The following is a 42,163-nucleotide window of genomic DNA, read 5'->3' as shown; positions in this document are numbered from 1 at the left end:
GTCGCCGCGCTGGGGGGCGTGACCGCCGAGGCCGCCGCCGCCGCGATCGGGGCGGACGACGCCGACGGCGCCGTCGAACTTCTGGAACGCGGCCGGGGTCTGCTGTTCCACGAGGCCCTGGGCATCCGCGGTGGCCGGGTGGAGCTGCGCGCGGTCGACGCCGGGCTCGCCGCGGAACTCGACCGGATCGACCGGGAACTGGCGGAGGCGGACGCCTACACGCAGGTCCGGAAGTTCACCATCGAGGTGGAACGCCGGACGGGGTCGGGCGAGGTGGTCGCCAGCTCCACCAGGGACTGGGATCCACGACCGGTCTGGCTGGCCCGGACCCGGCAGCTCGCCGCGGAACGGGACCGGGTGGTCGAGCGGATCCGCCGGCTGCCGGGGTTCGGCCACTTCCTCCGGCCGCCGTCGATGCCGCTGCTGCGGCAGCGGCTGGCCGGGATGCCGGTCGTCGTCGTCACCACGCACGGCGACCGGGGCGACGCCCTGCTCGTCCCGCCGGACCCGGACCGGCCGGTGCGGCCAGTGCGCCTGCCCGACCTGCGCGCGGTCACGGTCCAGCGGAGCGTCACCCGCTGGTACGCGGCGGTGGCCGAGTCGACCGATCCGGCGGTGCCGTTCGACCGGCGCGCCGCCGCCCAGGAGGAGTTGCATCGCATCCTGGCGTGGCTGTGGGGCGCCGTCGCCGGGCCGGTGCTCGACCTGCTGGCCCCCGTGGACGACCCGCCGCCGCGGATCTGGTGGTGCCCGGTCGGCGCGCTGGCCCGGCTCCCGCTGCACGCGGCAGGTCACCACCGCGAGCCGGGCGGCCGCCGTACCGTCCTCGATCGCGCGGTGTCGTCCTGGACGCCGACCCTCACGTCCCTGGCCCACGCGGCGGCGGACCGGCCGCCCCGGCCGGCGGCCGCCACGGCCGCCGTCGTCGGCGTACCGACCGCGCGGGACCTGCCGGCACTGTCCCAGGTACGCGCCGAGGTCGAGCAGGTGGCCGGGTTGATGCCCGGCTCGACGGTGCTGACCGGCACCGAGGTGGCGGCCGACGCGGTGGCGGACGCGCTGCGGGAGCACCCGATCGCGCACTTCGCCTGCCACGGCGAGGCGGACGCCGGCGTCGCCGCCATGCTGACCAGCGGGCTGCGTCTCGGCGCCGGCGGCACGCTCAGCCCGCACCTGGTGGGCTCCTACCAGCTGGAGCGGGCCGAACTGGCCTTCCTGTCCGCGTGCGGCTCCGCCGAGACGCACCCCCGGTTCACGGACGAGCCGCTGCACCTGGCGGCGGCGTTCCAGCTCGCCGGTTTCCGGGGGGTGATCGGCACGACGTGGCGGACCCCGGACAGCGCGCGGATCGCGGCGTCGTTCTACGCCGGGCTGACGAACGACGGCACCCGCCCGCCGGACACCGCCGCGGCGGCCCGGGTGCTCGCCGACACGGTGCGGGCCGTCCGCGACGAGTTCCCGGCGACGCCGACCCGGTGGGCCGGCCACCTCCACGTCGGACTGAACCGGCCGCTGTGAGCGGCCCGGCCGCCGCCGTCAGTCCACCGGCGGCGCCAGCGTGCGGCGCAGTTCCCGCTTGAGCACCTTGTGGCTCGGCCCGATCGGCAGCGCGTCGACGTACCGGACCTGGCGCGGGTACTTGTGGCGGCCCAGGTGCTCGCGGCACCAGTCGATCAGCTCCTGCTCGGCCGGCAGGCCGGGGCCGCCCGGGTCGGGCACCACCACCGCGCAGACCTCCTCGCCGTGCCGGGGGTCGGGCACGCCGATCACCGCCACCTGGCCGACCGCCGGGTGCCGGGCCAGGACCTCCTCGACCTCGCGCGGGTAGACGTTGAAGCCGCCCCGGATGATCATGTCCTTCTTGCGGTCCACGATGGTGATGAAGCCGTCGGCGTCCTTGCGCCCCAGGTCGCCGCTGCGGAACCAGCCGTCGACCACCGCCTCCGCGGTCGCCTCGGGCCGACCCAGGTAGCCGGCGAAGACGTTGTGCCCGCGGATGACGATCTCGCCGAGCTCGCCGGTCGGCAGCAGCTCGATCCGGTCGTCCAGGTCGGCGCGGGCGATCTCCACCTCCACGCCCCAGACCGGGTGCCCGATGGTGCCGGGGCGGGTACCGAAGTGCGGCTGGTTGGTCGTCGCCGTCGGCGAGGTCTCGGACAGCCCGTAACCCTCGAAGATCGTGGTGTGGAAGGCGGCGTGGAACCGCTCCAGCACGGCGACCGGCAGCGACGCCCCGCCGGAGACGCAGAGCCGCAGCCGGGGCAGGGCGGTCCGCTCCCGGGCGGCGTCGAGCAGCGCCACGTACATGGTCGGCACGCCGTGGAAGACGTTCACCCCCTCGCTCAGCATCAGGTCGATGGCGGCCGGCCCGGTGAACCGGCTCAGCAGCACCAGGGTCGCGCCGACGCGGAAGGTGCCGTTCATCGCCACGGTCTGGCCGAAGCTGTGGAACAGCGGCAGGCAGCCGAGCACCACGTCGGTGGAGCGGGCGTCGTTGGCGTCGAAGACGTTGACGGTGGCGTTCATGACCAGGTTGAGGTGGGTGAGCAGGGCGCCCTTGGGCACGCCGGTGGTGCCGCTGGTGTAGAGCACCACCGCGGTGTCCTCCGCCTGGCGGGTGACGTACGACGGCAGCGCCGGCAGCGGCCCGCTCACCTCCTCCAGGCGGGACGCACCGGCGCCGGCCGGCCCGACGGTGACCAGCGGGACGCCCGCCGCCGCCGCGGCGGCGGCGCCCAGGGCGAGCTGCGAGCCGTGGCAGACCAGCAGCTTCGCGCCGCTGTCGCGGAGCACGTGCACCGCCTCGTCGACGGTCAGCAGCAGGTGCACGGGCACCAGCACCGCCCCGGCGGCGAGGGCGCCGTAGTAGACCCGGGGGAAGTCGACCACGTTCGGGGCCAGCAGGGCCACCGGGTCGCCCGGGGCGACGCCCAGTTCCCGCAGCCCGGCGGCGTAGCCGCGGGCCTGCCGCCACAGCTCGGCGTACGTGACCCGGCTGTCGCCGTCGACCACGGCCACCGTGTCCGGGTGCCGCCGGGCGGCCTCGGCCAGCACCATGGCCAGCGACAGCGCCGTCATCGGGCCACGCTCCGGAGTGGCCGGCGGCCCGTCGCGGTCGACTCCTCGATGCAGGCGTAGCTCCTCATGCCGGATGCCCTCCCGGGTCGGTGTGGTGGCGGATCAGAAGGCGTTGACGCCGGTGAGCGCGCGTCCGATGAGCAGTTGCTGGATCTGGCTGGTGCCCTCGTAGAGGGTCGCGACGCGGGCGTCGCGCAGGTACTTGCCGACCGGGAACTCGTCGATGTAGCCGTACCCGCCGAAGACCTGGACGGCCTTGTCGGCCGCGCGGACGGCGGCCTCGCTGGCGAAGAGCTTGGCCATCGAGGCCTCGGTGGCGAACGGCTCGCCGCGGTCGACGAGGTCGGCCACCCGCCACACCAGCAGCCGGGCGGCGGCGGTGTCGACGGCGATGCCGGCGATCAGCTGCTGCACGAGCTGGTGCCCGGCGATGGGCTTGCCGAACTGGACGCGCTGCCCGGCGTAGCCGACCGCGGCGTCCAGGCAGCCCTGCGCGATGCCGACGCAGCCGGCGGCCACCGACATCCGGCCCTTGGCCAGGGTGGCCAGGGCCAGCCGGAAGCCCCCGCCCTCCGGGCCGAGGCGCGCCGAGTCGGGCACCCGGACGGCGTCGAACCGGAGTTCCCCGGTGGCCTGCCCGCGCAGGCCGAGCTTGCCGTGGATCTCCCGCCGGGTGAGCCCGGCGGCCCCGGTGGGCACCAGGAACGCGGTGATGCCCCGGTGCCCCGGGCCGCCGGTGCGGGCGAACACCAGGGCCACGTCGGCGGTGGTGCCGTTGGTGATGAACGTCTTCGTGCCGGTGACCAGCCAGTCGCCGCCGTCGCGGACCGCCCGGGTGCGCAGCGCGGCCGCGTCCGAGCCGCTGTCCGGTTCGGTGAGGGCGAAGCAGCCCAGTGCCTCGCCGGAACAGAGCCGGGGCAGCCACTCGGCCCGCTGTGCCGCCGAGCCGTACGCGGCCACGGACTTGGCCACCAGCCCGAGCGACACCGAGACGATGCCCCGGACGGCGGAGTCGCCCCGGCCCAGCTCCTCCAGCACCAGGCAGTAGGTGAGGTGGTCGCCGCCGGACCCGCCGTCCTCCTCGGGCACGGTGAGCCCGAGGAAGCCGAGCCGGCCGAGCTTCCCGACGACGTCGGGGTCGACCTCCTCCCGCCGGTCCCAGGCCGCCGCGTGCGGCGCCACCTCCCGGTCGACGAACTCGGCGGCGAGCCGCCGGGCCGCCACCTGCTCGGCGGAGAGCTGAAGGTCCATGCGGCATAAACTAGCGGTGCAAGTTTAAGTGCGTCCAGACCCCTCCTCCGCCGAGACCGCGGCGGGACGGCTCAGGCCAGTTCGGGTGCGGGCACCTCACGGAGGCGGCCGTCGTCGAGGCGGAGCCACCGCCGCACGCCGATCTCGGCGAGGAACCGCTCGTCGTGGCTCACCACCACGAACGCTCCCCGGTACGCGCCCAGTGCGTTCTCCAACTGGCCCGCGCTGACCAGGTCGAGGTTGTTCGTCGGCTCGTCCAGCAGCAGCAGGTGGGGCGCCGGCTGCGCGTACAGGACACAGGCGAGGGTGGCCCGCAACCGTTCGCCGCCGGACAGCACGCCGACCGGCAGGTGGGCGCGCGCGCCGCGGAAGAGGAACCGGGCCAGCAGGTTCATCCGCTCGGCCGGCGGCCGGTCCGGGGCGTACGCGGCGAAGTTCTCCGCCACCGTCCGGTCCGGATCGAGCAGGTCCAGCCGCTGCGACAGGTACGCGACCCGGCCCTCGCCCCGGCGCACCTCCCCGCCCTCGGGGTCGAGGTCGCCCCGCAGCAGCCGGAGCAGGGTGGACTTGCCGGCGCCGTTGGGGCCGGTCAGGGCGATCCGCTCCGGCCCCCGGATACTCAGGTCGACACCCGCCCCGGCGAAGACGGCGCGGTCGTCGTGGTGGACCTGCATCCGCTCCCCCGCCACGACCGTCCGGCCGGCCGGGACGGTGGTCTCCGGCAGGTCCAGGGTCAGCGTCTGGTCCTCGCGCAGCGCCCGGCTGGCCTCGTCGAGCCGGGACTGGGCCTCACTCACCCGGTTGGCGTGCGTCTGCCGGGACCGGCCGGCCGACTCCTGGGCGCTGCGCTTGAGCCCGCCGGCGACGATCCGGGCCAGGCCGGCGCTGTCGAGGTTGCGGGCGGCGTTGCCGGCGCGCCGTTCGGCCCGCTCCCGGGCCTGCTGCATCTCGCGCTTCTCCCGCTTCACCTCCTGTTCGGCGCCGCGCACGTTGCGCTCGGCCGCCTCCCGGGCCGCCCGGGTGGCCTCCTCGTACGCGGTGAAGTTACCGCCGAACAGGCGCACCTCCCCGCGGTCGAGTTCGGCGATGCGGTCCATCCGGTCCAGCAGGGCCCGGTCGTGGCTGACCAGCAGCAGGCAGCCGGACCACTCCTGGAGCACCGCGTACAGCCGGTGCCGCGCCTCGAGGTCCAGGTTGTTCGTCGGCTCGTCGAGCAGCAGCACGTCGGGGCGGCGGAGCAGTTGCGCGGCGAGGCCGAGGGAGACCACCTGCCCGCCGCTGAGCGTGGCCAGCCGCCGGTCGAGCGCGACGTCCCCCAGGCCGAGCCGGTCGAGTTCGGCCCGGCTGCGCTCCTCCACGTCCCAGTCGTCGCCGACGGTGGTGAAGTGCTCCTCGGCGGCGTCACCGGCCTCGATGGCGTGCAGCGCCCGGAGCACCGCGTCGACGCCCAGCACCTGGGCCACGGTGAGATCGCCGGCCAGCGGAAGGTTCTGGGGCAGGTAGCCGAGCACGCCGTCCACCGTCACGGCGCCGCCGGTGGGGTTGAGGTCGCCGGCGATCAGCCGCAACAGGGTGGTCTTGCCGGCGCCGTTCGGCGCGACCAGGCCGGTGCGGCCGGGCGGCACGGTGAAGGACAGGTCCTGGAAGACCGGGGTGTCGTCCGGCCAGGAGAAGGAGAGGTTGCTGCAGACGACGCAGGCGTCGGACATCGGAGAGACCTCACGGTTGAGCCGGGCAGGGCACGGCTGCCCGGATGACGAGACAGGGATGCGACGAGGTGGGCCGGGAATCACCCGGAGATGTCGTCGTCGCCCGTCATGTCGGTCTCCTTCGAGTCGAAGCGCGGTCTCTCGGCGCGCGCCCGACCAGCCTAGCAACTCCGCGCGGCGCTCTTGACCGCGAATGGCGGGCGGCTTAGCTTCATCGATCAGAAAGGTCTCTTAACTGATCCCGCTCCGTCCGCCGTGGGAGTGCCGATGCGACCGTTCCGCCACCGCCGCCTCACCGCCCTCGCCGCCCTGTCGACCCTGCTGGTCACGGCCGCCCCACCGAGCGGCGCGAGCGCCGCGGACGGCTCGCCCCGCCGGGCCGGCTACCACCGGGTCGGGTACTTCACCCAGTGGGGCATCTACGGCCGGGCCTTCCCGGTCCGGAAGCTCGACACCTCCGGGGCGGCCAGCCGCCTCACCCACGTCAACTACGCCTTCGGCAACGTCAGCGAGGACGGACGCTGCTACGTGGACGGCGGACCGGGTGAGGGGGACGCCTGGGCCGACTACCAGCGCCCCGTGCCGGCGGAGGAGAGCGTCGACGGCGTGGCCGACGCCTGGGGCGAGCCGCTCAACGGCAACTTCGGCCAGCTGGCGAAGCTCAAGGCCCGGCACCCCGACCTGAAGGTGATGATCTCGCTGGGTGGCTGGAGCTGGTCGACCTACTTCTCCAACGCCGCGCGCACCGACGCGTCCCGCCGGGCGTTCGTCGCCTCCTGCATCGACCTCTACCTGAAGGGCAACCTCCCGGTGCTCGACGGCGGCAGCGGCGGCCCAGGCGCCGCCGCGGGCGTCTTCGACGGCATCGACCTCGACTGGGAGTGGCCGAACTGGCCGGGCGAGCCGGGCAACGTGGTCCGCGCCGAGGACCGGGAGAACTTCACCAAGCTGCTCGCCGAGTTCCGCCAGCAGCTCGACGCGTACGGCCGGCAGGCCCGGAAGCACTACGCGCTGACCGCGTTCCTGCCGGCCAACCCGGCGGCCATGGACGCCGGGTACGAGGGCCGGAAGATCTTCCGGTACCTGGACTTCGCCACGGTGCAGGGGTACGACTTCCACGGTTCCTGGGATGCGGTGACCAACCAGCAGTCCGCGCTGCGCGTGCCGGCGGGCGCGCCGGACAGCCCGGACTTCTCCGCCGAGGTGGCCGTCGACGGCTGGCTCGCCCGGGGCGCGCCGCGCGGGAAGCTGGTCCTGGGCATCCCGTACTACGGTCGCGGCTGGACCGGCGTCACCGGGGGCGGGGACGGGCTGTTCCAGCCCGCGGCCGGGCCCGCGCCGGCCACCTTCGAGGCCGGCTCCGAGGACTACAAGCAGCTCAAGACCCTGCCCAGCAAGGGCTTCACCGTCCACCGCGACCTGCGCGCCGGGCACGCCTGGCTGTTCGACGGCACGACCCTCTGGACGTACGACGACCCGGCCGTCGTGTTCCAGAAGACGCTCTACATCCGGCGCGCCGGCCTGGCCGGGGCGATGGTCTGGTCGCTGGACGGCGACGACGACAACGCCACGCTGACCCGGACGATCAGCGTGGGCCTCGCGACGCCGTAGCGGCCCGTCCGGCGGGCCACCACCGTCACCGCCGGGCCAGCTCCGACTCAAGCCGCTGGACGAGCGTCTTGCGGTCCTTGCCGTCGCGCTCGCGCCGCAGCGCGGAGCGGAGCTGCCGCGTGTCCAGGCCCCGGACCAGCTTGACCGCCTCGGTGACCGGCAGGTCCGACAGCTGCCCGGCCGCCGTGGCGTCCCGGCGGGCGCGCTTCGCCGGGCCAGTGTTGGCCACGTACTGCCGCCCGGACCGGGACGCCTGCCGCTTCTTCGTGTCGGTGTCGCGCCGTTGCTCCTCCGAAAGCTGCTGCCAGGCCCGTTTGGGCAGGTAACGAGCGGTTTCGCCGTTCCGGCGCGCCCGGGTGGAGCCGGACCTGGTCTGCCAGTCCTCGGCGCCCCACCGCTGCAGCGACCGCTGCCGCTGGTCCCTGGGCCCCTCGAAGCCGCCACCGCGCTTCTTGTACTCGTTGGTGAGCAGCTGCGACTTGCGGGCCGACCACTGCCCCGGTCGGCCGCCCTTGTCGGACGCCTTGATCTCCTCCTTGAGCTGTTCCCTGAGCTCGGGTTTCGTGTACCTGGCCATGCGGGAGGCGTTCCCGGAACCGCGAGGCACATGCGTCCGGCCGGCCGAACCGGCGCCGGCTCCGGCGGCCGTATCCTCCCGGAATGGCGAAGCCGGTCTGGGCCGACGGTGCGGCCTACGAGGCGTACGTGGGCCGGTGGAGCCGGCTGGTGGCGCGCGACTTCGTGCGCCGGCTGGCGCTCCCGCCCGGCCTGCGCTGGCTCGACGTGGGCTGCGGCACCGGCGCGCTGACCGCGACCGTGCTGGCCGAGGCGGATCCGGCGCAGGTCACCGGCATCGACCCCGCGGCGGGATTCCTGGCCCACGCCCGCGACCAGGTCGACGACCCGCGGGCCGCCTTCGAGATCGGTGACGCCCGGGCGCTGCCGGTGGGCGACGCCGGCGTGGACGTCGTGGTGAGCGGGTTGGCGCTCAACTTCGTGCCCGACCCGGCGCGGGCGGTGGCCGAGTTCGCCCGGGTCCTCCGGCCCGGTGGCGTGGCGGCCGCGTACGTCTGGGACTACGCCGAGGGCATGGCCATGATGCGCCACTTCTGGGCGGCGGCCGAGGCGCTCGATCCGGCGGTGGCGGAACTGTCCGAGGGGCGCCGGTTCCCGCTGTGCCGCCCCGAGGCGCTGCGTGCCCTGTGGACGGACGCCGGGTTCACGGCGGTGGCCGTCGAGCCCGTGGTCGTGCCCACGGTGTTCGCCGACGTCGACGCGTACTGGGCGCCGTTCCTCGGTGGCCAGGGCGCGGCGCCGGCTTACGTGGCGTCCCTGACCGAGCCGGACCGGGCGGCCCTGCGCGACCTGCTCGTCGCCCGCCTGCCGGTCGAGGCGGACGGGTCCGTCCGGCTCACCGCCCGGGCCTGGTCGGTACGCGGCACCGCACCGTCGTGATCGCGCCCGCCGGGCGCGGGGACCGGCTGCCGGGTCAGCGGTCCGGGCCGGTGTCCGGCGCCCGGGACCGACGGCCACGCCGGACGGCGTAGGCCCGGCGCATCTTCACGTAGTTGCCGCAGCCGGCCATGGAACACCAGCGGCGGGCCTGGTTGCGCGAGGCGTCGTAGTAGGCCCACCGGCAGGTGTCCCGGTCGCACACCTTGAGCCGGGTCCACACCTGGTCCTGCGCGCACTGCCGGATCGCGTCGACCAGGGCGGCCAGCGCCACGTCGAGCGGGGTGGACCGGGCGGGGACGAGGCGCGGCCCGCCGTCCGCGAGCGTCATCCGCACGGGCGCCGCGGCCAGGGCCTCGTCGAGTCGTCGCAGCGCCCCGGGGTCGGCGGGATGGCCGGCGTGACCGAGCAGCACCGCGCGCAGGCCCTCGCGGACCGTGCGAGCTGTGGCGAGGTCCGCCGGGCCCAGCCGCGCGTCGGCGGGGATCACGCCCCGCTCGGCGAGCCAGTCCCGCAGCGCGTCCGGCGTGGCCAGCGACTCCTCGTCGACCTGCGGCTCGAAGGTGTTGACGAAGTCGCGCACCAGTCGCACGGCGGCCGGCACCGGTCGCTCGTCGCCCACCCTCGCCCTCCTCGCGTCCACACCAGCGTAATGCCTTGACCGGTGTAGCCGCCTCTGGGATCGTCCGGTGTGTACACCAGCGAAAGCGGTTGGCCGGTGTGAGAAGCGGACCGCCCGGGTTCCGTCGCCGGCCCGCGGCGAGGCGGGAGGACGGATCGTGGCCACCACGCTCAGGGACGTGGCGCGGCACGCCCGCGTGTCGGTGAAGACCGTCTCGAACGTCATCAACGACCACCCGCACGTCAGCGACGAACTGCGCCGCCGGGTGCGGGAGGCCGTCCGGGCGCTCGGCTACCGGCCCAACCTCGCGGCCCGCACCCTGCGCACCGGCCGCACCGGTTTGCTCGCGCTGGTCGTTCCCGACGTCGAGGCACCCGGCCTGCACGGGTTGGCACGGGAGGTCGTCCGCGCGGCGACGCGTCAGGGCTTCCGGGTCGTCGTCGAGCCGCACGGACCCGACACCGGGCCGCCCGCGCCACCGGCGCGGGCCGGCGGCCCGCCGGGCGTCGACGCCGTCCTCCTCGTCACCGACGTGGTGCCGCCGGGCCTGATCGACGCCCACCTCGGCACCGGCACTCCCCTGGTCCTGCTCGGCGAGAGCCGGGACCCACGCTGCGACCGGGTCGCGCTCGACGGCGCCCGGGCCGCCACGGACGCCACCGAGCACCTGGTGGACACCGGACGGCGACGGATCGCCGCCATCGGCGCCCGGCCCGGTGAGGCCACCGGACCGGCGCAGCCGCGCACCCTCGGCTACCAGCGGGCGGTTCGCCGGGCCGGACTCGACCTGCCCGCCGGCTACCTGCGCACCACCGCCCAGCACCGGTACGAGGACGGCTATCGGGCCGCCCGCCGGCTGTTCGCCCACGAGCACCGCCCGGACGCCGTCTTCTGCTACTCCGACCGGCTCGCCATCGGCGTCCTGCGGGCCGCCGCCGACGCCGGGCTGCGGGTGCCCGCGGACGTGGCGGTGATCGGGATCGGTGACAGCGCGGAGGGCCGCTACTCGCGACCGACGCTGACCTCGGTCTCGGCCGACCCCGCGTTCCTCGCCCGGACGGCGGTCGCCCTGGCCGTCGCCCGGTTCGACCACCCGGACGCCCCACCCGCCCGGATCACCGCCCCGCACGCGATCCTGCCCCGGGAGAGCACCCGTCCCGCCGGTTGACGGCGCGACGGTCCACACCGGCATCGCGGCGCCTCCCGGACGTGAAACGGTGTTCTACAATCGACGCCGCCCTGCGAGGTGCTGCCGATCAGCAGTCTCCACGGGATCCGGGCCTACTCGGGGGAGGCGCATGGTGAGCGGGGCTCTGGGCGGCGGCGGTGTGCTGGATCCGGACGGCGCCATGGACCGGATGCGGGCCTGGAAGGGCCGCATCGACAAGCTCGCCGCCGACACCAAGGTGATGAGTGACCGCCTGCAGGAGCTGCGGGTCACGGTCGAGGACGACAACGGGCTGGCCGAAGTCACGGTCGACTCCAGCGGCGCGCTGCTGGACCTGCGCCTGGGCCGCCAGATCCAGCGGGTCTCCCCCGAGGTGGTGGCCGAGGCCGTCATGGCGGCGATCCGGCGGGCGAAGGGGCAGCTCGCCGAGCGGTCACAGGAGATCATCGCGGAGACCGTCGGCACCGACTCGGCGGCCGCGCGGGCGATCGCCGAGCGGGTGCACCGGCAGCTGCGCCCCGACCCGGAGCCCGGTTGGGGCGAGCCCGGCTCGTACGACGGCCACGGCTGGCGGCGATGAGCGGCCCGGCCGGCTGGGTGGCCGACACCGAGCAGATCCGGGCCCACGCCGCGTACATCGACGCGTTGCGCGCGCGGTTCGACGCGGTCCGCGGCGCCAGCGCGCACATCGCCCAGGACGACCGAGCGTACGGGCTGCTCTGCGGGTGGATCTCGGGGATCCTGGAGGACCGGCACACCCGCCAGGACGAGCTGGTCGCGTACGTCGACGAGAACCTCAGGCTGGTCGCGGACGGGCTGCGCCGCACCGCCGACAACTACGACAACGTGGACGGTGACGCGGCGAGCTCGATGAGCGCGATCAGCCGGCGGTTGCGGGCATGACCGACGAGTCACTGGTCGCCGACGTCCGGTCCACCCGTGAGGTGTGGACGGGGTCGTCACTGGCCGACGGCGTCGAGGGCCTGGTCGACGCGATCCGCAGCGAGGGCTGGGTCGACGACCTGCTCGCCGGGGCGTCGTTCGGGCTGGACGTCGCCGCCACGGTGCTGGACCCGTTCAGCGCGTTGCTGGCCAACGGCCTCGGCTGGGCGATGGAGTACTTCGAACCGCTGCGGGAGATGCTCGACTGGCTGACCGGCATGCCCGACGTGGTCGCGTCGCACGCGGCGACCTGGGACAACATGGCCGGCCACCTGCAGCGGATGGCGGCCGACCTGCAGGCGCACCTGGCCGGCGACCTGCCGGACTGGCGTGGGCACGCCGCCGAGGCGTACCAGTCGCTGATGAAGAACAACGTCGACGCGATCGCCGGCCTGGGCGGCGCGTCGGCGGCGATGGCCGCCGCCACCCAGGCCGCCGGGAACCTGGTCTCGTTCACCCGCGACATCGTCCGTGACCTCATCACGGACCTCGTCGCCCGCGTCATCGTCTGGGCGGTCGAGGCGATCTTCGTGGTCACCATCCCGGTGATCGCCGCGCAGATCACCGCCGCCGTGCTGAAGTGGGCGGGCCGGATCCTGAGCTACACCACGGCGCTCGTCACCAGCCTCACCAACCTGTCCAAGCTCATCAACGGCTGACCGGGGGGATCGTGGCGAAGCCCAAGGGACCGCACGGCGGCACCGGTGACGGCGGCGACGGCGGTGAGGTCGGCGACGGCGGTGTGCCCCGGCAGCGGAGCGGCGGCCAGCACGGCAGGCCCACCACGGTCGCCGAGAGCCACCGGGCCATCGCCGAGGCGGCGGAGAGCGGCCGGCCCGGCGGACCCCGGTCCACCGACGGCAGGCCCGGCGGGTCCGAGGGGGACACCGGGTCCCCGCGCCCGCAGAACGACCCGGAGCTGGGCAAGCACGACGAGCAGACCCTGGAGGAGATCGCCAAGGCGCGCCAGCAAATCGCCGGCCAACTCCAGGACATGGCCGACGACGCGTGGGACCACGTCGACCAGAACCGGGACTCGATCCTCCAGCAGGACGGCTACCAGCGGCAGCGGGACAAGCTCATCGAGAAGGGCTACCCCGAGGACGTGGCGGACCTGATCGTGGAGCGTACGGCGCTGGGCACCGAGTCCCACCGTCACCTCGCCAACGCGATCGACAGCGAGGCGACCACCATGCTCGACCCGGAGACGGGCTTCCGGCTGCGCACCGAGGTCGGCTACGACGCCCAGGGAGTCGAGACACCGAAGGTGAAGGACCAGGACTTCCGGCCGGACGTCATCCTCGAGCGCCAGTACAAGGACCCGGTGACCGACGAGACCGACTGGGAGGTCGCGCACGCCTACGACCTCAAGACCGGCCTGAAGACCGGCATCGAGCCGAGCTGGGCCAACAAGGTGCAGCGGGTACTGGACCTGCCCGAGCCACCGGAGGAGCTACGGCCGACGCAGCGGCCGCTGAGCGTAGACTGACCGCGCCCGGCCACCGACCCGCGAAAGGTGCGTATGTCCTCTGCTGACACGGCGCGGCGGTGGCGGCACGTCCTCACCGAGCTGCGGCCCGACCTGCCGGGAGACTGGTCCCTGCGGGGCACCGGCCTCGACACGGTGCTGGTACGCGAGCCGCTGGACTGGGCGCTGGCCTGGATCGGCTACTCGGGTTCGCCCACCCGGCCCGTCGGCTGGGTCGCCGCCGGGGTGCAGCCGCTGGTGGCGCCCTTCACCAGCTGGATCATGACCTACGGCGTCCGGACCGACGAGGTCCGGTCGGGACCGCCGACGGTCGACCTGTCCGCCGACGAGGCGGTGGACCAGGCGCGGCGGTTCGTGCTGGACGCCGGCCTCGCGAAGATCGACAGCTGGCCCGCCGAGCGCCTCGCCGACGTGGCCGAGCGGGATTTCGCCCAGGATCCGCGCCGGCGCCGCACGCACTGGCACCAGCTGCCCGGATGGCGGGTGGTGAACGGCACGGGCTCCCCGGTCGAGCCGGCCACCCAGCTCGTCGAGCTGTGCCGCGAACGGGCCGCCGGGACCTCCGGCACGGGCGCCCGGCAGCTGGCGGAGCAGGCCACGTTCCACGAGCGGCTCGTGCGGGCCTGGCAGGACGGGGAACGGGAGGCGGCGCTGGAGTTCCTGACCGGCCGGCGGGATGAGGCGCTGGCGGCCCGGAAGCTCGACCAGGCGCTCACCCCGTAGGCGGGTCCAGCCGCGCCACGACCGGTGCCAGCGCCTCGGGCAACCGCACCTGCACGGCTCCGCCGGACTCCCCCGGCACGACGCGCACCGGGTGGAACTCGCCGTCGCGCCACCAGAAGACCTGGTCGGAGCAGGGATCGGCGGCGGCCTCGAACATGGACCCGGCCAGGCGGTGCAGTGCCACGGCGCCGTCCCGCAGGCCCTGGTCCACCCGGTGCAGCAGCACCGCGCTGTACTGCGGCGCCGCGACCAGCGCGCCGTGGTCGGCGCCGTCGGGCAGGAACCGCTTGACCGACATGAGGGCGGTCGTCACGAACGGGTTGCCGTCGGCGGCGAGCAGGCGCACCGACCCGCCGGTGGGCAGCTCGTGGTCCCGTACGTCGAGAGTGGTCAGTTCGCGCTCCACGGTCTGCCGCACGGCGATGCGCACCAGCTCGGCGGGTTCGCGGTCCAGCCGCGCGGCCTGGGCGAGGGTCAGCAGGTCCAGCCGCCCGGGTCGGTTCACCACCACCACCGCGGTGAAGTGCGTGCCGAACGGCATGGCCAGATAGCTGTCGGTCGCCGCGGCGTCGGCCGCCGGGGTGAGTCGGAGCCGGAGCTGCGCGACGTCGACCGGCCCGAGGTCGGTGGAGACGCTGTCCGGCAGCTCCCGGCGGACCGCCGCGACCCAGTCGGCCACCAGCTGGGGCCACGCCTGCCGGGGCTGGTCCACGCAGCTGCGCAGCAACGGGACCAGGGAGACCCGGGCGCGACCACCGGGCACGGCGACGACGATCTCGTCGCGGTCCGGCGCGACGCGTGCTCCGGGCAGGCGGGTCGGCAGCGCGTCCTCGACCAGAGCGCGGACGTTGCCCATCAGGTCTCCGTTCTGCGACGACGCCACGCTGCATTCATACCATCGGCCCGCGACCGCGGCTAACGGCGCCGACGGCCCGCTCGGCGGGGTGTGGTGCGCGCGCACCCGGGTAACCGGCGGGCCGAGGGAGGGGACGCCGTGACGGATGAGGCACCGGACTACTTCCAGCCGGAACACGGCCTGGTCGTCACCCACCTGCTGATCGTGCGGGACGTGGACCGCTCGCGGGAGTTCTACCGCCGCGTCCTCGGCGCCACGGTGGTGCGTGACCGGCGGCCGGCCGTGCTCCGCCTGCACAACAGCTACCTCGTGCTCAACGACGAGGGCGGCCCGACCGACGACAAGCCCACCGTGACGGCCCGGGCGCCGACCGACCCGGACACGCTGAGCGGGGCGCTCAACATCCGGGTCACCGACGTACGGGCCGTCTACGAGCTGTGGCGTTCCCGGGGCGGTGAGTTCCTGACGGAACCGAAGGACCACGGGATGGAGATCCGGTGCTACCTCCGCGACCCCGACGGATACCTGATCGAGCTGGGCCAGGGCACCGGCATCCTGGCGGAGCTGGGCCGGCCCGTGCCGGGCTGAGCCCCGGCCGGGCGGCCCGGCCGGGGGTCGCCCGGGACGGGTCAGACCCGGGTGAGCCGGACGGCGTCGGCGATGACCAGGCCGCCGGCCGAACTCCACCGGCTCACCGCCACCCGGTTGGCGTCCCCCGCCGGCAGGGCGAAGGTGCCGAGGGTACGCCACTGGCCGCCGGTCGCCCGCTGGTCGACGTAGACGGTCCGGTTGCCCGTCGTCGTGGCGATGATGTACGGCGTCGAGCCGTTGTAGCCGGCGTTGGCCGGCCACCAGGCGTCGACGCGGTAGTTGGCGGCGGCCGGGACGTTGAACCGGTACCAGGCCGCGTCGCTGGCCGCGACCGGGTCGGCGTAGCGGTAGTCCGCACCGTAACGCTGCCCCGAGTAGGACGAGACGCCCCAGTTGGCGCTGGCGGTGAAGCGCCCCGCGGTGGCGTTGTCCACGATGGAGGACCAGGCCGTGCCACCGGCCATCTTCGCGGCGACGTCGGCGCGCATCACGTCCAGGTCGATGAAGGACGGGTCGATCTTGCCGGTGGTGCTGGTCTCCCGATGCCCGCGGGCGTAGCTGGAGTCCCGGCCGAGCCTGGTGAGGACCGCCGCGGTGGCGGCGACGGAGGCGTCGTACTGGGCCGCCGTCATCTCCTGGCTGACCCCGTTGTAGTCGATCTCCCAGCCGATCAGCATGGTGTTGCCGTCACCGGCCGGGATCGGCCCGCTGCCGCCGCTGGTGCCGGCGTGGTTGCAGCGCCCGGCCGAGATCACGTGGAAGACGCCGTGGTAGTCGACGAGCGCTTGGCAGAGCGGGCCGGGCAGGTCTGAGCGGCCGTTGATGCAGATGCTGAGCGCCGGGTGCGGGTTGGTGGCACTGGAGGTGGAGGCGGTGTGGTGCCAGAGCACCCCGATCGGGTCGAAGGAGCCGGGGCGCATCCGGTTGAGCCAGTCGCCCTCGACGACGACCTGCACCCCGGCCGCCCGCAGCACGTCCACCAGCCAGGGGATGGTCGCCATCAGGAGTCCCCGAGCAGGTCGGCCAGGCACTCGACCCTGGGCGCGGCGGCCGCCGCGCGGGGCCGGGCCGCGACGGTCAGCGCGGCGGCCACCAGGGCGGGGATGCCGAGCAGTCCTCGGCGCCGGAGACGGACGGTTCGTGACGTGGGCATGGCACTCCTTCGGCGACCGGTCGAGGAACGTTGGCGGGGAGGTTATACCGTCACGAACGTCTATGTCGATACCCTTCATCATCGATCGTCGGGCTGAAGGAAATTGGCAGTCCCGTCAGCGCTCCGACCCACCCACCGGGGAGGTCCCGCGCGGCGGGCCGTTTGACCGGCGGCGATCCCGGAAAGAGTGGCGGCATGAGCTGGGCCCGAAGAGCCGTACCCGCCGCCGTCGCCGCCGTGGCGGCCCTCGCCGCGCGTGACCTGCTCCAGCGCGACCACGCGCTGCTGCGCACCTTCCCCGTCCTCGGCCGCGCCCGCTACCTGCTCGAGTCGATCGGGCCCGAGCTGCGCCAGTACATCGTGGCCGGCAACAACGAGGAGCGGCCGTTCACCCGCGACCAGCGGCGCTGGGTGTACGCGTCGGCGAAGCAGGAGAACAACTACTTCGGGTTCGGCACCGACAACGACATCGAGTACACCCCCGGCTACCCGATCATCAAGCACCGCACCTTCGGCCGGGCGGTGCCCCCGTCCTCCCCCGCCGCCGGGCACGACGTCACGCTCCCCTGCGCGAAGGTGCTCGGCGCCGCCCGCGGCCGGGCCCGCGCGTTCCGCCCGGAGTCGGTGGTCAACATCTCCGGCATGAGCTTCGGCTCGCTCTCCGGCAACGCCGTCGAGGCGCTCAACCGGGGCGCCGCCCTGGCCGGCTGCCTGCAGAACACCGGCGAGGGTGGGCTGTCGCCGTACCACCGCAACGGCGGTGACCTGGTCTTCCAGATCGGCACCGCGTACTTCGGGTGCCGGGACGAGCGCGGCCGGTTCAGTCTCGACCGGCTCAAGGACCTCGTGGCGGGAGCGCCGGTACGGGCGCTGGAGATCAAGCTCAGCCAGGGCGCGAAGCCGAGCCTCGGTGGCCTGCTGCCGGCCGCGAAGGTCTCCGCCGAGATCGCCGCCACCCGGGGGATCCCCCAGGGACGGGACTGCGTCAGCCCGTCGCGGCACGCCGAGTTCTCCGACTGCGACAGCCTGCTCGACTGGGTGGAACTGCTCGCCGCCGAGACCGGCCTGCCGGTCGGCATCAAGTCCGCCGTCGGCGACCTGGGCTTCTGGGCGGAGCTGGCCACGCTCATGCGCGACACCGGCCGCGGCGTGGACTTCGTGACCGTCGACGGCGGCGAGGGCGGCACCGGGGCCGCACCGCTGATCTTCACCGACTCGGTGTCGCTGCCGTTCCAGCAGGGCTTCTCGCGGGTCTACCGGGTCTTCGCCGAACGGAACCTGCACGAGCAGGTGGTCTTCGTCGGCGCCGGAAAGCTCGGGCTGCCGGACAACGCCGTGGTGGCGTTCGCGCTCGGCGCCGACATGGTGAACGTCGGCCGGGAGGCGATGCTGGCGATCGGCTGCATCCAGGCGCAGAAGTGCCACACCGACACCTGCCCCACCGGTGTGGCGACCCAGAACCCGTGGCTGGCCCGGGGCGTCGACCCGGCCCGCAAGTCGGTACGGGCCGCCAACTACGTCCGGACGCTGCGGCGCGACCTGGTCAAGGTCGCCGAGGCGTGCGGCGTCGAGCACCCCGGGCTGATCGACACCGGCGCCGTCGAGATCCTCGACGGCCGCACCGCCTCCACCCCGCTGGACCAGGTGTACGGGTACCGCGCCGGGTGGGGGCTGCCCTCCGCCGCCGACCGCGCGGAGATCGTCCGGCTGATGAACGCCGAGGCGCCCCAGGGCGGCAGCGCGCCGCCCTCACCGACCGCCGTGGGCTGAGCCGCCCCCGCGGCCCGCTCATCTGGGCGGTTCCGCACCCGTCTGCTCACTGATCAGGTACTCCGCGTACCAGTCGGGCCAGTTCGGGTCGGTCTCGCCGGTGCGCTTCTCGTGCTCGCCGTGGGCGGCGGCGGCCCGGCGGAGCGCGGCGGCCAGGTCGTTGGCAGAGGCGAACGAGGTCGTGGCCGCCTCGACGCGCCCGGGAAGCCGCGTGGTGATCTCCTGGAGCAGCCAGGTGTTGCCGTCCGGATCGCTGAACGAGGCGCGGGAGAAGTAGCTACGGCGCTCCGGATCCGGGCCGCTGACCGTGCCGCCCGGGCCCGGGTGGTAGATCTCGCTCACGTCGACACCGGCGGCGAGCAGCCCGCTCCGGGCCGCCTCGATGTCCGCGACGATCAGGTACGCCTTGGCCGACCCGGGCGCGGCGGCGGTGAGGGTGGGGCCGAACTGGACCGAGCATCCGGAACCGGGCGGCGTGAACTGGACGATGCCGGGCGGCGTCTGGTCGAGCCGCCACCCGAGGCGCCCGTAGAACTCCTTGGCGCGGTCGACGTCCGCCACCGGGACGACGACCACCTCCAGCTTCAGGTCGAACTTCCGGATCGTCGCGCTCGCGTCGTTGCGCCGGACATCCGTCGCGCTCATCGCGGCCTCCCTGCTGGCCTGGCCTCTCGCCCGCCACGTTACTGCTCCCGCAGCCGCGACCTGCCCCGTTTCGGCATCGCGGCGGTGAGCCCGGGCGGCGGTCAGCGGCCGCCCGGCGGGTCGCCGCTGCCCTGCGCCCGGGGGCGCCGGTGGTCGGTCAGCCGGAGTCCGACACCGCGTACCGCGACGACGGTCACGCCGGTGCCCAACCGGTCGAGCTTGCGGCGCAGCCGCTTGACGAGGGACTGCACGTCCGCCTTCCGCTGCAGCCCCTCGTCGTGCCAGACCGAGCGGTGCAGTTCGGCATAGCTCCAGACCCGGACCGGCTCGGCGGTCAGGCAGGCCAGCAGGTCGCGCTCCAGCCGGGTGAGGACCACCTCCCGGTTCCCCCACCGGGCGGTGGAGCGGGCCCCGTCGACGACCAGCGCGTCGTCCGGCGCACGGGCCGGGGCGACGGCCGGCGGAGGATCGACGGCCGCCGGCGGCCCCGGTGGCGTGATGAGCCTCCGTAGCTCGTCGAGGTCGGCGACCAGGAGCAGGGGCGCGACGCCGTCGAGGAGTTCGGTGAGTCGGATCCGTTCGGCCGGTGACGGCGTCACCCCGATCACCAGGGGGAAGGGGTTCTCCCCCGGATCGATCCCGCCCGCCGGAGTCTCGTTCCCGATCACCGCACCCACCCCCAGGAACAACGACAACGGTTGCCTGCCTTGGGAATCGCCGTGACAGAGATTGTCAACCAGGCCGTCCACTGGCGAACTGTTGGTGACAAGTTGCTCACGTACGGTTCTTGATCGCGCTTTCCTGTCGATCATAGTGTCCACTCAGGCAGCCGGCGTAGACCCGCACGGCGCCTAGGGGGCCTGGGGGGTTCGTTCGTACCGGTGTTAATCCGACGGGAGAGGAGTCTCCTGCGCCCTTCCGCCATGGCTCGAACATCGCGGGTCGTTCTGGAGGAGGCAGCACCGATGCTGAGACGTCCACACAGGAGGGGCCTGGCCGACCGGCTGGTGAGCGCCGGCGCGGCCCTGGTCCTCGCCGCGACCGGCCTGGCCGCCACGGGAACCGGCGCACAGGCTGCGCAGACCGGAACGGGAACCGGCGCCACGTCCGGCGACAAGATCCGCCCCGAGCTCACCCGGCAGCTTCAGGGCAAGAGCGAGGGCGACTTCTGGATCCACTTCAGGGACCGGGCCGACCTCGCCAAGGCCGCCGCGGACAAGGACTGGGTGAAGCGCGGCGCCGCCGTCGCGGACGCACTGAAGAAGACCGCCGCCGAGAGCCAGGCCCGGATCCGCGCCGAACTCGACAGCTCGGGCACGAAATACCAGACGTTCTGGGCGACCAACGCCATCAAGGTCAGCGGCGGCTCCCTCACCATGGCCCAGAACTTCGCCGCCCACGCCGAGGTGGACGGCCTGTACGCCCCGACGGAGTACAAGCTGCCCGAGGTCACCGAGGGCACCGACGAGAAGTCCGTCAACGCCCTGGAGTGGGGCATCGCGAACATCAACGCCGACGACGTCTGGTCCCAGTACGGCGTCAAGGGCGCCGGCATCACGGTGGCCAGCATCGACAGCGGCGTGCAGTTCGACCACCCGGCGCTGGTCAACTCGTACCGGGGCAACAACGGTGACGGCACCTTCGACCACGACTACAACTGGTTCGACGCGGCCGGCGACTGTGCCACCGCGCCCTGCGACTCCGACGGCCACGGCACCCACACGATGGGCACCATGGCCGGCTCGGACGGCGCCAACCAGATCGGCGTCGCCCCCGGGGTCAAGTGGATCGCCGCGAACGGGTGCTGCCCGACCGACGCCGCGCTGATCTCCTCCGGCCAGTGGATGCTCGAGCCCACCGACCTCAACGGGCAGAACCCGGACGCCAGCAAGCGGCCGAACATCATCAACAACTCGTGGGGCACCACGCTGCCCTCCACCGAGCCGTTCATGGAGGACGTGACCGACGCCTGGACCGCCTCGGGCATCTTCGGCACCTGGTCCAACGGCAACAACGGGCCCTCGTGCCAGACCAGCGGCTCGCCGGGCAGCCTGTCCAGCAACTACTCGGCCGGCGCGTACGACGTCAACAACAACATCGCCAGCTTCTCGTCCCGCGGCACCGGCCAGAACGGCGAGATCAAGCCGAACCTGTCGGCGCCCGGTGTCAACGTCCGGTCCAGCGTCCCGGGCAACTCGTACGCCAGCTACAGCGGCACCTCGATGGCGGCGCCGCACCTCGCCGGTGCGGTCGCGCTGCTCTGGTCGGCGGCACCCACCCTGGTCGGCGACGTCGCGGCGACCCGCGCGCTGCTGGACAACACGGCGGTGGACAAGGCCGACACCCAGTGCGGCGGCAGCACGGACGACAACAGCGTCTACGGCGAGGGCCGGCTGGACGCGCTCGCGCTGCTCAACGCCGCCCCGATCGGCGACAACGGCACCCTGGCCGGCAAGGTGACCGACGCGGGCACCGGCGCCCCGATCGCCGGCGCCACCGTCGCCCTGACCGGCGCGGCGACCCGCTCGCTGACCACCGGCGCCGACGGGACGTACTCGTCGCTGCTGCTGGCCGGCGACTACCAGGTCGCCGTCTCGGCGTTCGGCTACCAGAGCAGGACGCTGTCCGCGACGGTCACCACGAACGCGACCACGACCCTCGACGTCGCGCTGACGGCGGTGCCGAGCGTGACAGTCGGCGGCCAGGTCACCGACGGCTCCGGCCACGGTTGGCCGCTCTACGCGAAGGTGAGCGTCGACGGCCTGCCGGTCTCCGACCACACCACGCCCGCCAATGGCCGCTACAGCCTCAAGCTCCCGGCCGGGGCGACCTACCGCCTCAAGGTCGAGTCGCGGTACCCGGGCTACCAGAGCGTGACCAAGGAGGTGGTGGTCGGCTCCGGCAACGTCACCAGCAACATCGCCGTACCGGCCGACTCCGCCGCGTGCACCACGGCGCCCGGCTACACCAACAGCTCCGACGGCGAGTACGAGACCTTCGACGGGGACACCGTGCCCGAGGGCTGGTCCGTGGTCGACAACGCCGGCACCGGCCAGGTCTGGAAGTTCACCGACAGCGGTGAGCGGGGCAACCTGACCGGCGGTGCCGGCCGGTTCGCCATCATCGACAGCGACGACTACGGCAGCGGCGGGCGGCAGGACACCTCGCTGGTCAGCCCGGTCGTCGACCTGACCGACGTCGCCACGCCGGTGATCCGGTTCAACCAGGACTACAACTGGCTGAACTCCGACCGCGCGGACGTCGACCTCAGCCTGGACGGCGGCACCACCTGGAGCAACGTGCTCCGGCAGGCGGCCGACGTCCGGGGGCCGAGGGTGACCGAGGTGCCCATCCCGCAGGCCGCCGGCCAGGCGCAGGTCCGGGTCCGGTTCCACTACTACGACGCCTCCTGGGAATGGTGGTGGCAGGTCGACAACGTGCTGATCGGCAGCCGGATCATCTGCAAGCCGCTCGACGGCGGCCTGGTGCTGGGACACGTGCGGGACCGCAACGACAACGGATACGTCAACGGCGCCACCGTCACCAGCGACGACCGCCCGGCGGAGAAGGCCACCACGGTGGCGACGCCGGACGACACCGAACTGGCCGACGGCTTCTACTGGATGTTCTCGTCGCTGACCGGCGCCCATCCGTTCACCGCCCGGGCCGGCAACTACGTGAGCCAGACCAAGCAGGTCGACGTCGAGACCGACTGGGCGACGGCGGCGAACTTCCAGCTGGCCGCGGGTCGGTTGGCGGTGCAGCCGGCATCGGTGACCGGCACGGTCCGGATGCCCACCGGCAAGGTCAACAAGACCTTCACGGTGACCAACACCGGCGGGGCGCCCGTCACCGTCGAGTTCACCGAACGCGACGGCGGCTTCGTGCTGCAGCGGGCCGACGGGTCCCGGCTGTCCGAGCAGGAACTGCTCGGGTCGACCGGTGCGCCGGCGCAGCGGCTCACCGCCCCGACGTCGTTCGCGGCGCGCCCGTCCGGCAAGTCGGCCACCGCGGCCGTCGCCACGCCGGCCGGCCCGCAGGCGGCGCCCTGGACGGGCATCGCCAACTACCCGGCCAACGTGATGGACAACCGGGTGGTGAACCTCGACGGCAAGGTCTACTCGATCGCCGGCGGTGACGGCACGGCGTCCAGCGCGAAGAACTACGCGTACGACCCGATCGCCCAGAACTGGACGGCCGTCGCCGACCTTCCCGGCGCGCGCAACGCCATGACGGTCGGGGTCGTCGACGGCAGGATCATCGCCACCGGCGGCTGGGGCGCCTCCGGTCCGGACGGCACCACCTGGTCGTACGACCCGGCGGCCAACACCTGGACCAGGAAGGCGGACAACCCCGCGCCGCGGGCCGCCGCCGGCCAGGCCGTCGCGGACGGCAAGCTGTACGCCGTCGGCGGCTGCACCACGGCAAGCTGCCTGCCGATGTCCAACTCGGTGGTCCGGTACGACCCGGGCGCCGACACCTGGGAGACCCTGCCCAACTATCCGAAGTCGGTGGCGTTCCTGTCCTGCGGCGAGATCGGTGGCACCGTCTACTGCACCGGCGGCAACGACGGCACCACCTCGCAGAAGGCCAGTTACGCCTTCGACCCCGGCGCCAACGCCTGGACCGCCGTCGCGGACGCGCCGGCCGACAACTGGGCCAGCTCGTTCGCCGTCGCGAACGGCAAGCTCCTGGTCGTCGGTGGTTCGCAGGGCGGGGCGATCACCAACGCCGGCTTCGCGTACGACCCGGCGACCGACTCGTGGGCGAACCTGCCCAACGCCAACGCCCCCCGCTACCGCGGTGGCGCGGCCTGCGGCTTCTACAAGGTCGGCGGCTCCTCGGGCGGCTTCACCGCCACGAAGGACAGCGAGGTGCTGCCCGGCTTCGAGGAGTGCGCCGAGGGGCCGGCGGACGTCAGCTGGCTGACCGTCGACAAGTCGAAGGTCACCCTCGCGCCGGGTGAGAAGGTCACGGTGACGGTCGGCATGACCGCCAACGTGGACCAGCCCGGCACCTACTCGGCGTCGGTCGCGATCAAGGAGAACACGCCGTACACCGTGGCGCCGGTGGCGGTCACCATGGTCGCGCAGCCGCCGACCACCTGGGGCAAGCTGATGGGCACCGTCTCGGGCACGAGCTGCCAGGGCGCCACGGCGCCGCTGCCCGGCGCGGTCGTCCAGGTCGACTCGTGGGCGATGTCCTGGACGTTCGCCACCGACGCCGACGGCAGGTACGCCTACTGGATGGACCGGCGCAACAACCCGCTCACCATCATCGTCGCGAAGGACGGCTGGAAGCCCCAGACCCGTCAGGCGAGGATCAGCACCGCCACGCCCACCGTGGAGGACTTCACCCTGTCACCCATCCGCTGCTGACCACTGATCGCCGTGCCAGAGGTTCGGCCCGCCCGGTGTCCCCACCGGGCGGGCCGAGCCGCGTCGGCGGCCCTGCAGGGGCGCGGGCGGCGCCGGGAACGCTCAGGACGACGCGAGGCGGAAGCCCACACCCCGTACCGCCTGGATCGTCGGCGCCGCGCCCAGCCGGCCGAGCTTGCGCCGGACCCGGCGCACCACCGAGTGCACGTCGGAGCCGCGTCCCAGATGGTCGTTGCCCCACACGGCACGGTGCAGCCGCGCGTAGGTCCACACCTCGCCGGGTGTGCCGGTGAGGCAGACCAGCAGGTCGTGCTCCAGCGGCGTCAGCCCGACCTCCCGCTCCCGCCAGCGCAGGACGCGCCGGTCGGAGTCGATGTCCAGCCCGGGCACGGGCGGGCCGGCCGGCGCGACCGCGTCGGGGGCGGCGGGAGCGTCCGCGGGGCGGCGGACCAGATCGAGGAACCGTCGTGCCTGGTGGACGCTCGAGACGATCAGGAACGCCTCGGTGCCGCCGAGCAGTTGGGCGAGCTGCCGGCGTTCCGCCGCCGAGGACGCGATGCCAATGACCAAGGACGCGTTCCCTGTCATCACTCGCCCTTCCGTTTCCCACCCTTTCGTGAGGCTGGTGCGCAGCCCGGGCGATAACGCGCGCCGATGCCGCGCAGGTGGTCGCACGCGGCCGCCAGGCGTGGGTGGTTGCGGACACCTGCGGGTCGGCCGGGAAGGGCGTGCTGGACCTGCGTTCCGTGGTGAGGCGTTGATGGTCTGCTGACCGCGATCATATAGCCGCTCACCGATGATTGGTATAGCCGTTAACGGCACCGCAACAGCCGTCGAGAAGATTACTGACGTCAATTTCTCCGGCGGCCCGTGCGGCGCGCGCAACCCGCATCGGCCCAGCGGTACGACGGGGAATTGGCCCTGCCCGACCGGCCGGTCGCCCTCGTAGGGTCGGGTCCGACGAGACCGACGATCCGCCGAGGTGAGCCACCGTGTCCTATCCCCCGCCCCGGTACTCCGGCCGCACGGGCGCGCTGAGCGCCACCTTCCGGGCGGCGGACGCGCCGCCCGATCTGGTGATCGGAAGCCGCACCACGGTGGGTCACCTGGCCACCGGGGCGACCACCGACGGCGCGTTCGGCCTCTACCGGTGGGACATGGCTGCCACACCGCCGGCCGACACCACGCCCCGCGGCCACTACCACCGCACGTTCGCCGAGTCGTTCTTCATCCTCGACGGAACGGTCTCCCTGCTCACCGGCGACCGGTGGATCGACACCGGGCCCGGCGACTACCTGTACGTGCCACCCGGCGGCATCCACGCCTTCGCCAACAACTCGGGGCTCGCGGCGTCGATGCTGGTCCTGTTCACGCCGGGCGCACCCCGCGAGCCGTACTTCCGGGAACTGGCCGAGATCGTCGCCACCGGCCGCCACCTCACCGAGCAGGAGTGGACCGCGCTGTACGCCCGCCACGACCAGTACGAGGCCCCCGCCTGACCGCGTGAGCGCGGTCCGCCGCCCGGTGGACAGCGGACCGCGCTCACGCGGCGGGACGGAGCCAGGACCGAAGCCGTCCTGAGACGTGGTGGATCTGGCGGCTTGACCCGTTCGACCGGCTCAACGGCGCCGAAGGTCGTCGGCGGCCGCGTGCGTCTCGTCCTGCACCTGGTGGACGGCCGACCGGCCCTGGTCCCGGACGGCGGACGCGCCCTGGGTGGCGGTGGACCGCACCGACTGGGCCGCCTGCTGCGCGGGCTCCCGCAGGTTGTCCCGGAGCTGGTGGCCGACCTGGCTCGCCTGCTGGCGCAGCCCGGCGGAGTGCTCACCGACCATGCCCCGGGCCTGCCCCGCCCACTGCCGCTCGGGACGGCTGGGCGGGATCAGCGAGGAGACCAGCAGTCCGGCGCCGAAGGCGATCAGGCCGGCTGCGAGCGGGTTGCCCTGTGCCTGGTCCCGGGACTGCTGCCCGAGTGACCGCGCCTCGTCCCGGACCGAACCGGTGGCCTGGGACATCCGCTGGCCGACGCTGTGCCCGTCCATCTGCGCGCCCATCACCTTCTCCTTGGCCCGGGTCAGCGCGCCGCGTGCCTGCCCGACGCGCTCCCCGGCGATCCGACGCGGGTTCACCTTGTCGGTCAACGCATCCACGTCGCTGCTCAATTCGCTCCGGGTGTTCTCGATCTCTGATCGGATCCGGTCCGGATCGTTGGACATGACCCACTCCCTCCTGGCTCGGTCACCGGCCTCGCATGGCCTGCGGCATCTCCCGCGCGGTCTGTTTCGTCCGGGGCAGGACCGCACGGAGTTGCCGCATCTTCGTCCGTGCGCTGGCGAGAAGGACGGCAGCGACGACCGCCCAGACGACCGCCACGATCAGCGCGGCCCAGCCCTCGTCCATCACGTTCGACAGGCCCCACCACACCGCGTACGACACGAACAGCACGGCCAGGAAGCCGGCCAGCGCCGCCCCGCCGAACATCCCGCCGGCCTTGCCGGCCTGGCTCGCCTCCTCGCGCAGCTCCGCCTTGGCCAGCTCGACCTCCTGGCGGACCAACGTCGAGAGATCCCGGGTCACCTCGCCCAGCAGCTCGCCGACGGAGGCCTGACTCCGCTCCTTCTCCGGGGCACTCACGGCGCCACCCCGCCCGGGACCTCCGGCTCCGGCCGGCCGGGGGGCGACACGTTCTGCGCCCGGGCCACCCCGGTGTACGGCTGCTCTCCGGCGTACGGCGCCTCGACCGTCCGCCCGGACGGCGGCGGCGCTGTCGACACCGGCTGCGCGGGCTGGGCCGGCTGGGCGCCGGGGCCTGCCCCGTCGGAAGCGGTCAGGTTCCGGGTGAGCCGGCCGACCAGCAGACCCGCCACCACGGCGCCGGCGAGGAACGTGCCCGGATGCTGCCGGGCGTACCCCCGCACCTCGTCCAGCACCTCACCGGGCTCCCGCTGGTCCAGCCACCCGGCGGCCCGCTGCGCGGCGTCCGCCGCCCGCCGGACCGCCTCGCCGGCCATGCCGGACTCCCCGCTCCGCTCCGCCATCGAGCCGAGCCCGCGGCCGAGGTCGCGCAGCCCCTCGGCGGCCCTGTGCTGCTGGGTCCGAGCCTGGTCCCGCAGTTGCGTGGTGGCCTGCCCGGTCAGGTTCCGGGTCTGTTGCCACGCCTCGGCGGCCACGTGCCCGCCCTGCTCGGTCGCGGCGTGCGCGACGTTGCCACCGGTCTGCGCGGCGGCCTGGCCGACCCGGGAAGCCTCCTGCCGGGCCTGCTCGCCGGTGCCGCCTGGCGGGCGGCTCTGGTTGGTTGCCGTCATGGCCCTGCTCCCTCCCTCGCTCCCGGCCGCCGACGCGGCCGGGAAGCTCCCCCGCGCTACCCGCCAGGCGACCCGAATCCACTGCCGAAGGACGGAATCGGGCCTGTTGACGTGCCCGCGGAGGCGGCGTCGAATATTTGTTGCCACTGCTCGACGGGAAATTGCGGCAGGAATGACCCGACCACTCCTCGCCCTGCCTGATATTCGCCTCGGGCCGATCGGGGAATGCCCGCGTGAGCGGGACTTATGCGGGTCCGCTGGCCAGGTGGGGAGCCAGGGCGGCGGGTGTGCGGGCACGCCGGCGGAAACAGCCCGAACGTGTCAACTGCACCGAACGTGCCGGCGCTGCCGCTCTCGCGCCTTCACGATGGAACCGGAGGCACCGGTGGTGAGAGGAGAGATCGGCGTGAAGCGTGGACGTGGCAGGAGAGGCCGGCTGCTGCAGGCAGCGGTGTTGTCCCTCTCGGCGGCGACGGTGGGGTTGGCGGTCGTGCGCGCGGCGCGTCGTACCGCGGGAGCGGCCCCCGCCAGCGATGCGTGGGCCCGCGCGGACGGCGCCGTCGCCGTCGACGGCATGGACGCGGCGGCCCTGCGCGGCGCCGCGGAGGGTCGCGGCCGGGACACGGCGTCGGCGGCGGCGAGTAACTGACCGGTCAGTCCGGCTTCCTCGTGCCGACCCACGTTCACGGCACCGGGATCGCCCGGGACGACGCGGGTCAACCGTCCCGGCCCTGGGCCGGGTGCGCGAGGTTGCCGTAGGTCGGGCTACCGGCCGTCTCGTACGTCAACTGGAGCGCGCCGGTGGCGTGGGTGACCGACTCCGTGAGCCGGAACGCCGCCGGGACGGTGCCCCCCGCGAAGAGCCGCTTGCCGCTGCCGAGCGTCAGCGGGTAGAGCCACAGGTTCAGGCGGTCCACGACGCCGAGGCGCAGCAGCGACTGCACCAGGTCGAGGCTGCCGATCACGTGCAGCTCGTCGTGGCGCTCCTTGAGCCCGGCGACGGCCTCGGCCAGGTCGCCGCCGAGGAGCCTCGAACCCGCCCATCCCAGCGGCTCGCGCAGGGTGCGGCTCGCCACGTACCTGGGTACCCGGTTCAGCAGCCCGGTGAAGGGGATCTCGGCGGGGGCCGTCGGCCAGTAGTTGGCGAAGATCTCGTAGGTCCGGCGGCCCAGCAGCAACGCGTCCATGCTGCTGGCCTGCGCGAACATCGCGGCGCCCGACTCGTGGTCCAGCAACGGCGCCTGCCACCCGCCGTGGGTGAAGCCGCCGGCGCGGTCCTCGTCGGGCTCCCCCGGCGCCTGCGCCACCCCGTCCAGCGTCACGAACTCCGTCACGACGAGCCTGCCCATGGGACTCCTCCCCCTTCACTCCGTACCGCGTCCCTCGGCAGACCGCGTCAGCGGCCGGAAATCATCGGTCCCACCGGCTACGCGCCGGACTGCGGGGTGGACATCGTCGTGCCGGCCCGCAGGTGCGCGAGGGCACCGCTCCAGGCGACCAACTGGTCGAGCATCGTGTTCACCGCACCGACCTGGTGATCACCCGGCTTGAAGACGCTGAAGTTCTCGAAGTCGGTGAAGAGCGAGAGCGCCACCTGGGCGCGTACGTCCGCCATCTGCAGCTCGGCGACAACCAGGCGGAGGTGCTCCACCGCCCGGGTGCCGCCGACGCTGCCGTAGCTGACGAACCCGGCCGCCTTGTTGTTCCACTCCGCGTAGAGGAAGTCGATCGCGTTCTTCAGCGCCCCGGAGGTGGAGTGGTTGTACTCCGGCGTGACGAAGACGTAGCCGTCGTAGGAGGCGATCTTCTCGGCCCACCGCAGGGTGTGCGGCTGGGTGTACTGGCCGAGTGACGGCGGTGCCATCTCGTCGAGGTGGGGCAGGTTGAAGTCCTTGATGTCGACGAGTTCGTACCGGGCGTCGTCGCGCTTCGCGGCGATCTCGTGAACCCAGCGGGCCACCGTCTCGCCGTTACGTCCGGGCCGGGTGCTCCCGATGATGATGCCGATCCTGGTCATTGCCGTCCCTTCCGTCCGTTCGCCCGGCGACTGCGGGCGCGGGCGGCGTCTACCCGGTCGGCATGGTTTCGAACGGCACCGTCATCCGGATCAGTGCCAGTCGCTGATCTGCACGTCGCGCGGTGACGGGGCCCCCTCGCCCGTCTCGACCAGCGACTTCAGGCTCATGAGGTAGGAGCCCCACTTGGTGCTGCAGTGGTGCATGAACTCCACCGGCTCCCGCCAGCCCTGGTGCTTGAACAGCACGATCGTGTAGTCGCCGTCCTGGCGGAGGTCCCAGTCGATCGTGGTCCCCATCCACTCCTCGGGGCCGTCGACCACCCGCCACACCACCCGCTCGGAGGGCCGCATCTCGACGACCTCCATGTCGAAGCCGCCGGGCAGGAACCGGAATTCGAGGACTCCGCCGACCTCGCCGCTGCCCTTCGTGTCGTCGGTCCACCAGCCGGCGAGGCCCTCCACGGTCGTCAGCGCCTCGTACACCTTCTCCGGCGTCGGGGTCTTGACCCCGACCCGGTGCAGGATGTCCACCATCTCGTTTCTCCTTGATCTCGTTGTCAGTCCTGTCGGGTGCGCTGGATCGCCTCGGCGATCCGCTTGATCCGTTGCAGCCGGGCGTCCCACGCCGATCCGACCGACGACAGCTGGGCCACCGCGCGGGCGAGCTGCTCGTCGTCCACCCGGTACCGCTTCTCGCGGCCCGCCGGCGTCGCCCGGACCAGGCCGACCCGGTCGAGGACGCCGAGGTGCTTGGCCACCGCCTGGCGGGTGACCGGCATCTGCTGGCTCAGCGTGGTCGCGGTGCCGTGGCCCTCGACGAGCAGCAGGTCGAGCATCCGCCGCCGGGTGGGGTCCCCGATCGCGGACCAGAGGTCGTCGTCGACCTGCTCGGCCACCCCGGTGCTCACGCCCGCACCTCCAGCGCCGCGGCGTACGGGACCAGCCGCGGCAGGTAGAAGTCCCAGCCGGTGACGTGCTCCCGGTACTGCTGCTCCAGGACGGCGACCTCCCAGCCCATCTCGCGGAAGCCGGTCTCGGTCATCCGGAGCAGGGTTCCGCCGCCGGACGGGGTCAGGTCGAAGGTGACCAGCAGCGAGTTGCCCTCCGCCGCGACCTCGCCGGCCGGGTGCGTCCACCGGAACGAGAACCGCCGCGGCGGCAGTACGTCGACCACGGTGAACGGCACGATGGCCCCGTCCGCGTCGGGGTCGCCGAAGACGATCTCCCCCGTCGACCCGGGCGTCGGGTCGTACCGGGCGTCGTCCGGCCACCACTGCTTGAGGTGGTCGGGACTGCTCACCACCTCGAAGACGATCTCGGGCGACGCCTCGACGTAGATCTCGCGCTCGATGGTTCCGAATTCCACGACATCCTCCTGCAACGTTTGGTTGCGCATGACGCTACCCCGGCAGCCGGTTCTGGCGCAACCATCAGTTGCGTTTCGAGGTCCGTACGGGTGGCGACCGGCTCACCGGGTTCGATGAGCCGAGGGCGGCGGAAGCGCCTCTACGATGCGAGCGTGACTCGCGTTGTCCCGGTCCGGCGGCCGTACGCGCTGCTCACCGCCGCGCTCGTCCTGTTGTTGCTCGGCGCGGGCGTGGCCTGGGGCGTCGACGGCGCGCTCGGGCTGAGCCACCGCCCCGCCGCCGTGCCGCGCGAGGACGTCGCGGCCGCGCCCCGGCGGGTCACCGCGCCGGCGCCGCCGCTGGCCGCCGTGGCCGTGCCGGACGAGCCGCGTACCCGCAAGGCCGCCACCGCCGTCGCGGACGCGCTCGTCTCCCGCGGCCTGCCCCGCCCGGTCGTCACCCCGGCCGCGCCGGGCCCGACCGCGCCCCGGACCGGCTCCCCGACGGGCTCGCGCGCACCGGATCTCTCAGCGGTGACCATGCTGCGGGCGGGCGTGCTCGGCACGCCGGACCGGGCGCCGGAGTCGTACCGGATCGATGTCCGCGGGACCGAGCTGACCGTCGAGGGGGGCGACGTGGCAGGCGTCGCGGCGGGGCTGTACCGGCTCGCCGACCGGATCCGCTCCGGCGCCGAGGCGCTGCCCGCCGCCGACGCGGGCCGGCTGGTCACGCCCCGGCTCGGCCTGCGGCTGACCGACGCCGGCTCGGTGGGCCGCGAGCCGGACCCGGCCGCCTTCGCGGCGGGCGACGACTACAACCTCAACACCGATGTGGTCCGGGAGGCGCTGCTGCCCACGGCGCCGTGGGTGGACGCCGGCGCGGTGGCCCGCATCGGGGCGCAGTTCCGGCAGTTCGTGGACCGCTCGGTGGCGCAGGGCTACAACGCCGTCGTCGTGCCCGGCTTCCTGGAGTACGTCACCTTCGCGAAGGTCGGCGACGGGCACGCCGTGTACCCGTCCGGCGACCCGCACGTCGACCGCGCGCGGGCCATGGTCGCGGCGTTCGGCCCGGTCTTCGGGTACGCCGAGCAGATGGGCGTGAAGGTCTTCCTGCTCACCGACATGCTCGCGGTGTCGCCGCCGCTGGAGGCGTACCTGGACAGGACCGTCGGTGGGCTCGACGTGACCGACCCCCGGCTGTGGGCGGTCTACCAGGCCGGGCTGGCCGAGCTGTTCGAGAGCCTGCCCTTCGTCGACGGCCTGATGGTCCGCGTCGGGGAGGGCGGCGAGGTGTACGCTGCGGACGGCTGGGACTACTCGTCGAAGCTCGCGGTCACCACGGAGGCGTCCGTGCGCGCGATGCTGCGTGCGCTGCTCGACACGGCGGGGAAGGCCGGCCGGGACGTCATCTTCCGCACCTGGACCGTGGGCGTCGGCGCCGTCGGCGACCTGCACACCAACCCGGAGTCGTACGCGCGGGTGCTGGGCGGGTTCGACGACCCGCACCTGATCGTGTCCACCAAGTACACCCTCGGCGACTTCTACAGCCACCTGCCGCTGAACACCACGCTGCTGGCCGGCGCGCACCGCCGCATCGTCGAGTTCCAGGCCCGGCGCGAGTTCGAGGGGTTCGGCGCGCTGCCCAACGACCTCGGCCCGCTGCACCGCGAGGCGCTGCGCGCGTTCCTCGCCGCCAACCCGAGGGTCGAGGGCGTCTGGAACTGGACCCAGGACGGCGGTCCGCTGCGCGCCGGGCCGATGTCGCTCTACCTGCGCAGCGGGTTCTGGCAGCTCTACGACCTCAACACGTACGCCGCCGCACGGCTGGCCTGGGATCCGGACGCCGACCCCGCGCAGGTCACGGCGGACTGGGCGTACCGCACGTTCTCCGCCGACCCGGCCACGGTCGCCGCGATCGGGCAGGCCATGGCGCTGTCCCAGCCGGCGGTCACCAAGGGCCTCTACATCGGGCCGTACGCCGACCGGACGGTGCGGGCGCTCGGGCTGGAGCCGCCGCCCATGATGTGGATCTTCGAGTGGGACATCCCGACCGGCGACTCCGCCGCGCTCGACAGCATCTACGCGGTGACCGGCGATCGGGTCGACGCGGCGATCGAGGAGGGCGAGCAGGCCGTCACGCTGGCCCGGCGCATGCGGGACCTGGTCGCCACCACCGACCCGGCCACCTGGCGCGACGCCGGGCTGCGCGAGCACTTCACCGACACGCTCGACTACCAGGTGAACCTGTTCGAGGCGCTGGCGGCCTACCGGACCATGGTGCTGCGGCACGCGCAGTGGCTGGACACCGGCGCCCCGGCCGCCTACACGGGCTGGCGGGCGGCCGAGACGGCGTACCACGCGGCGCGGGACGCGCATCGCCAGCGCTACGGCGCCGACCTGGACCTGCCGGCGTACAACTTCACCGCCGCGGACCTCGGGGCGCGGCGCGGGGACCGGGACCCGGCCATGGCGTGGGCGGCCCGGGCGCTGCTCGCACTGATCCTGGCGGTGGTGCTGCTCGGCCTGCGCGGGCACGGGGCCGGTGGCGGCGCCGCGCGGGGGCTGCTGCTCGGCGCGGTCCGGCCGTGGCGGGTCGCGGCGCTGCCGGTGCCCGGTTCCCGGGTGGACCGGATCCTGGTGTGGCTGGTGCCCGCCGTGGTCCTGGTGGCGAGCCGGCTCGTGTTCACCTGGTTCGCGGCCCCCGCGCACCTGCTGGTCACCCTCGGCGGGTGGGCGCTGTTCGCCCTCGTCGTACGCCTCGTCGTCGGCCGGCGCGACCCGTTCCACCTGTGGGCCGTGGTCGGCGGCGTCGCGCTGCTGCGCAGCGTGCTGCTCCTGACGGCGCTCGCCGGGCGCGGGCCGGGGCGGTACTGGTTCGCCTTCTGGACCGCGCCGGCCCTGCGCGCCGCGTACCTGACCGTCGCGTTCGCGGCGTTCTGCTGGCTCTTCGTGGCCACCGCCGTCGTCCTGCGCGACCGGTACGGCCTGCCGCGGCGCCGCGCCGTCGGGCTGACCCTGACCGCCGCGGGTGTCCCGCTCGGGCTGCTGGCCGGCCTGGTCGCGGTGATCGGCCTGGAGCGCGCGCTGACGGTGTGGAACGACCAGCTGGCGCTGCTGCCCTGGGGCCTGTCCCGCATCCTCGGAATCACCGTCTACCTGGGCATTCCCGCCGGCCTCCCGGGGTACGCCGCCGTCGCCGGAGCCGCCCTGGCCGCCGTCGGCCTGCTGCTGTCCGCCGGGCACAGGCGCCGCGGGCCGTCGACGGCGTCGCGCCGTGCGGTTGGGTCCGGCCGGGCGGGGTAGACCGCCCCGACGGCGGGGCGGGCCACGGCCGGGTTGACCGGTTCGGACCCCCAGGACGGCTCGGGGGGCCGATGTCGGATGCAGCAGCGCGGCGCAGCGGGCCCGGGACGTCCGACGACGTCGTGGAGCTGCGGGTGCACGGGGCCGCCAACGTGGGCGCCGGCCAGGCGCTGGACCTGCCGCCGGTCGAGCAGGTCGCGGGCGACCGCAACGGCGGCTTCTACCGGCCCCGCCACCGCGGTCCGGACCCCGGCGCCGCACGGGTGACGGTGGAGGCGTACCGCTGGGGCGACCTGCCCTCGGGAACCATGGCCCGGACCCTGTCGCTGGTGCTCCTGCTGCCGTTCATGCTGGTCAACCTGGCGATCTGGATGCGCCCGGCGAACCGGGGCTCCGACGCGACGGTCAGATCGCTCTGCCGGCTGCTGGCGCTCACGCTCACCGCGCTGTACGTGCTCGCCTTCGCCGGCGTCGCGCTGGACCTGGTCGCGTGGAAGTGCCTGACCTCGCCGCAGTGCCTGGCCGGGCGCAGCTGGCTGTCCTGGCTGGGTGGGCGACCGGCCGGGCTGCGGCTGGCGGTCCTGGCGCTGGTCCCGGCCGCCGCCGTCGGCCTGGTCTGGCGGGCCGCCACCCGCCCGGGGCGGGTGTTCGAGGCGTTCCGCGCACCCGAGGCGGAGGTCTCCGGGCACCCGCTCAGCACGATCGGCCGGTGGGATGCGGAACCGCTGGTGGGTCGGCTGCGCTCCATCCACGTCGCGGCGGCGTTCGCGACACTGGACGTCACGCTGCTCGCCGCCCGCGCCTCCCCCGGCGCCTCGGCCGGCACCGTCACGCTGGCCGTCGTGACCGGCGCGGTCCTGGCCACCTGTGTGGCCCTGCTCTGCACGCCCGCGCTGGTCGACCGGGCCCCCGGGGACCGGCGACTCGACCGGGTCGCCAGCACGCTGCGGACGATCGCCGTCGTCCTGACCATCGTGGTCACGGCCCACGTGCTGACCGGCCCGGCGCGCTGGCCCGAGGGGGGCGGCCTGCCCGGCTACGACTCGACCCTCACCTGCCTGTTCGTCACCCAGACCGCCCTGCTGGCCGCGCTGGGGGCCGTGCTGCTGTGGCGCCGGGACCGCCGGCCGGACGCCACGCCGCTGCTCGGGCTGGGAGCGCTGGCGAGCACGGCCGCGGCGATCGGCCTGGCCGTGGCGTACTCCGCCGAGATGTTCTACCGGGCCGCGGACTTCCTGGACCGCAACGCGCCGAACACGTCCACCGCACCGCCGCAGGCGTACACCTGGGCGATCTACGGCTTCTTCCGGGCGGTGCTGATCACGCTGGTCGTGGCGGGCCTGGTGACGCTGGCCTCCCGACCCGGCCGGTTCCGCGCCGCGGCGGCGATCGTCGCGCGCGACCATCCGGACCCGCCGGCCGAGGCCGGGCCCCGCCTGCGGCAGGTACGGCGGGCGATCGCGAGAGCGCGCTTCACCGAGAGCCTGATCCCGCTGGCCGTGGTCTACGCCTGTCTCGCCGGGATCGGCACGGCCACCACCACCATCGGCCTGCTGGATCTGCGTCCCGGTGACGTCGTCGAGCGGTACGCCGGGGTGCCGGCCGGCCTGGTCTCCTTCGCCATCGGGTTCGGCAGCTGGGTGATCGCCGCGATCATCCTCGGCCTGGTCGTCGGCGCGATCTTCGCCTACCGGACCGTCGAGTACCGGCGTCACGTCGGCGTCCTGTGGGACCTGGGCACGTTCTGGCCCCGGGCCGCGCACCCGTTCGCGCCACCCTGCTACGCGGAACGGGCCGTGCCGGAGCTGACCCGGCGGATCACGTACCTGGTCGGCCGCGGCAACGCGGTGCTGCTCACCGGGCACAGCCACGGTTCGGTCCTGGCCGCCGCGACGGTGCTCCAGTTGCCGCCCCGGATCAGCAGCCGGGTCGCCCTGCTCACCCACGCCGCACCACTGCGCCGGCTCTACGCGCGGCTCTTCCCCGCGTACATCGACGACGAGGTGCTGCACGAGATCGGCGCCCGGGTCGGCTGGCGGTGGGTGAACCTGTGGCGCGACACCGACCCGGTCGGCGGCTGGATCTTCTCCGCCCATCCGCCGGGGGCCACGGCCGGCGGGCCGGCCTCGGCGGTGGACCGCCGGGCGCGGGACCCCGCCGAGGTGGTGGCTCCGCCCGGCGATAGCGTCCCGCCGCCGATCCTGGGACACCGGCCCTGCGAGTCCGACCGGCGGTTCGCCGAGGCGGCACGCGAGCTGGTCGAGCGCCTCCGCGAGCCGCCGGGCGAGGCGCCCCGCTGACCTCCGCGGCGCGACGGCCGATCCCGCGCCCGGCCGTCGCCGCGTGCGGCTCGGATCAGTGGGAGGACCGGGCGGACCGCATCCAGTCCTGGTAGTGCGTGGGCGCCAGGTGCGCGTCCGGGCCCCCGATGAGCACGTCGCCGGCGGCGACCGCGAACATGCCCGCCTTGTCGTCGGTGACGACCTGCCGGTCGTCCTGCTGCGCGGCCAGGGTGATCCGCCCGAGGTCGTCGAGGGCGAAGACGTCCGGCCCGGCGACGTTGCGGACGCCGTTCAGCGGCGCCCCGGTGGCGACGTCGACGACCGCGTCGACGACGTCCGCGGCGGCCATCGGCTGGATCCGGGTGGCGGGCAGCCGGACGGTGCTGGCGTCGGAGGTCCAGGACAGGACCGCGTTCATGAACTCGAAGAACTGGGTGGCACGCACGATGGAGTACGGCGTGGGCCCCTGCCGCAGCAGGTCCTCCTGGAGGGTCTTGGCGCGGTAGTAGTCGAGCTGGGGGACCTGGTCCACGCCGACGATCGAGAGGACCACCTGGTGCCCGACGCCGGCCCGCTCCCCGGCGGCCAGGAGGTTGTTCATGGTGGTCCGGAAGAAGTCGATCGAGGCGTCGTCGAAGGTCGGCGAGTTGGCGACGTTGACGACGACCTGCGCGCCCTCCAGCGCCCGGTCCAGGCCCTCTCCCGTGAGCAGGTCGACGCCCGTCGAGGGCGCCGCGGGGACGGCCTCGTGTCCGGCCGCCCTCAGCTTCTGGACCACCTGCGAGCCGATCAGTCCGGTGCCACCGATGACCGTGAGCTTCATGGCTCTCACCCTTCCACGGCGCGCCCGTACGGCACGCCGGCTTCGTCGAGGATCCGTCCTCAAACTCGGATACTTTCTGTCCGAGACCATAGTCGGATAGTCTGTGTCCGAGTCAAGGGGGGTCGGATGAAGCTGTCGGGTGGGGTCGAGTGGGCGCTGCACTGCTGCGTGGTGCTGACCACGGCCACGGAGCCCGTGCCGGCTGCCCGGCTCGCGGAACTGCATGACGTCTCCGGCAGCTACCTGGCCAAACAGTTGCAGGCACTCTCCCGCGCCGGCCTGGTGACCTCCGTCCAGGGCAAGGCGGGCGGATACGTCCTGACCAGGGCGCCCGAGCAGATCACCGTCCTCGACGTCGTCGCCGCCGTCGACGGCGCCCAGCCCGCGTTCGTGTGCACGGAGATCCGCCAGCGCGGCCCCCTCGCGACGCCGGCGGAGGCCTGCACCCGGCCGTGCCCCATCGCCCGCGCGATGGCCGGCGCCGACGCCGCCTGGCGCGCCGCCCTACAGGCGGTCACCGTCGCGGACCTCGCCGGCGCCGTCGACGACGACTACGGACCGACCGCGCTCGGCGGCATCCGCACCTGGCTCAGCGGGCCGGACGGGGGCGACACCGCGACCGCCGAGGTCGGGTAGTCGCCGGGCCGCCCTGCTTGAGCGCGGCGGGCAGGCGCGGGCAGACTGGCGGCATGACGCGAGGCACTGCCCTGGTCCGGCGACCCAGCGGCCGGCTGGCCGAGGGGCTGGTCACCCACATCGAACGCAGCGACGTGGACGTCGCGCGGGCCCGCCGCCAGCACGAGGCGTACCGGGCGGCGCTCGCCGAGGCCGGCTGGCAGGTGCGCGAGGTCGCCCCCGCCGAGCAGTGCCCCGACTCGGTGTTCGTCGAGGACACCGTCGTGGTCTGCGACGACCTGGCGGTGCTCACCCGCCCGGGCGCGCCGGAGCGCCGCCCGGAGGTCCCCGGCACCGAGAAGGCGGTACGCGAGGCCGGGCTGGAGGTCGTGCGCATCGAGGCGCCCGGCACGCTGGACGGCGGCGACGTGCTGCAGATCGGCGACACGGTGTACGTCGGCCGGGGCGGCCGCACCGACGAGGCGGGCGTGGCCCAGCTGCGTGCCCACCTGGCGACCCGGGGGCGCACGGTGATCCCGGTCCCGCTGCGCGAGGTGCTGCACCTCAAGTCGGCCGTGACCGCGCTGCCCGACGGCACCCTGCTCGCGCTGCCGGAACTGCTCGACACGACCGCGCTGCGACAGCCGGTGCGCCCGGTCGACGAGGAGGCCGGCTGCCACGTCGTACCGCTCGGGGACGACCTCGTGCTGCTGGCCGCGTCGGCGCCGCGCACCGCGGCGCTCGTCGCGGACCTCGGCTTCACACCGGTCGTGGTCGACATCAGCGAGTACGAGAAGCTCGAGGGCTGCGTCACCTGCCTGAGCGTGCTGATCCCCGGGGCCTGACCCGCCCTGACCGGCGGGGTCGCGGTCGACGTCAGGCGGCGAGGCGGGTGATCGCGGCGACCGACCGGTCCACGTCCGCCTCGGTCGTGGTCGCGTTCGAGACGGAGAGCCGCATGAGGCGCCGCCCCCGCCACGTCGTACCGCCCGCCCAGCAGGTGCCGTCCGCCTGCACCGCCGCCACCACCCGGTCGGTGCGCGCGTCGTCGCCGAAGCCGACCAGCACCTGGTTGAGGACCACCTCGTTCGCCACCTCGAACCCGGCCGCCGCCAGCCCTTCGGCGAACCGGCGGGCGAGCGCGCAGCAGCGGTCGACCAGCGCCGCGACCCCGTCGCGGCCCAGCTCGCGCAGTCCCGCCCAGACCGCGAACCCCCGCGCCCGGCGCGACGACTCGGCGGTGAGGTCCGCGCCCACCGGCGGGCCGCCGGAGCCGACCAGGTAGGCGGCGGCGTACGACATCGCGGCCGCCTGCACGTCGGGCCGGGTGCAGAACGCGAAGGCCGAGTCGTACGGCAGATTCAGCCACTTGTGGCCGTCGCAGGCCAACGAGTCCGCCAGTTCCAGCCCGTCCACCAGATGCCGCGTGGCCGGGCTCGCCGCGGCCCACAGCCCGAACGCCCCGTCCACATGCGCCCAACCACCGTGCCGGTGGACCAGCTCGCACGCCTCGCGCAGCTCGTCGCAGGCGCCGGTGTTCACGTTGCCGGCCTGTAGACACACGATGGTGGGGCCCGGGGAGCCGGCTCGCAGCACGGCCCGCAGCGCGCCGACGTCGATGGCGCCGTTCGGCCCGGCCGGCACCGGCTCCACCACGTCCACCCCGAGGCCCAGCAGACGCAGCGACCGGTCGATGGTGCCGTGCCGCTCCTCCCCCGCGATCACCCGGATCGGCGGCGCCCCGAGCAGCCCACGCCGTTCCACGTCCCACCCCGCGTCGGCCAGCACCTGGTGCCGGGCGGCGGCGAGCCCGGCGGTGTTCGCCGCCTGCGCACCGGTCACGAAGCCCACCGACGCCGACGCCGGAACCCCCAGCAGCTCCTTCAGCCAACCGCCGGCGGCCGCCTCGGCCGCGATGGCGGCCGGCGACGTGACGGCGTTGAACGCGAGCTGGTCCCAACCGGCGGCGAGGATGTCGGCCGCGGTCGCCGCCGGCAGCGCGCCGCCGACCACGAACCCGAAGTACCGCGGGCCGGCGCTGGCGACCAGGCCGGGCCCGGCCGCGGCCAGCAGGTCCGCCAGCACCTGCTCCGGTGGGCAGGGGGCGGAGGGCAGCGGGCCGGCGAAGGCGTCGGTCACCGCGGCCTGGTCGACCGGCACGCCGACCGGCCGGTCCGGCAGCGACCGCCGGTATTCCGCCGCATGGTCGGCGGCCAGACGGAACAGGTGACTCGGTTGCTCCACCGACGCACCCTATCGCCCGGGACCGCGCGGGCCACGCCCTCGATCCTCGACCGCGCCGCGCAGGCCTCAGTCGTGGATCCGGACCCTGCTGAGTCGGCTGACCATGGCCGGGTCGCGCGCGCCGTCTAACGCGCGTCACGCCCGACCCCGGCCTCGACGACCGGGTGGTCTCGGGATTGGCCGGAATTGCTCGGCGGGGGCATGGTACGAGTGCTCGGTGAGTCCTGACGGTCGCCGGCCAGACACCAGCCGGTCACGGCCTGCCCGGGTTGCCGAGCAGGCGAAGGCGACCGCTGCCCGGGTTCGTGGTCGAGGTGGCCGGGCGGGCCGCTTGCGGCTCAATCAGCTGGAGGTCGCCCTGGTGATCTCGGTGCAGGCGGGACTCGCCGCAGCTCTGGCCTGGTCGATCGGGCGTGATGTGCTGGGCAACCCCGCGCCGGTCTTCGCCCCTTCCGCCGCGGTGGGTACGATCGTCGCCGCACTCGGCCAGCGCGCCCACCGCACGGTCGAACTGCTGCTCGGAGTCGGACTCGGCATCGCCACCACCGACTTCCTGCTGACCATTCTGGGCACCGGGTTCTGGCAGACCGGGTTCATCGTCGGATGCGCCATCCTCGCCACGCTCCTGCTGTTCGGGCGCAGCGGGGCTGCCGTTGGCCAGGCCGGCGGTACGGCGGTGCTGCTCGCGACCCTGGCTCCGGCCCAGAAGGACCTCGAGTGGCCTCGGATCGTCGAGGCGACGGTCGGCGGTGTCGTGGGCCTCCTGGTGGTCGCGTTGCTGGTGCCACTGAACCCGATGCGGATCCTCGACCGCGACGCAGCCCCGATCTTCAAGTGCCTCGCCGGCCAGCTGCGGGAGGTTTCCGCAGCGCTGTCCACCGGCGATCAGCAGCGGGCGGTCCGAGCGTTGGACGCCTTGCGCGGCATGGGACCCGACCTCGCGCGGATGCACCAGGCGCTCAGCGGCGCCCAGGAGGTGGTCAGCCTGGCGCCGGCCCGTTGGCTGCGCCGTCGGGATGTGGAGCGCTTCGCCCGCGCGACCGCTCAACTGGAACGGGTCATCGAACACAGCCGGGGGGTGGCCCGCCGGTCAGCGATGGCGTTGGAGTACCACGAGCCGATTCCCCCCGAGCTGCCCGCCGGTGTCGGACAGCTCGCCGATGCGGTCGAGCTGCTGCGCCGTGAGCACCTCGCCGGGCGCCCGACCGAGAGAACCCGCCGTGCGGTACGCGAGGCCGTTTCCAGGGCTGGCCGAGCCCGAGCCCTGGGAGTCGACGAGTTCGGAGACGCGGTGGTGACCCAACTGCGCACCGCCGCGAGCGACCTGCTTCGAGCTACCGGCTGCGACGCGACGTCGGCGAATCGAGAGGTACGGAACGCCGCGCAGCGCGGCGAGGATTCCGTTCGAGCGGGTGGTACGCCCGGATGAGCAGGGCGGTACCACCAGGGCTCTCACCTCGTGATGATCACGTGGAGGCGGCGGGGCCCGTGGATGGACGCCCTCGACCCGGTCGAGTTCGATGTCGCTGGTGGCGGACGGTCCACTGATCCAGGTCAGCGGCCGGTGCGGGGCGACGCGACCCCTGCCAGGCGTGATCGTTCGCGGAACGGGTAGGCCCACCCGGCCGCCGCAGCAGGCCGGCCACCGCCGCCGGAGACGCCGCTCAGGGGGGTACATGGCGGACACGCCACCACCGCAGGGCGGACCGTCCGCCACCGGCGACGTCATCGAGCTGCGGGTGCACGGGGTCTCGGGCGCCAGCGCCGGGCAGGTGCTGGACCGGCCGAACA

41 protein-coding genes and 1 pseudogene (1 of these 42 cut by a window edge) are annotated in these 42,163 nt (G+C 73.8%); 20 read left to right on the top strand and 22 right to left on the bottom strand.

Going from position 1 to position 42,163, the window contains the following annotated elements; genetic code table 11:
* Positions 1–1,518 (top strand): CHAT domain-containing protein (locus IEY96_RS25275; RefSeq protein WP_189197308.1); only part of this gene is annotated, 1,518 nt, incomplete at its 5' end.
* An 18-nt stretch (positions 1,519–1,536) separates the two neighbouring features.
* Here the strand turns inward: IEY96_RS25275 and IEY96_RS25270 are convergent.
* The 3 genes from IEY96_RS25270 to abc-f form a co-directional block, all read right to left on the bottom strand.
* Positions 1,537–3,078 carry a long-chain-fatty-acid--CoA ligase gene (locus tag IEY96_RS25270; protein WP_189197307.1) on the bottom strand — a complete coding sequence of 514 codons (1,542 nt, stop codon included), beginning with the start codon at positions 3,076–3,078 and terminating at the stop codon, positions 1,537–1,539.
* A 102-nt stretch (positions 3,079–3,180) separates the two neighbouring features.
* Positions 3,181–4,329, bottom strand: coding sequence for an acyl-CoA dehydrogenase family protein (locus tag IEY96_RS25265; RefSeq protein WP_189197306.1), 1,149 nt, complete (start codon positions 4,327–4,329; stop codon positions 3,181–3,183).
* Positions 4,330–4,400: 71 nt separating this feature from the next.
* Positions 4,401–6,038 carry a ribosomal protection-like ABC-F family protein gene (gene abc-f / locus IEY96_RS25260; protein ID WP_189197305.1) on the bottom strand — a complete coding sequence of 546 codons (1,638 nt, stop codon included), beginning with the start codon at positions 6,036–6,038 and terminating at the stop codon, positions 4,401–4,403.
* A 267-nt stretch (positions 6,039–6,305) separates the two neighbouring features.
* Here abc-f and IEY96_RS25255 point away from each other — a divergent pair, with 267 nt between their 5' ends.
* The gene (locus IEY96_RS25255) at positions 6,306–7,649 is read left to right on the top strand and encodes a glycoside hydrolase family 18 protein (RefSeq protein ID WP_189197304.1); all 1,344 of its coding nucleotides are present in this window, start codon (positions 6,306–6,308) and stop codon (positions 7,647–7,649) included.
* 25 nt (positions 7,650–7,674) lie between these two features.
* On the opposite strand, the gene IEY96_RS25250 is transcribed toward IEY96_RS25255, so the two are convergent.
* Positions 7,675–8,226 (bottom strand): DUF5872 domain-containing protein, encoded by a 552-nt coding sequence (locus tag IEY96_RS25250; protein WP_189197303.1) that lies wholly within the window; start codon positions 8,224–8,226, stop codon positions 7,675–7,677.
* Positions 8,227–8,309: 83 nt separating this feature from the next.
* Here IEY96_RS25250 and IEY96_RS25245 point away from each other — a divergent pair, with 83 nt between their 5' ends.
* Positions 8,310–9,104, top strand: a complete 795-nt coding sequence (locus IEY96_RS25245) for a class I SAM-dependent methyltransferase (protein WP_189197302.1) — start codon at positions 8,310–8,312, stop codon at positions 9,102–9,104.
* A 34-nt stretch (positions 9,105–9,138) separates the two neighbouring features.
* Here the strand turns inward: IEY96_RS25245 and IEY96_RS25240 are convergent, their stop codons facing one another.
* Positions 9,139–9,723: a CGNR zinc finger domain-containing protein gene (locus IEY96_RS25240; RefSeq protein WP_229791880.1), complete on the bottom strand. Its 585-nt coding sequence runs from the start codon at positions 9,721–9,723 to the stop codon at positions 9,139–9,141.
* A 157-nt stretch (positions 9,724–9,880) separates the two neighbouring features.
* Here IEY96_RS25240 and IEY96_RS25235 point away from each other — a divergent pair, with 157 nt between their 5' ends.
* From IEY96_RS25235 to IEY96_RS25210, 6 genes are all read left to right on the top strand, one after another.
* Positions 9,881–10,891, top strand: a complete 1,011-nt coding sequence (locus IEY96_RS25235) for a LacI family DNA-binding transcriptional regulator (RefSeq protein WP_189197300.1) — start codon at positions 9,881–9,883, stop codon at positions 10,889–10,891.
* A 133-nt stretch (positions 10,892–11,024) separates the two neighbouring features.
* On the top strand, positions 11,025–11,471 hold the full coding sequence (locus IEY96_RS25230; RefSeq protein WP_229791879.1) for a YbaB/EbfC family nucleoid-associated protein: 447 nt from the start codon (positions 11,025–11,027) through the stop codon (positions 11,469–11,471).
* Positions 11,468–11,794, top strand: coding sequence for a type VII secretion target (locus IEY96_RS25225; protein WP_189197298.1), 327 nt, complete (start codon positions 11,468–11,470; stop codon positions 11,792–11,794). Before IEY96_RS25230 ends, IEY96_RS25225 begins: the two co-directional genes overlap by 4 nt.
* Complete coding sequence (locus IEY96_RS25220; RefSeq protein WP_189197297.1) at positions 11,791–12,492, top strand: WXG100 family type VII secretion target; 702 nt, start codon at positions 11,791–11,793, stop codon at positions 12,490–12,492. Before IEY96_RS25225 ends, IEY96_RS25220 begins: the two co-directional genes overlap by 4 nt.
* A gap of 11 nt (positions 12,493–12,503) precedes the next feature.
* A complete protein-coding gene (locus IEY96_RS25215; protein WP_189197296.1) occupies positions 12,504–13,322 on the top strand; it encodes a hypothetical protein in 819 nt (272 codons plus the stop codon).
* 33 nt (positions 13,323–13,355) lie between these two features.
* Positions 13,356–14,045, top strand: coding sequence for a hypothetical protein (locus tag IEY96_RS25210; RefSeq protein WP_189197295.1), 690 nt, complete (start codon positions 13,356–13,358; stop codon positions 14,043–14,045).
* Here the strand turns inward: IEY96_RS25210 and IEY96_RS25205 are convergent.
* The gene (locus IEY96_RS25205) at positions 14,035–14,901 is read right to left on the bottom strand and encodes a hypothetical protein (RefSeq protein ID WP_189197294.1); all 867 of its coding nucleotides are present in this window, start codon (positions 14,899–14,901) and stop codon (positions 14,035–14,037) included. The two genes, IEY96_RS25210 and IEY96_RS25205, sit on opposite strands and share 11 nt — an antisense overlap.
* Before the next feature lie 138 nt (positions 14,902–15,039).
* Here IEY96_RS25205 and IEY96_RS25200 point away from each other — a divergent pair, with 138 nt between their 5' ends.
* On the top strand, positions 15,040–15,489 hold the full coding sequence (locus IEY96_RS25200; RefSeq protein ID WP_189197293.1) for a VOC family protein: 450 nt from the start codon (positions 15,040–15,042) through the stop codon (positions 15,487–15,489).
* Positions 15,490–15,530: 41 nt separating this feature from the next.
* Here IEY96_RS25200 and IEY96_RS25195 read toward each other — a convergent pair whose 3' ends face one another.
* Both IEY96_RS25195 and IEY96_RS25190 read right to left on the bottom strand, forming a co-directional pair.
* Positions 15,531–16,493 carry a golvesin C-terminal-like domain-containing protein gene (locus tag IEY96_RS25195; protein WP_189197292.1) on the bottom strand — a complete coding sequence of 321 codons (963 nt, stop codon included), beginning with the start codon at positions 16,491–16,493 and terminating at the stop codon, positions 15,531–15,533.
* Positions 16,493–16,645, bottom strand: a complete 153-nt coding sequence (locus IEY96_RS25190; RefSeq protein WP_189197291.1) for a hypothetical protein — start codon at positions 16,643–16,645, stop codon at positions 16,493–16,495. The genes IEY96_RS25195 and IEY96_RS25190 overlap by 1 nt, the downstream gene beginning before the upstream one ends.
* A 195-nt stretch (positions 16,646–16,840) precedes the next feature.
* Here IEY96_RS25190 and IEY96_RS25185 point away from each other — a divergent pair, with 195 nt between their 5' ends.
* Positions 16,841–18,415: an FMN-binding glutamate synthase family protein gene (locus IEY96_RS25185; RefSeq protein WP_189197290.1), complete on the top strand. Its 1,575-nt coding sequence runs from the start codon at positions 16,841–16,843 to the stop codon at positions 18,413–18,415.
* Positions 18,416–18,433: 18 nt separating this feature from the next.
* On the opposite strand, the gene IEY96_RS25180 is transcribed toward IEY96_RS25185, so the two are convergent.
* Positions 18,434–19,060: a VOC family protein gene (locus IEY96_RS25180; RefSeq protein WP_189197289.1), complete on the bottom strand. Its 627-nt coding sequence runs from the start codon at positions 19,058–19,060 to the stop codon at positions 18,434–18,436.
* Positions 19,061–19,161: 101 nt separating this feature from the next.
* The gene (locus tag IEY96_RS25175; RefSeq protein WP_229791878.1) at positions 19,162–19,728 is read right to left on the bottom strand and encodes a winged helix-turn-helix domain-containing protein; all 567 of its coding nucleotides are present in this window, start codon (positions 19,726–19,728) and stop codon (positions 19,162–19,164) included.
* 297 nt (positions 19,729–20,025) lie between these two features.
* Here IEY96_RS25175 and IEY96_RS25170 point away from each other — a divergent pair, with 297 nt between their 5' ends.
* Positions 20,026–24,438, top strand: coding sequence for a S8 family serine peptidase (locus tag IEY96_RS25170; protein ID WP_189197287.1), 4,413 nt, complete (start codon positions 20,026–20,028; stop codon positions 24,436–24,438).
* A gap of 102 nt (positions 24,439–24,540) precedes the next feature.
* Here IEY96_RS25170 and IEY96_RS25165 read toward each other — a convergent pair whose 3' ends face one another.
* Complete coding sequence (locus IEY96_RS25165; protein WP_189197286.1) at positions 24,541–25,026, bottom strand: winged helix-turn-helix domain-containing protein; 486 nt, start codon at positions 25,024–25,026, stop codon at positions 24,541–24,543.
* Between the two features lie 404 nt (positions 25,027–25,430).
* On the opposite strand from IEY96_RS25165, the gene IEY96_RS25160 reads away from it, so the two are divergent.
* The gene (locus IEY96_RS25160; RefSeq protein ID WP_189197285.1) at positions 25,431–25,937 is read left to right on the top strand and encodes a cupin domain-containing protein; all 507 of its coding nucleotides are present in this window, start codon (positions 25,431–25,433) and stop codon (positions 25,935–25,937) included.
* Between the two features lie 120 nt (positions 25,938–26,057).
* Here the strand turns inward: IEY96_RS25160 and IEY96_RS25155 are convergent, their stop codons facing one another.
* The 3 genes from IEY96_RS25155 to IEY96_RS25145 are packed head-to-tail and all read right to left on the bottom strand — an operon-like array spanning position 26,058 to position 27,743.
* The gene (locus IEY96_RS25155; protein WP_189197284.1) at positions 26,058–26,654 is read right to left on the bottom strand and encodes a DUF3618 domain-containing protein; all 597 of its coding nucleotides are present in this window, start codon (positions 26,652–26,654) and stop codon (positions 26,058–26,060) included.
* A 22-nt stretch (positions 26,655–26,676) separates the two neighbouring features.
* The gene (locus tag IEY96_RS25150; RefSeq protein WP_189197283.1) at positions 26,677–27,072 is read right to left on the bottom strand and encodes a phage holin family protein; all 396 of its coding nucleotides are present in this window, start codon (positions 27,070–27,072) and stop codon (positions 26,677–26,679) included.
* Complete coding sequence (locus tag IEY96_RS25145) at positions 27,069–27,743, bottom strand: hypothetical protein (RefSeq protein WP_189197282.1); 675 nt, start codon at positions 27,741–27,743, stop codon at positions 27,069–27,071. Before IEY96_RS25145 ends, IEY96_RS25150 begins: the two co-directional genes overlap by 4 nt.
* Before the next feature lie 406 nt (positions 27,744–28,149).
* Here IEY96_RS25145 and IEY96_RS25140 point away from each other — a divergent pair, with 406 nt between their 5' ends.
* Entirely contained in the window at positions 28,150–28,392 is a 243-nt protein-coding gene (locus tag IEY96_RS25140; RefSeq protein WP_189197281.1) for a hypothetical protein, read from the top strand.
* Positions 28,393–28,459: 67 nt separating this feature from the next.
* Here the strand turns inward: IEY96_RS25140 and IEY96_RS25135 are convergent, their stop codons facing one another.
* The 5 genes from IEY96_RS25135 to IEY96_RS25115 form a co-directional block, all read right to left on the bottom strand.
* Entirely contained in the window at positions 28,460–29,092 is a 633-nt protein-coding gene (locus IEY96_RS25135) for a dihydrofolate reductase family protein (protein ID WP_189197280.1), read from the bottom strand.
* Positions 29,093–29,169: 77 nt separating this feature from the next.
* On the bottom strand, positions 29,170–29,760 hold the full coding sequence (locus IEY96_RS25130; protein WP_189197279.1) for an NADPH-dependent FMN reductase: 591 nt from the start codon (positions 29,758–29,760) through the stop codon (positions 29,170–29,172).
* A 90-nt stretch (positions 29,761–29,850) separates the two neighbouring features.
* Positions 29,851–30,294: an SRPBCC family protein gene (locus IEY96_RS25125; RefSeq protein WP_189197278.1), complete on the bottom strand. Its 444-nt coding sequence runs from the start codon at positions 30,292–30,294 to the stop codon at positions 29,851–29,853.
* A gap of 23 nt (positions 30,295–30,317) precedes the next feature.
* Positions 30,318–30,668, bottom strand: a complete 351-nt coding sequence (locus IEY96_RS25120) for an ArsR/SmtB family transcription factor (RefSeq protein ID WP_189197277.1) — start codon at positions 30,666–30,668, stop codon at positions 30,318–30,320.
* Complete coding sequence (locus IEY96_RS25115) at positions 30,665–31,126, bottom strand: SRPBCC family protein (protein WP_189197276.1); 462 nt, start codon at positions 31,124–31,126, stop codon at positions 30,665–30,667. Before IEY96_RS25115 ends, IEY96_RS25120 begins: the two co-directional genes overlap by 4 nt.
* Before the next feature lie 153 nt (positions 31,127–31,279).
* Here IEY96_RS25115 and IEY96_RS25110 point away from each other — a divergent pair, with 153 nt between their 5' ends.
* On the top strand, positions 31,280–34,408 hold the full coding sequence (locus IEY96_RS25110; protein ID WP_229791876.1) for a hypothetical protein: 3,129 nt from the start codon (positions 31,280–31,282) through the stop codon (positions 34,406–34,408).
* 71 nt (positions 34,409–34,479) lie between these two features.
* A complete protein-coding gene (locus IEY96_RS25105; RefSeq protein WP_189197275.1) occupies positions 34,480–36,708 on the top strand; it encodes a hypothetical protein in 2,229 nt (742 codons plus the stop codon).
* A 55-nt stretch (positions 36,709–36,763) separates the two neighbouring features.
* Here IEY96_RS25105 and IEY96_RS25100 read toward each other — a convergent pair whose 3' ends face one another.
* The gene (locus IEY96_RS25100; protein ID WP_189197274.1) at positions 36,764–37,513 is read right to left on the bottom strand and encodes an SDR family oxidoreductase; all 750 of its coding nucleotides are present in this window, start codon (positions 37,511–37,513) and stop codon (positions 36,764–36,766) included.
* Positions 37,514–37,639: 126 nt separating this feature from the next.
* On the opposite strand from IEY96_RS25100, the gene IEY96_RS25095 reads away from it, so the two are divergent.
* Both IEY96_RS25095 and ddaH read left to right on the top strand, forming a co-directional pair.
* Complete coding sequence (locus tag IEY96_RS25095; RefSeq protein WP_189197273.1) at positions 37,640–38,149, top strand: RrF2 family transcriptional regulator; 510 nt, start codon at positions 37,640–37,642, stop codon at positions 38,147–38,149.
* Positions 38,150–38,202: 53 nt separating this feature from the next.
* The gene (gene ddaH / locus IEY96_RS25090) at positions 38,203–38,973 is read left to right on the top strand and encodes a dimethylargininase (protein WP_189197272.1); all 771 of its coding nucleotides are present in this window, start codon (positions 38,203–38,205) and stop codon (positions 38,971–38,973) included.
* Positions 38,974–39,004: 31 nt separating this feature from the next.
* Here the strand turns inward: ddaH and IEY96_RS25085 are convergent, their stop codons facing one another.
* Complete coding sequence (locus IEY96_RS25085) at positions 39,005–40,372, bottom strand: pyridoxal phosphate-dependent decarboxylase family protein (protein ID WP_189197271.1); 1,368 nt, start codon at positions 40,370–40,372, stop codon at positions 39,005–39,007.
* A gap of 331 nt (positions 40,373–40,703) precedes the next feature.
* On the opposite strand from IEY96_RS25085, the gene IEY96_RS25080 reads away from it, so the two are divergent.
* The gene (locus IEY96_RS25080; RefSeq protein WP_189197270.1) at positions 40,704–41,801 is read left to right on the top strand and encodes an FUSC family protein; all 1,098 of its coding nucleotides are present in this window, start codon (positions 40,704–40,706) and stop codon (positions 41,799–41,801) included.
* 23 nt (positions 41,802–41,824) lie between these two features.
* Here the strand turns inward: IEY96_RS25080 and IEY96_RS33420 are convergent.
* Positions 41,825–41,951: pseudogene (locus IEY96_RS33420) on the bottom strand (LUD domain-containing protein); the annotation flags it as partial.
* Between the two features lie 97 nt (positions 41,952–42,048).
* Here IEY96_RS33420 and IEY96_RS25075 point away from each other — a divergent pair.
* Positions 42,049–42,163: the beginning of a hypothetical protein gene (locus tag IEY96_RS25075; RefSeq protein ID WP_189197269.1), read on the top strand. Its footprint extends 2,159 nt past the window's final position; only the first 115 of its 2,274 coding nucleotides appear in the window; the start codon lies at positions 42,049–42,051; its stop codon lies off the right edge, out of view.

Source organism: Micromonospora fulviviridis (assembly GCF_014648395.1).
Taxonomy (GTDB): domain Bacteria; phylum Actinomycetota; class Actinomycetes; order Mycobacteriales; family Micromonosporaceae; genus Micromonospora; species Micromonospora fulviviridis.
This window is presented reverse-complemented; position numbering and strand designations above follow the sequence as displayed.

Bases quoted from the DNA above. Each gene is read 5' to 3' on its own strand.
- IEY96_RS25195 (WP_189197292.1), bottom strand. From the start codon at position 16,493: ATGGCGACCATCCCCTGGCTGGTGGACGTGCTGCGGGCGGCCGGGGTG.
- abc-f (WP_189197305.1), bottom strand. From the start codon at position 6,038: ATGTCCGACGCCTGCGTCGTCTGCAGCAACCTCTCCTTCTCCTGGCCG.
- IEY96_RS25130 (WP_189197279.1), bottom strand. From the start codon at position 29,760: ATGACCAGGATCGGCATCATCATCGGGAGCACCCGGCCCGGACGTAAC.
- IEY96_RS25245 (WP_189197302.1), top strand. From the start codon at position 8,310: ATGGCGAAGCCGGTCTGGGCCGACGGTGCGGCCTACGAGGCGTACGTG.
- IEY96_RS25210 (WP_189197295.1), top strand. From the start codon at position 13,356: ATGTCCTCTGCTGACACGGCGCGGCGGTGGCGGCACGTCCTCACCGAG.
- IEY96_RS25220 (WP_189197297.1), top strand. From the start codon at position 11,791: ATGACCGACGAGTCACTGGTCGCCGACGTCCGGTCCACCCGTGAGGTG.
- IEY96_RS25270 (WP_189197307.1), bottom strand. From the start codon at position 3,078: ATGACGGCGCTGTCGCTGGCCATGGTGCTGGCCGAGGCCGCCCGGCGG.
- IEY96_RS25135 (WP_189197280.1), bottom strand. From the start codon at position 29,092: ATGGGCAGGCTCGTCGTGACGGAGTTCGTGACGCTGGACGGGGTGGCG.
- IEY96_RS25155 (WP_189197284.1), bottom strand. From the start codon at position 26,654: ATGTCCAACGATCCGGACCGGATCCGATCAGAGATCGAGAACACCCGG.
- IEY96_RS25125 (WP_189197278.1), bottom strand. From the start codon at position 30,294: ATGGTGGACATCCTGCACCGGGTCGGGGTCAAGACCCCGACGCCGGAG.
- IEY96_RS25145 (WP_189197282.1), bottom strand. From the start codon at position 27,743: ATGACGGCAACCAACCAGAGCCGCCCGCCAGGCGGCACCGGCGAGCAG.
- IEY96_RS25265 (WP_189197306.1), bottom strand. From the start codon at position 4,329: ATGGACCTTCAGCTCTCCGCCGAGCAGGTGGCGGCCCGGCGGCTCGCC.
- ddaH (WP_189197272.1), top strand. From the start codon at position 38,203: ATGACGCGAGGCACTGCCCTGGTCCGGCGACCCAGCGGCCGGCTGGCC.
- IEY96_RS25095 (WP_189197273.1), top strand. From the start codon at position 37,640: ATGAAGCTGTCGGGTGGGGTCGAGTGGGCGCTGCACTGCTGCGTGGTG.
- IEY96_RS25190 (WP_189197291.1), bottom strand. From the start codon at position 16,645: ATGCCCACGTCACGAACCGTCCGTCTCCGGCGCCGAGGACTGCTCGGC.
- IEY96_RS25170 (WP_189197287.1), top strand. From the start codon at position 20,026: ATGCTGAGACGTCCACACAGGAGGGGCCTGGCCGACCGGCTGGTGAGC.
- IEY96_RS25205 (WP_189197294.1), bottom strand. From the start codon at position 14,901: ATGGGCAACGTCCGCGCTCTGGTCGAGGACGCGCTGCCGACCCGCCTG.
- IEY96_RS25105 (WP_189197275.1), top strand. From the start codon at position 34,480: ATGTCGGATGCAGCAGCGCGGCGCAGCGGGCCCGGGACGTCCGACGAC.
- IEY96_RS25100 (WP_189197274.1), bottom strand. From the start codon at position 37,513: ATGAAGCTCACGGTCATCGGTGGCACCGGACTGATCGGCTCGCAGGTG.
- IEY96_RS25255 (WP_189197304.1), top strand. From the start codon at position 6,306: ATGCGACCGTTCCGCCACCGCCGCCTCACCGCCCTCGCCGCCCTGTCG.
- IEY96_RS25180 (WP_189197289.1), bottom strand. From the start codon at position 19,060: ATGAGCGCGACGGATGTCCGGCGCAACGACGCGAGCGCGACGATCCGG.
- IEY96_RS25165 (WP_189197286.1), bottom strand. From the start codon at position 25,026: ATGACAGGGAACGCGTCCTTGGTCATTGGCATCGCGTCCTCGGCGGCG.
- IEY96_RS25250 (WP_189197303.1), bottom strand. From the start codon at position 8,226: ATGGCCAGGTACACGAAACCCGAGCTCAGGGAACAGCTCAAGGAGGAG.
- IEY96_RS25185 (WP_189197290.1), top strand. From the start codon at position 16,841: ATGAGCTGGGCCCGAAGAGCCGTACCCGCCGCCGTCGCCGCCGTGGCG.
- IEY96_RS25225 (WP_189197298.1), top strand. From the start codon at position 11,468: ATGAGCGGCCCGGCCGGCTGGGTGGCCGACACCGAGCAGATCCGGGCC.